At 73.6% G+C, this 55,676-nt stretch carries 54 protein-coding genes and 1 tRNA gene (2 of these 55 cut by a window edge); 35 read left to right on the plus strand and 20 right to left on the minus strand.

Going from position 1 to position 55,676, the window contains the following annotated elements; all coding sequences use genetic code 11:
- The 3 genes from AUV08_RS09935 to AUV08_RS09945 form a co-directional block, all read left to right on the plus strand.
- Positions 1-54, plus strand: partial view of a hypothetical protein gene (locus tag AUV08_RS09935; RefSeq protein WP_061866933.1) — the 3' portion only. It extends 549 nt beyond the left edge of the window; the window shows 54 of its 603 coding nt (coding positions 550-603); its start codon lies beyond the left edge, outside the window; its stop codon occupies positions 52-54.
- Between the two features lie 78 nt (positions 55-132).
- Positions 133-747 (plus strand): hypothetical protein, encoded by a 615-nt coding sequence (locus AUV08_RS09940; RefSeq protein ID WP_061866932.1) that lies wholly within the window; start codon positions 133-135, stop codon positions 745-747.
- A gap of 7 nt (positions 748-754) precedes the next feature.
- A complete protein-coding gene (locus AUV08_RS09945) occupies positions 755-1,276 on the plus strand; it encodes a hypothetical protein (protein ID WP_061866931.1) in 522 nt (173 codons plus the stop codon).
- Positions 1,277-1,454: 178 nt separating this feature from the next.
- On the opposite strand, the gene AUV08_RS09950 is transcribed toward AUV08_RS09945, so the two are convergent.
- From AUV08_RS09950 to sdhC, 4 genes are all read right to left on the minus strand, one after another.
- The gene (locus AUV08_RS09950; protein ID WP_002856582.1) at positions 1,455-2,246 is read right to left on the minus strand and encodes a succinate dehydrogenase iron-sulfur subunit; all 792 of its coding nucleotides are present in this window, start codon (positions 2,244-2,246) and stop codon (positions 1,455-1,457) included.
- Positions 2,246-4,033, minus strand: a complete 1,788-nt coding sequence (sdhA, locus tag AUV08_RS09955; protein WP_061866930.1) for a succinate dehydrogenase flavoprotein subunit — start codon at positions 4,031-4,033, stop codon at positions 2,246-2,248. Before sdhA ends, AUV08_RS09950 begins: the two co-directional genes overlap by 1 nt.
- Before the next feature lie 77 nt (positions 4,034-4,110).
- Complete coding sequence (locus tag AUV08_RS09960) at positions 4,111-4,590, minus strand: succinate dehydrogenase hydrophobic membrane anchor subunit (RefSeq protein ID WP_036314556.1); 480 nt, start codon at positions 4,588-4,590, stop codon at positions 4,111-4,113.
- Positions 4,591-4,593: 3 nt separating this feature from the next.
- On the minus strand, positions 4,594-4,998 hold the full coding sequence (gene sdhC, locus AUV08_RS09965; RefSeq protein ID WP_078025777.1) for a succinate dehydrogenase, cytochrome b556 subunit: 405 nt from the start codon (positions 4,996-4,998) through the stop codon (positions 4,594-4,596).
- Between the two features lie 247 nt (positions 4,999-5,245).
- Here sdhC and AUV08_RS09970 point away from each other — a divergent pair, with 247 nt between their 5' ends.
- The 20 genes from AUV08_RS09970 to ilvA all read left to right on the plus strand — a co-directional run bounded on the left by AUV08_RS09970 (position 5,246) and on the right by ilvA (position 28,397).
- Positions 5,246-6,397: a mannose-1-phosphate guanylyltransferase gene (locus tag AUV08_RS09970; RefSeq protein WP_052520022.1), complete on the plus strand. Its 1,152-nt coding sequence runs from the start codon at positions 5,246-5,248 to the stop codon at positions 6,395-6,397.
- A 61-nt stretch (positions 6,398-6,458) separates the two neighbouring features.
- Positions 6,459-7,715, plus strand: coding sequence for an amidohydrolase (locus AUV08_RS09975; RefSeq protein WP_061866929.1), 1,257 nt, complete (start codon positions 6,459-6,461; stop codon positions 7,713-7,715).
- Between the two features lie 144 nt (positions 7,716-7,859).
- On the plus strand, positions 7,860-9,017 hold the full coding sequence (locus tag AUV08_RS09980) for a BMP family protein (RefSeq protein WP_061866928.1): 1,158 nt from the start codon (positions 7,860-7,862) through the stop codon (positions 9,015-9,017).
- Between the two features lie 126 nt (positions 9,018-9,143).
- A complete protein-coding gene (locus AUV08_RS09985) occupies positions 9,144-10,742 on the plus strand; it encodes an ABC transporter ATP-binding protein (protein WP_061873230.1) in 1,599 nt (532 codons plus the stop codon).
- Positions 10,739-12,154 (plus strand): ABC transporter permease, encoded by a 1,416-nt coding sequence (locus AUV08_RS09990; RefSeq protein WP_061866927.1) that lies wholly within the window; start codon positions 10,739-10,741, stop codon positions 12,152-12,154. Before AUV08_RS09985 ends, AUV08_RS09990 begins: the two co-directional genes overlap by 4 nt.
- Complete coding sequence (locus tag AUV08_RS09995) at positions 12,151-13,458, plus strand: ABC transporter permease (protein ID WP_061866926.1); 1,308 nt, start codon at positions 12,151-12,153, stop codon at positions 13,456-13,458. Before AUV08_RS09990 ends, AUV08_RS09995 begins: the two co-directional genes overlap by 4 nt.
- A 2-nt stretch (positions 13,459-13,460) precedes the next feature.
- Positions 13,461-13,892 carry a cytidine deaminase gene (locus AUV08_RS10000; protein ID WP_010079337.1) on the plus strand — a complete coding sequence of 144 codons (432 nt, stop codon included), beginning with the start codon at positions 13,461-13,463 and terminating at the stop codon, positions 13,890-13,892.
- Between the two features lie 74 nt (positions 13,893-13,966).
- A complete protein-coding gene (locus tag AUV08_RS10005; RefSeq protein WP_061866925.1) occupies positions 13,967-15,301 on the plus strand; it encodes a thymidine phosphorylase in 1,335 nt (444 codons plus the stop codon).
- Positions 15,302-15,305: 4 nt separating this feature from the next.
- Positions 15,306-15,953, plus strand: coding sequence for a DedA family protein (locus AUV08_RS10010; RefSeq protein ID WP_061866924.1), 648 nt, complete (start codon positions 15,306-15,308; stop codon positions 15,951-15,953).
- Positions 15,954-15,977: 24 nt separating this feature from the next.
- The gene (locus AUV08_RS10015; RefSeq protein WP_036384864.1) at positions 15,978-17,189 is read left to right on the plus strand and encodes an adenosine deaminase; all 1,212 of its coding nucleotides are present in this window, start codon (positions 15,978-15,980) and stop codon (positions 17,187-17,189) included.
- A gap of 7 nt (positions 17,190-17,196) precedes the next feature.
- On the plus strand, positions 17,197-18,003 hold the full coding sequence (locus AUV08_RS10020) for a MazG nucleotide pyrophosphohydrolase domain-containing protein (protein WP_061866923.1): 807 nt from the start codon (positions 17,197-17,199) through the stop codon (positions 18,001-18,003).
- A 177-nt stretch (positions 18,004-18,180) separates the two neighbouring features.
- Positions 18,181-19,458 carry a phosphopyruvate hydratase gene (gene eno, locus AUV08_RS10025; protein ID WP_002856553.1) on the plus strand — a complete coding sequence of 426 codons (1,278 nt, stop codon included), beginning with the start codon at positions 18,181-18,183 and terminating at the stop codon, positions 19,456-19,458.
- Between the two features lie 136 nt (positions 19,459-19,594).
- A complete protein-coding gene (locus AUV08_RS10030) occupies positions 19,595-20,413 on the plus strand; it encodes a septum formation initiator family protein (protein ID WP_002856544.1) in 819 nt (272 codons plus the stop codon).
- A gap of 50 nt (positions 20,414-20,463) precedes the next feature.
- Positions 20,464-22,062 (plus strand): DUF501 domain-containing protein, encoded by a 1,599-nt coding sequence (locus AUV08_RS12410; RefSeq protein ID WP_061866921.1) that lies wholly within the window; start codon positions 20,464-20,466, stop codon positions 22,060-22,062.
- A 53-nt stretch (positions 22,063-22,115) separates the two neighbouring features.
- Positions 22,116-23,531: an NAD(P)/FAD-dependent oxidoreductase gene (locus AUV08_RS10040; protein WP_036316342.1), complete on the plus strand. Its 1,416-nt coding sequence runs from the start codon at positions 22,116-22,118 to the stop codon at positions 23,529-23,531.
- A 91-nt stretch (positions 23,532-23,622) separates the two neighbouring features.
- Positions 23,623-23,699, plus strand: a tRNA-Leu gene (locus tag AUV08_RS10045).
- 184 nt (positions 23,700-23,883) lie between these two features.
- Positions 23,884-24,759, plus strand: coding sequence for a Bax inhibitor-1/YccA family protein (locus tag AUV08_RS10050; protein ID WP_036384970.1), 876 nt, complete (start codon positions 23,884-23,886; stop codon positions 24,757-24,759).
- A 121-nt stretch (positions 24,760-24,880) separates the two neighbouring features.
- On the plus strand, positions 24,881-25,852 hold the full coding sequence (locus AUV08_RS10055; RefSeq protein ID WP_061866920.1) for an aldose 1-epimerase family protein: 972 nt from the start codon (positions 24,881-24,883) through the stop codon (positions 25,850-25,852).
- Entirely contained in the window at positions 25,849-27,066 is a 1,218-nt protein-coding gene (locus AUV08_RS10060; protein WP_061866919.1) for an AI-2E family transporter, read from the plus strand. The genes AUV08_RS10055 and AUV08_RS10060 overlap by 4 nt, the downstream gene beginning before the upstream one ends.
- Positions 27,066-28,397 (plus strand): threonine ammonia-lyase, encoded by a 1,332-nt coding sequence (gene ilvA, locus AUV08_RS10065; protein WP_061866918.1) that lies wholly within the window; start codon positions 27,066-27,068, stop codon positions 28,395-28,397. Before AUV08_RS10060 ends, ilvA begins: the two co-directional genes overlap by 1 nt.
- Before the next feature lie 10 nt (positions 28,398-28,407).
- On the opposite strand, the gene AUV08_RS10070 is transcribed toward ilvA, so the two are convergent.
- From AUV08_RS10070 to AUV08_RS10080, 3 genes are all read right to left on the minus strand, one after another.
- Positions 28,408-29,046: a GPP34 family phosphoprotein gene (locus AUV08_RS10070; RefSeq protein WP_061866917.1), complete on the minus strand. Its 639-nt coding sequence runs from the start codon at positions 29,044-29,046 to the stop codon at positions 28,408-28,410.
- A gap of 96 nt (positions 29,047-29,142) precedes the next feature.
- Positions 29,143-29,637 carry a transcription elongation factor GreA gene (gene greA / locus AUV08_RS10075; RefSeq protein ID WP_060973861.1) on the minus strand — a complete coding sequence of 165 codons (495 nt, stop codon included), beginning with the start codon at positions 29,635-29,637 and terminating at the stop codon, positions 29,143-29,145.
- 258 nt (positions 29,638-29,895) lie between these two features.
- Complete coding sequence (locus tag AUV08_RS10080; RefSeq protein WP_036316331.1) at positions 29,896-30,342, minus strand: DUF4307 domain-containing protein; 447 nt, start codon at positions 30,340-30,342, stop codon at positions 29,896-29,898.
- A gap of 115 nt (positions 30,343-30,457) precedes the next feature.
- Here AUV08_RS10080 and mca point away from each other — a divergent pair, with 115 nt between their 5' ends.
- On the plus strand, positions 30,458-31,450 hold the full coding sequence (gene mca / locus AUV08_RS10085; RefSeq protein ID WP_081097734.1) for a mycothiol conjugate amidase Mca: 993 nt from the start codon (positions 30,458-30,460) through the stop codon (positions 31,448-31,450).
- 48 nt (positions 31,451-31,498) lie between these two features.
- The gene (locus AUV08_RS10090) at positions 31,499-31,903 is read left to right on the plus strand and encodes a hypothetical protein (protein ID WP_036384966.1); all 405 of its coding nucleotides are present in this window, start codon (positions 31,499-31,501) and stop codon (positions 31,901-31,903) included.
- A gap of 156 nt (positions 31,904-32,059) precedes the next feature.
- On the opposite strand, the gene AUV08_RS10095 is transcribed toward AUV08_RS10090, so the two are convergent.
- A complete protein-coding gene (locus AUV08_RS10095; RefSeq protein ID WP_036334246.1) occupies positions 32,060-32,779 on the minus strand; it encodes a hemolysin III family protein in 720 nt (239 codons plus the stop codon).
- 105 nt (positions 32,780-32,884) lie between these two features.
- Between AUV08_RS10095 and AUV08_RS10100 the strand changes: the two genes are divergently transcribed.
- Entirely contained in the window at positions 32,885-33,658 is a 774-nt protein-coding gene (locus tag AUV08_RS10100; protein ID WP_041105013.1) for an isoprenyl transferase, read from the plus strand.
- Here AUV08_RS10100 and AUV08_RS10105 read toward each other — a convergent pair.
- Complete coding sequence (locus AUV08_RS10105) at positions 33,637-34,278, minus strand: rhomboid family intramembrane serine protease (protein ID WP_225348937.1); 642 nt, start codon at positions 34,276-34,278, stop codon at positions 33,637-33,639. The two genes, AUV08_RS10100 and AUV08_RS10105, sit on opposite strands and share 22 nt — an antisense overlap.
- Positions 34,279-34,505: 227 nt before the next feature.
- Between AUV08_RS10105 and AUV08_RS10110 the strand changes: the two genes are divergently transcribed.
- Complete coding sequence (locus tag AUV08_RS10110) at positions 34,506-35,954, plus strand: PhoH family protein (protein WP_061866915.1); 1,449 nt, start codon at positions 34,506-34,508, stop codon at positions 35,952-35,954.
- A 343-nt stretch (positions 35,955-36,297) separates the two neighbouring features.
- A complete protein-coding gene (locus AUV08_RS10115) occupies positions 36,298-36,801 on the plus strand; it encodes an A24 family peptidase (protein ID WP_061866914.1) in 504 nt (167 codons plus the stop codon).
- 90 nt (positions 36,802-36,891) lie between these two features.
- Here AUV08_RS10115 and AUV08_RS10120 read toward each other — a convergent pair whose 3' ends face one another.
- From AUV08_RS10120 to AUV08_RS10130, 3 genes are read right to left on the minus strand one after another with little or no spacing between them, the layout of a single operon-like run.
- Complete coding sequence (locus AUV08_RS10120) at positions 36,892-38,313, minus strand: class II fumarate hydratase (RefSeq protein ID WP_061866913.1); 1,422 nt, start codon at positions 38,311-38,313, stop codon at positions 36,892-36,894.
- Positions 38,314-38,368: 55 nt separating this feature from the next.
- The gene (locus tag AUV08_RS10125; RefSeq protein WP_002854504.1) at positions 38,369-39,040 is read right to left on the minus strand and encodes a carbonic anhydrase; all 672 of its coding nucleotides are present in this window, start codon (positions 39,038-39,040) and stop codon (positions 38,369-38,371) included.
- On the minus strand, positions 39,037-39,627 hold the full coding sequence (locus AUV08_RS10130) for a DUF4245 domain-containing protein (RefSeq protein WP_061866912.1): 591 nt from the start codon (positions 39,625-39,627) through the stop codon (positions 39,037-39,039). Before AUV08_RS10130 ends, AUV08_RS10125 begins: the two co-directional genes overlap by 4 nt.
- A 107-nt stretch (positions 39,628-39,734) precedes the next feature.
- Here AUV08_RS10130 and glpX point away from each other — a divergent pair, with 107 nt between their 5' ends.
- Positions 39,735-40,757, plus strand: a complete 1,023-nt coding sequence (glpX, locus tag AUV08_RS10135) for a class II fructose-bisphosphatase (protein WP_010079310.1) — start codon at positions 39,735-39,737, stop codon at positions 40,755-40,757.
- 23 nt (positions 40,758-40,780) lie between these two features.
- On the opposite strand, the gene manA is transcribed toward glpX, so the two are convergent.
- Genes manA through AUV08_RS10155 form a run of 4 tightly spaced genes read right to left on the minus strand, consistent with a single transcriptional unit; the run spans position 40,781 to position 45,439 of the window.
- Positions 40,781-42,025: a mannose-6-phosphate isomerase, class I gene (manA, locus tag AUV08_RS10140; protein ID WP_061866911.1), complete on the minus strand. Its 1,245-nt coding sequence runs from the start codon at positions 42,023-42,025 to the stop codon at positions 40,781-40,783.
- Between the two features lie 41 nt (positions 42,026-42,066).
- The gene (locus AUV08_RS10145) at positions 42,067-43,680 is read right to left on the minus strand and encodes an LCP family protein (protein WP_061866910.1); all 1,614 of its coding nucleotides are present in this window, start codon (positions 43,678-43,680) and stop codon (positions 42,067-42,069) included.
- A complete protein-coding gene (purE, locus tag AUV08_RS10150; RefSeq protein ID WP_061866909.1) occupies positions 43,680-44,237 on the minus strand; it encodes a 5-(carboxyamino)imidazole ribonucleotide mutase in 558 nt (185 codons plus the stop codon). Before purE ends, AUV08_RS10145 begins: the two co-directional genes overlap by 1 nt.
- Positions 44,234-45,439, minus strand: coding sequence for a 5-(carboxyamino)imidazole ribonucleotide synthase (locus tag AUV08_RS10155; RefSeq protein WP_084776537.1), 1,206 nt, complete (start codon positions 45,437-45,439; stop codon positions 44,234-44,236). The genes purE and AUV08_RS10155 overlap by 4 nt, the downstream gene beginning before the upstream one ends.
- 162 nt (positions 45,440-45,601) lie before the next feature.
- Here AUV08_RS10155 and AUV08_RS10160 point away from each other — a divergent pair, with 162 nt between their 5' ends.
- Positions 45,602-46,162: a GtrA family protein gene (locus AUV08_RS10160; RefSeq protein WP_020628243.1), complete on the plus strand. Its 561-nt coding sequence runs from the start codon at positions 45,602-45,604 to the stop codon at positions 46,160-46,162.
- A 27-nt stretch (positions 46,163-46,189) separates the two neighbouring features.
- Here AUV08_RS10160 and AUV08_RS10165 read toward each other — a convergent pair whose 3' ends face one another.
- Positions 46,190-46,813, minus strand: a complete 624-nt coding sequence (locus AUV08_RS10165) for a hypothetical protein (RefSeq protein WP_061866908.1) — start codon at positions 46,811-46,813, stop codon at positions 46,190-46,192.
- A gap of 171 nt (positions 46,814-46,984) precedes the next feature.
- On the opposite strand from AUV08_RS10165, the gene AUV08_RS10170 reads away from it, so the two are divergent.
- Positions 46,985-47,506 carry a WhiB family transcriptional regulator gene (locus AUV08_RS10170; RefSeq protein WP_061866907.1) on the plus strand — a complete coding sequence of 174 codons (522 nt, stop codon included), beginning with the start codon at positions 46,985-46,987 and terminating at the stop codon, positions 47,504-47,506.
- A gap of 55 nt (positions 47,507-47,561) precedes the next feature.
- Here AUV08_RS10170 and AUV08_RS10175 read toward each other — a convergent pair whose 3' ends face one another.
- Positions 47,562-48,107 carry a hypothetical protein gene (locus AUV08_RS10175; RefSeq protein WP_231862052.1) on the minus strand — a complete coding sequence of 182 codons (546 nt, stop codon included), beginning with the start codon at positions 48,105-48,107 and terminating at the stop codon, positions 47,562-47,564.
- 62 nt (positions 48,108-48,169) lie between these two features.
- Here AUV08_RS10175 and AUV08_RS10180 point away from each other — a divergent pair, with 62 nt between their 5' ends.
- From AUV08_RS10180 to AUV08_RS10190, 3 genes are read left to right on the plus strand one after another with little or no spacing between them, the layout of a single operon-like run.
- Positions 48,170-48,472: a DUF3499 family protein gene (locus tag AUV08_RS10180; RefSeq protein WP_020628239.1), complete on the plus strand. Its 303-nt coding sequence runs from the start codon at positions 48,170-48,172 to the stop codon at positions 48,470-48,472.
- A gap of 45 nt (positions 48,473-48,517) precedes the next feature.
- Positions 48,518-50,077 (plus strand): adenosylhomocysteinase, encoded by a 1,560-nt coding sequence (gene ahcY, locus AUV08_RS10185; protein WP_231862051.1) that lies wholly within the window; start codon positions 48,518-48,520, stop codon positions 50,075-50,077.
- 47 nt (positions 50,078-50,124) lie between these two features.
- Positions 50,125-51,345 (plus strand): TIGR01906 family membrane protein, encoded by a 1,221-nt coding sequence (locus AUV08_RS10190; RefSeq protein WP_061873231.1) that lies wholly within the window; start codon positions 50,125-50,127, stop codon positions 51,343-51,345.
- Positions 51,346-51,420: 75 nt separating this feature from the next.
- Here AUV08_RS10190 and AUV08_RS10195 read toward each other — a convergent pair whose 3' ends face one another.
- Positions 51,421-53,256, minus strand: coding sequence for a long-chain fatty acid--CoA ligase (locus tag AUV08_RS10195; protein WP_061873232.1), 1,836 nt, complete (start codon positions 53,254-53,256; stop codon positions 51,421-51,423).
- Between the two features lie 68 nt (positions 53,257-53,324).
- Positions 53,325-54,938: a dolichyl-phosphate-mannose--protein mannosyltransferase gene (locus AUV08_RS10200; RefSeq protein ID WP_061873233.1), complete on the minus strand. Its 1,614-nt coding sequence runs from the start codon at positions 54,936-54,938 to the stop codon at positions 53,325-53,327.
- A 96-nt stretch (positions 54,939-55,034) separates the two neighbouring features.
- Here AUV08_RS10200 and rsmI point away from each other — a divergent pair, with 96 nt between their 5' ends.
- Positions 55,035-55,676: the 5' portion of a 16S rRNA (cytidine(1402)-2'-O)-methyltransferase gene (rsmI, locus tag AUV08_RS10205; protein ID WP_061866902.1), read on the plus strand. It continues 216 nt past the right edge of the window; only the first 642 of its 858 coding nucleotides appear in the window; it begins with the start codon at positions 55,035-55,037; the stop codon falls past the right edge of the window.

The raw sequence follows: 55,676 nt of genomic DNA on the forward strand, positions 1-55,676 counted from the left end.
AAGGCCTTCAACCCGCAGGTCGCGGCCTACACCCGTCAGGGCCGCCGCGCCTGACCCCGACGCCGTTCGCCGGCGGCGAGTCCTGGGTCGCCAGCCCTCGCCCCGGCGTCGGCCAGCGGAGACCATGGCGACATGGCCTCCGATCATCGACCCCCGCATCCCGCGTCCCCCCACCCCGACGACCTGGACGGCGGCGGGCGGCCCGTGGTGGGCCCGGATGAGGCGCGGCGGCGCATCGCCGGGCACTCCGGCCCGGACGCCCGCCCGCTGATCCGCCCCGACGCCCGCACCCCCGGCGTGTTCCGGGCGCTGCTCGGACTGACGGTCGCGTCCGCAGTCCTCTATGCCGCGTCGATCCTGCGCAACCTCCTCCCGGGCGCGGCCCAGGACATCGCGGACTCGCTGCCCGAGGGCGGCGCGCAGTCGCCCGCGATGACCGCCGAGGCCATCGAGGGCGCCCTCACCGGCAGTGCCTGGTTCGCGACCCTGCTGGGTCTGGCGGTCTACGCGATCGTCCTCGTCGGGCTGACCCGGCACAGCAACACGGCGCGCATCATGGGTGCCCTGTTCGCCTCGATCGCCATCTTCGTGACGCTGCTGGGGGCCATCCGCCTGTTCGTCTTCCCCGCCGGGGACGTGGTGCTGCCCCTGGTCCTGGGCGGGCTGTTCGCGCTCGTGAACGCGGCCTGGCTCGTGTGCGCCTTCAACCCGGGCCTCGCAACGACCTTCCTGCGCCGCCGGGCATGATGGGGGCATGCACCCCCTCGACGACGATCCCCACGAGACCACGGACCCCGCCCCCGATCCCGCGTCACTGCGTCCCCTGCGCCTGTTCCAGACCGTCACGGCCGTCACGGGCGCACTGAGCGCGGCCGGCGTGGGGGGCGTGCTCGCGCTGCAGTCGACGCCCGGCTACGCCCGCGCCGTGCTGGAGGCGCGCTCCTGGGGCGCGAGCGAGGTCACCGACGCCGACGTCGCCGCGTTCCTCACCCCGGCGGGGGCGTGGCCGGTGGCCGCCGCGGCGGTGGTCGTCCTGACCCTGGTGCTCCTGGCCGGCATCACCCGCCGGATCCGGGCCGTGCGCCCCGTGGGGAGCGTGCTCGTGGTGCTGGGGATGCTCACGGCGGCCTTCTGGATGGTCGACGGCGGGCGGATGGTGCAGGCCGGGGGAGGGGGTCCGGTCGTGCTGGGCGCTGTCGTCGGGATGCTCGTGTCCAGCGCCGTGTGGCTGCGTGTGGCGCACCGGCGGGAGACGCGCGACGCCTTCGACGTCTGAGCTCGGACCGCCCCCGCCTCCGTCCCCACCCCGCCCCCACGCTGAGGCCCGCAGACACGCCGCTACGCCGGGCCGGTGACGGCGCGTCTGCGGGCCTCGGCGGGAGGGGGCTCCGCCCACGACGACGGCGGCCCGCCTCCTCGTGCGAGGAGACGGGCCGCCGTCGTGGTGCGGGGGATCAGAACTGGCGGGCCAGGATGGCCTGCTTCACCTCGGAGATCGCCTTGGTCACCTGGATGCCGCGGGGGCACGCGTCGGTGCAGTTGAAGGTCGTGCGGCAGCGCCACACGCCCTCCTTGTCGTTCAGGATCTCCAGGCGCATGTCGCCGGCCTCGTCACGCGAGTCGAAGATGAACCGGTGCGCGTTGACGATGGCGGCCGGGCCGAAGTACTGGCCGTCCGTCCAGAACACCGGGCAGGACGAGGTGCACGCGGCGCACAGGATGCACTTCGTGGTGTCGTCGTAGATCGCCCGGTCGGCCTGGGACTGGTAGCGCTCCTTGGTGGGCGCGTGGCCCTCGGCGACCAGGAACGGCATGATCTCGCGGTAGGACTGGAAGAACGGGTCCATGTCCACGATCAGGTCCTTCTCCACCGGAAGGCCCTTGATGGGCTCCACCAGGATGGGCTTGGACAGGTCGAGGTCCTTCAGGAGCGTCTTGCAGGCCAGGCGGTTGCGGCCGTTGATGCGCATGGCGTCGGAGCCGCACACGCCGTGGGCGCAGGAGCGGCGGAACGACAGGGTGCCGTCGTGGTCCCACTTGACCTTGTGCAGGGCGTCCAGCACGCGGTCGGTGCCGTACATGGTCAGGCGCCACTCGTCCCAGTAGGACTCCTCGGAGGACTCCGGGAGGTAGCGGCGGACCTTGAGCACGATGTCGAAGCTCTCGACCTCGCCTGCGCCGCCGCCGGCGGACTGGGTCTGCGCCTGGGCCACGGGGGCCTCGGTCTCGGTTGCTGAGTGGCTCATCAGTACTTACGCTCCATCGGCTGGTAACGGGTCACGACGACGGGCTTGGTCTCGAAGCGGATGCCCTTGACGCCCTCCATCTCCGCGGTCTCGTCACGGTAGATCATGGTGTGCGCCATGAAGTTCTCGTCGTCGCGATCGGGGTAGTCCTCGCGGTAGTGCCCGCCGCGGGACTCCTTGCGGCCCAGGGCCGCGAGGGTCATCGCCTCGGCGATGTCCAGGAGGTAGCCCAGCTCCATACCCTCGAGCAGGTCGAGGTTGAAGCGGTGGCCCTTGTCCTGGACGGACACGTTCTCGTAGCGGCCGCGCAGCTCCTCGATCTTGGCCAGTGCGCGGCGGATCGAGTCCTCGTCGCGGAAGACCTGCATGTCCGCGTCCATCGACTCCTGGAGCTCGGCGCGGATGTCCGCGACGCGCTCGGAGCCGGTGGCGGAGCGCAGGTTCTCGATGTGCTCCACGGTCGGCAGCTCGCCGCCCTCGGGCAGCTCCACCCAGTCCGCCTGGGCGGCGTACTCGGCGGCGTAGATGCCGGCGCGGCGGCCGAACACGTTGATGTCCAGCAGCGAGTTGGTGCCCAGGCGGTTGGACCCGTGCACGGACACGCAGGCCACCTCACCGGCGGCGTACAGGCCCGGCACGACGGTGTCGTTGTCCTGGAGGACCTCGGCCTTGATGTTCGTGGGGATGCCGCCCATGAAGTAGTGGCAGGTGGGGAACACCGGCACCGGATCCGTGTAGGGCTCGACGCCCAGGTACGTGCGGGCGAACTCGGTGATGTCCGGGAGCTTCTCGTCGATGTGCGAGGGCTCCAGGTGCGTCAGGTCGAGCAGCACGTAGTCCTTGTTGGGGCCGGCGCCGCGGCCCTGACGGACCTCCTCGGCCATGGACCGGGCCACGATGTCGCGCGGGGCGAGGTCCTTGATGGTGGGGGCGTAGCGCTCCATGAAGCGCTCGCCGTCCGCGTTGCGGAGGATGCCGCCCTCGCCGCGTGCGGCCTCGGAGAGCAGGATGCCCAGGCCGGCCAGGCCGGTCGGGTGGAACTGCACGAACTCCATGTCCTCGAGCGGCAGGCCCGCGCGGTAGGCGATGGCCATGCCGTCGCCGGTGAGGGTGTGGGCGTTCGAGGTGGTCTTGTACACCTTGCCGGCGCCGCCGGTGGCGAAGATGACCGACTTGGCCTGGAAGACGTGGATCTCGCCGGTGGCCAGCTCGTAGGAGACGACGCCGGCGGTGCGCTTCTGCTTGTAGGCGGTGCCGTCCTCGCGCACGGCGTCCTCCTCCACCAGCAGCAGGTCGAGCACGTAGAACTCGTTGAAGAACTCCACGTTGTGCTTGACGCAGTTCTGGTACAGCGTCTGGAGGATCATGTGGCCGGTGCGGTCCGCGGCGTAGCAGGCGCGGCGCACGGGCGCCTTGCCGTGGTCACGGGTGTGGCCGCCGAAGCGGCGCTGGTCGATCTTGCCCTCGGGGGTGCGGTTGAAGGGCAGGCCCATCTTCTCGAGGTCCAGCACCGCGTCGATGGCCTCCTTGGCCATGACCTCCGCGGCGTCCTGGTCCACCAGGTAGTCGCCGCCCTTGACGGTGTCGAACGTGTGCCACTCCCAGTTGTCCTCCTCGACGTTGGCGAGGGCCGCGCACATGCCGCCCTGGGCCGCGCCGGTGTGGGAACGCGTGGGGTAGATCTTGGTGAGGACGGCGGTGTGCGCGCGCTGACCGGCCTCGATGGCCGCGCGCATGCCCGCGCCGCCGGCGCCGACGATCACCACGTCGTACTTGTGCACCTGCATTCAGGTCTCTCTTTCTGGGTGTCTGTGACGCGGCGGCCGCTCGGGCCGGCCGCACCGCAGGGTGAGCGTTTCCGAGGTCAGCCGCAGAAGGCCGGGGAGCCCTCGAGCAGGGCGCCGGAGGCGTCCACCATGCAGGGATCGAAGGTGAAGATCACCAGGGTGCCGAGGATGATGATCACGGCTGTGGCGATGTACAGGATCATCGTCAGCCAGAAGCGGGCGCTGCCGCGACGGGTGTAGTCGTTGATGATCGTGCGCACGCCGTTGGCGCCGTGCAGCATGGCCAGCCACAGGAGGGCCAGGTCCCAGAACTGCCACAGCGGGTGCGCCCACTTGCCGGCCACGAAGCCGAAGTCGATGGCGTGGATGCCGTCGCCCACCAGCAGGTTGGTGGTCAGGTGCACGGCGATCAGCACGACGAGGAAGACGCCCGAGATGCGCATGAACAGCCAGGCGAGCATCTCGAAGTTGCCGCGGCCGCCGCCGTCGCGCGTGTACTTGGGGTCCAGACGGCGGCTGCGGGGCGCCGCGATGGTGGTCTCAGCGGTGGTGCTCATGGCTCAGTGACCTCCGAGTGCGAGGCTGAAGTGACGGATGGCGAAGCCCAGGGTCAGGACGACCCACAGCCCCAGCACGATCCACAGCAGGGTCTTGTGGTGCTGGGTGCCGCCCTTCCAGAAGTCGACCAGGATGATGCGCAGGCCGTTCAGGGCGTGGAAGATGATCGCCGCGACGAGGCCGGCCTCGCCGAGCGCGAAGTACCACGTCTTGTACGAGCCGATCACGGCGTTGTAGGCCTCGGGGGAGACCCGGACCAGGGCCGTGTCCAGCACGTGGACGAGCAGGTAGAAGAAGATGACGACGCCGGTGACGCGGTGGCCCACCCAGGACCACATGCCGCCGTGGCCCCGGTACAGGGTTCCGCGGCCGTTCTTGGCCGGGGCCTGCGCAGTGGCGCTAGACACGGTTGATACCTCCAGGGGGAATGCACGATCCCGGTCCTCCGCCGTGGGACGACGACGGGCAGGGGCGTGTGCGAGTGGATTCCTCCGCCTAGGGTAGACCCTTCCCGCGCCTCCGTGCCCGATCGGGGACCCGGGCGACCACTGTGACGCGTGCGGCGCCCCGCCGCCGTCCTGTTCGGTCTGGGCTGTGCCCCGCCTGGGACGCGGCGAGTGGTCCCCCGTCCGGACGGTTCCGTAGTCTGGCCCGGTGAGCACCGATCCGAACCTGACCGATGCCCCGCGCGAGGCCGCGCCGGGCACGGCCCTGTCCCGCTTCCACGCCGTGATCCCCGCCGGGGGCGTGGGCACCCGCCTGTGGCCCCTCTCGCGGGCCGCCGCGCCGAAGTTCCTCCACGACCTCACCGGCTCGGGCCAGACCCTGATCCGTGCCACGTGGGACCGTCTGGCGCCCCTGGCCGCGGGCATGCTCGTGGTGACCGGGGAGGCCCACCGGGAGGCGGTGTGCACGCAGCTGCCGGCCCTGGCGGAGACGGATCTGGTGCTCGAGCCCTCGCCCAAGGACTCCGCGGCCGCCATCGGCCTGGCCGCGGCGATCCTCTCCCTGCGCGACCCGGACACGATCATGGGCTCGTTCGCGGCGGATCAGGTGATCTCCCCGGTGGAGGTCTTCCAGGACGCGGTGCGGCAGGCCGTCGAGACGGCGGCCACCGGCCGGATCGTGACCATCGGCATTGAGCCCACGCACGCGGCCACGGGCTTCGGCTACATCCGCCGGGGCCGCCGCCTCCGCGTGGCCGGCGCCCCGGACGCGTACGACGTCGCCGCGTTCGTGGAGAAGCCGGACCTGAAGGTCGCCCAGCAGTACGTGAAGTCCGGCCGCTACCTCTGGAACGCGGGCATGTTCGTGGCGCCCGTGGGCCTCATGCTGGCCCACCTCGAGGAGAACGAGCCCGCGCTGCACGCCGGCCTGATGGAGATCGCCCGCGCGTGGGAGACGCCGGAGCGGGACGAGGTCATGGCCCGGGTGTGGCCCGAGCTGACGAAGACCGCCATCGACTACGCCGTCGCCGAGCCCGCCGCCGCCGTCGGCGACGTGGCCGTGATCCCCGGCTCCTTCACGTGGGACGACGTGGGGGACTTCGCGGCGATCGCCCGCCTGAACCCGGTCAAGGACGCCTCCGGCATCACGGTGATCGGCGACACCCCGCGGGTGTACTCGGACGACGCGTCCGGCGTCGTGGTGACGGACACGAAGCGCGTCATCGCGCTGATCGGCATCGAGGACGTCGTCGTGGTGGACACCGAGGACGCGCTGCTGGTCACCACCACGGAGCACGCCCAGGAGGTCAAGAAGGCCGTCGAGGCGCTCAAGGCGGAGGGCGTGGACGAGGTCCTCTGACCGCGCCCTGGGCCGGGTCCGGCCCGCACCGACCGGCACCCCCGGAGTAGGGTGCTGGGCCATGACCACCTCCGACTCCGTGCTGACCGGGCCCCGTCCGACCTCCGTCCCCTCGGTGGGCCCCGTGGTGGCCGAGCTCGAGGACGAGATCGTGTCCTTCCGCCGGGACCTGCACCGGCATCCCGAGCTCTCCTATGAGGAGTACCGCACCACCGACCGCATCGTGGAGCTGCTCTCCGGCTACGGGCTCTCGCCCGTGCGGATGGAGTCCACGGGCGCCTACGTGGACGTCGGGGAGGGGCCGGTGGTGCTGGCCCTGCGCGCGGACATCGACGCGCTGCCGGTCGAGGAGGAGACCGGCCTGCCCTACGTGTCCGTCAATGACGGCGTCGCGCACGCGTGCGGCCACGACATGCACACCGCCGTCATGGCGGGTGTGGCCGTCGCCCTCGGCCGCATCCTCCGCGGGGCCACCGCCGACGCCGACCTGCGCGCGGCCGGCGAGCGGGTCCACGGCACGGTCCGCGTCATCTTCCAGCCCGCGGAGGAGCGGCTGCCCGGCGGCTCCCTGGCCGTGCTGCGCCAGGGGATCCTCGACGACGTGCCCCGCATCCTGGCGGCGCACTGCGACCCCCAGGTCGACGTCGGCTCGATCGGCACCCGCATCGGCGCCATCACCTCGGCGGCGGACACGATCCGGATCACCCTCACCGGACGCGGTGGGCACACCTCGCGGCCCCACCTCACCGAGGACATGGTCTTCGCCCTGTCCCAGATCGCCGTGAACGTGCCCGCCGTGCTCTCCCGGCGGATCGACGTGCGCTCGGCCGTCTCGGTGGTGTGGGGGCAGATCGCCGCCGGCAGCGCGCCCAACGCGATCGACAACACCGGCTACCTGGCCGGGACCATGCGCTGCCTCGACGCGGACGTGTGGGAGGAGGCCGGTGCGCTGCTCGACGAGGTGGTCCGGCAGGTGGCCGCGCCGTACGGCGTGCACGTGCAGCTCGAGCACGTGCGCGGCGTCCCGCCGGTGCACAACACCGAGGGCGAGACGGCGCTGATCGAGACCGCGGCGCGGCGGGAGCTCGGCTCGCGGGCGATCGTCCTGACCCCGCAGTCGATGGGCGGCGAGGACTTCGCCTGGATGACCCAGAAGGTGCCCGGCTCCATGCTGCGCCTCGGCACCCGGTCCCCGGGTGGCCCCATCTACGATCTGCACCGCGGGGACTACGCGCCGGACGAGCGGGCCATCGGCGTGGGCATGCGGGTCTTCACCGCCGCCGCGCTGCAGGTGCTCACGGGCGAGGACCACCACTGACCCCGCCGCCCGCACCCGCCGGAGGGGACGGGCCCACCGTTCGGTAGACTCGCGCTCATCCGGACGGGGCCGCCCGCACGGGCCCCGTCTTTCCGCGGCCACCGGCCGCGGGCCTCGCACCGTGCCTTCCGAAATGAGGACCCCATGGGCATCGCCACCCCGTCGGCCGCGCGCCGTCGTCGTCTCCTGCTCCCCGTCGCCGCGCTCGGCGTCTCCGGCCTGCTGCTGACCGCGTGCGGCGCCCCGCCGGAGCAGTCCGAGGCCTCGGGCTCCGGCGCCGCCGAGAGCGAGGCCATCGCCACCGTGGACGGCGTCGGCTCGGACAACAAGGACTACAAGGCCTGCATCGTCTCGGACGAGGGCGGCTTCGACGACCGCTCCTTCAACCAGTCCTCCTACGAGGGCCTCAAGGCCGCCGAGAAGGCCTACGGCATCACCACCAGCGAGGCCGAGTCGAACGAGCCCAGCGAGTTCACCCCGAACGTGACCGCCATGGTCAACGCCGACTGCGACGCCGTCATCGGCGTGGGCTTCCTCCTCGGCGACGCCATGAAGCCGATCGCCGCGCAGCACTCGGACACCCACTTCTTCGGCGTGGACGTCACCGCGGAGGGCTTCTCCGACAACTTCCAGAAGCTCACCTACGACACGGCGCAGGCGGCGTTCCTGGCCGGCTACCTGGCGGCGGGCACCACCGAGACCGGCACCGTGGCCACCTATGGCGGCATGGAGATCCCCACCGTCACCATCTTCATGGACGGCTTCGCCCGCGGCGTGGAGCACTACAACGAGGTCAAGGACAAGGACGTCAAGGTCCTGGGCTGGGACAAGGACGCGAAGACCGGCTCCTTCACGGGCGACTTCAAGAACGTGGCCAACGGCAAGACGAACACCGCCAACTTCATCAACGAGGGCGCCGACATCGTGATGCCGGTGGCCGGCCCCGTGGGCCTGGGCACCCTGGACGCCGTCCGCGAGGCGAACCAGGGCGGCAAGGACGTCAAGGTCATCTGGCCGGACTCGGACGGCTACGAGTCCACCAAGGACGGCAACCTGATCCTCACCTCGGTGAAGAAGAACATGGGCCAGTCCGTCGCCGACGTGATCGCCGCGGACCTGAAGGACGAGTTCTCGGCCGAGCCCTACGTGGGCACGTTGGAGAACAAGGGCGTCGAGCTGGCCCCGTTCCACGACTTCGAGGACACGGTGCCGCAGGAGCTCAAGGACGAGCTCAAGGATCTCGAGGCCAAGATCGTCTCGGGCGAGCTGAAGGTCGGCTCGGAGTACTCCCCGGAGGCCTGACCCGCCTCGCCACCGCCGCAGGGCCGGCCCGGACCCCTCCGGACCGGCCCCGCGGCGCGCGGGCGCCCGGCCCGCCCCCGCCGCCGAGCGCGGCACCACGAGCATCGACCAGACGGAAGGCCCTCGATGAGGCTCGAACTGCGCGGGATCACCAAGCGCTTCGGCTCGTTCGCCGCGAACGAGGACGTGAACCTGACCGTGGAGTCGGGGCGGGTGCACACCCTCCTCGGCGAGAAAGGCGCCGGCAAGTCCACCCTGATGAACGTCCTCTTCGGGCTCTACGAGCCCACCGAGGGGGAGATCCTGCTCGACGGCGAGCCCGTCCGGTTCTCCGGCCCCGGCGAGGCCATGCGCGCGGGCATCGGCATGGTGCACCAGCACTTCATGCTCGTGCCCGTCTTCACGGTGGCCGAGAACGTGGCCCTCGGCGACGAGCACACCCGCGCCCTGGGCGTGCTCGACCTCGAGGCCACCCGCCGGCGGATCCGGGAGATCTCCGCGCAGTACGGCTTCGACGTGGACCCGGACGCCGTCGTCGAGGACCTGCCCGTGGGCGTGCAGCAGCGCGTCGAGATCATCAAGGCCCTCGTCCGCGACGCGCGCATCCTCATCCTGGACGAGCCGACCGCCGTGCTCACCCCCCAGGAGACCGACGAGCTGCTCGGCATCATCCGGCAGCTGCGGGCGGACGGCACGGCGATCGTGTTCATCTCCCACAAGCTGCGCGAGGTCAAGGCCGTCTCGGACGACATCACCGTGCTGCGCCGCGGCCGCGTGGTCGGCACGGCGGAGCCCTCCGCCGAGGCCGCCGAGCTGGCCGCCCTCATGGTGGGCCGGAACGTCGTCCTCGAGCGGCGCAAGACGGCCCCGACCCTGGGGGAGGAGACGTTCCGCGTCGAGGACCTCTCCGTCGTCTCGCCCACGGGCCAGGTGCTGCTGGACGCCGTGTCCTTCGCCGTCCGCCAGGGCGAGGTCCTCGCCGTGGCCGGTGTGCAGGGCAACGGGCAGACCGAGCTGACCGAGGCGATCATGGGCCTGGTCAAGGCCACCGGCTCCGTCACCCTGGACGGCCGGGAGCTGATCGGCCGGTCCACCCGCCAGATCATCCGCGCCGGCGTCGGCTTCGTGCCCGAGGACCGCTCCACGGACGGGCTCGTCGGCCCGTTCTCCGTGGCGGAGAACATGGTGCTCAACCGGTACGACGTCGCCCCGGCCGGCAACGCCGTGCAGATGCGCCCCGCCGCGGTGCGGGCGCTCGCCGAGCGCCGCGTGGCCGAGTTCGACGTCCGCACCCAGGGCGTGGACCTGCCGGTCTCCTCCCTCTCGGGAGGCAACCAGCAGAAGGTCGTCATGGCCCGCGAACTCGTGGACGGGCTGCGCCTGTTCATCGCCTCGCAGCCCACGCGCGGCGTGGACGTCGGCTCGATCGAGTTCCTGCACGACCGGATCATCGCCGAGCGCGACGCCGGCACCCCCGTGCTGATCGTCTCCACCGAGCTGGACGAGGTCCTCGAGCTGGCGGACCGGATCGCCGTGATGTACCACGGGCGGATCGTCGGCATCGTGCCGGGGGACACCTCGCGCGAGACGCTCGGCCTCATGATGGCCGGCCAGACCCCCGACGACGCGGCCCTCGCCTCCGGCGCAGACGTCGCCGCGGGCACGCCCGGCACCGCCGGTGAGGCGCCCGCCGCCCACCCCACCACGGAAGGAGAGCGCCCGTGAGCACCGCCGCCCCGCAGCGCCCGGCCCCCGCGTCCGACGCGGCCGCCCGGCCCGCCCCCGCCGACTCCGCCCTGCGCCGGATCCTCTCGGGCAACGGCACGGTCACCGCCCTGGCGATCCTGCTGTCCCTGCTGATCTCCGGCCTGCTGATCATCGCCGTGGACGAGGACGTCCGCGACGCCGCCGGCTACTTCTTCGCCCGCCCGGGCGACCTGCTCTCCGCCGCCTGGGCCGCGTTCGCCGGAGCCTTCGCGGCCCTGTTCCGCGGCGCCGTCTTCAACTACCGGGCCTCGGACGCGACGGGCATGCTCTACCCGCTCACCGAGACCCTCACCGTGGCGACCCCGCTGATCATCATCTCGCTGGGCATCGCCATCGCCTTCCGGGCGGGCCTGTTCAACATCGGCGGCCAGGGTCAGTTCATCTTCGGCGCCATGTTCGCCGCGTGGTTCGGCGTGCACCTGCACCTGCCGGCCGGCGTGCACCTGCTGCTCGTCGTCGTGATGGGCGTGCTCGGCGGCGTGCTGTGGGGCTCCGTCGTCGGCGTGCTCAAGGCCTGGACGGGCGCGCACGAGGTGATCCTCACGATCATGCTCAACTACGTGGCGGTGAACCTGCTCGCCTACCTGTTGAACACCCCCGTCCTGCGGGCGCCCGGCACCACGAACCCGGTGTCCGCGCCGCTGGACCGCTCCGCCATGTTCCCGCGGCTGCTGGGGACCGACTTCCGGCTGCACTGGGGCTTCTTCGTCGCGCTGCTGGCCGTGCTCTTCACGTGGTGGCTGATGCAGCGCTCCACCCTCGGCTTCCGCCTGCGGGCCGTGGGCGCCAACCCGGACGCCGCCCGCACGGCCGGCATCTCCGTCAAGGGCTCCTACCTGGCCGCCATGGCGATCTCCGGCGGCCTCGCCGGCCTGGCCGGCGCCACCCACGTGGCCGGCACGGAGAGCACGCTGAACACCTCCGTGGCCGGGTCCTTCGGCTTCGACGCGATCACGGTGGCGCTGCTCGGCCGGTCCCACCCGGTGGGCGTGCTGTTCGCGGGCCTGCTCTTCGGCGCCCTGCGCGCCGGCGGCGTGACCATGCAGACCGAGACCGGGGTGCCGGTCGACATCGTCCTCGTGGTGCAGTCCGTGATCGTGCTGCTCATCGCGGCCCCGCCGCTGGTGCGCGCCATCTTCCGGCTGCCCGCCCCGGGCGCCGCGCGCGCCCGCCGCGCGGCCGACTCCGTGACCCAGCCCGCCGTGGCCGGCGCCGCGCTGACCGGCGCCGGCGGCCACGCCGCCGCCCCGTCCACGGGCGTCCAGGAGGCCGCGACCGCCGCCGTCGCGGACCCGCAGGCTCCGACCACTGCACCCACGGACACGGCCCCGACCCACCGCCCGCACGAGCAGAAGGGGGACGCCCGATGAGCGCGACCGCCGCCCGGCCCCACGCCGACGTCGTCCGCCCCGAGGCCGCCGAGCCCGCCCGGGTCGTGGTCCGGCACTGGACCACCCCGATCGCCCTGACGATCCTGACCCTGCTGGCCCTGGCCGTCTTCGCCCTCGGCGCCCCCGAGGCGGCGGCGACCTTCCGACTCTCGAACGCGTCCGACGCCGTCGTGCTCCCGGACCTGACCGCCGACCCCGTGCTGGGGGGCTGGCTGCTCGTCGGGCTCATGGCGCTGCTGACCGCGGTGGCCTGGCTGGCGACCCTGCGCTCGGGGCGCACCCCCGGCTGGGCCGCGGCCCTGTTCGCCGTCGCCTTCGTGGCCGCGTTCCTCATCTGGGTGATCGGCTCGGCGGACAACACCACCGTGTTCCTCACCGGCCTGATCGCCGGCTCGTTCGCGCTGGCCGTCCCGCTGATCTTCGGCTCGATGGCCGGCATCCTGGCCGAGCGCTCGGGCGTGGTGAACATCGCGATCGAGGGTCAGCTGCTGGCGGGCGCGTTCACGGCCGCCGTCGTCGGCACCGCCACCGGCTCGCCCTGGGCGGGCCTGGCCGCCGCGATCGTGGCCGGCGTCCTCGTGTCCTGGCTGCTCGCCGTGTTCTCGATCAAGTACCTGGTCAACCAGGTGATCGTCGGCGTCGTGCTCAACGTGCTCGTGGCCGGCCTGACGAGCTTCCTGTACTCCACCGTCCTCACGGGCGGGGACACCGAGCTCAACGCGCCGCCGCACTTCCCGAACCTGCGGATCCCGGGCCTGGCGGACATCCCCGTGCTCGGGCCCATCCTGTTCAACCAGACGATCCTGGGCTACGCGATGTACCTGCTCGTCATCGCGCTGTGGTTCGCCCTGTTCCGCACCCGCTGGGGCCTGCGCGTGCGCGCCGTGGGCGAGCACCCCAAGGCCGCGGACACCGTGGGCATCGACGTGAACCGCACGCGGTACGCCGCCGTCCTGCTGGGCGGCGCGGTGGCCGGCATGGGCGGGGCGTTCTTCACGCTCGTCTCCGCGTCGTCCTTCACCAAGGAGATGACGGCGGGCCAGGGCTTCATCGCGCTCGCGGCCGTGATCTTCGGCCGCTGGAACCCGATCGGCGCGTTCTTCGCGGCGCTGCTGTTCGGCTTCGCCACCAACATGCAGTACGTCCTGGCGATCCTCGGCACCCCGGTGCCGAGCCAGTTCATGGCGATGCTCCCGTACCTCGTCACGGTGTTCGCCGTGGCCGGCCTCGTGGGCCGCTCGCGCGGCCCGGCCGCCTCGGGCGTGCCGTACGTGAAGGAGTAGCCGTGGCGGACGGGCAGCACACGACGACGGCGCCGCGCGTGGACTGGGACCGGCTGCGGGCCGCGGCCCTGGCCGCCACGGAGCACGCCTACGTGCCCTACTCGGGGTTCCGGGTGGGCGCCGCCGCGCTCACCGACGACGGCCGCCTCGTCTCGGGCTGCAACATCGAGAACGCGTCCTACGGGCTGACCCTGTGCGCCGAGTGCGCGCTGCTGGCCGACCTGCGCATGGGCGGGGGCGGCCGACTGGCCGCGTTCGTGTGCGTGGACGGCGAGGGCGTGCTCACCATGCCCTGCGGGCGGTGCCGCCAGCTGCTGTACGAGTTCCGCGCCCCCGGGCTCGTGCTGCTCACCCCGGCGGGGGAGCGGGGGATCGACGCGGTGCTGCCGGACGCCTTCGGCCCGGCCGACCTGGAGCGGGCGGACCGTCCCTGACCTGCGGCGCGCTCCCGGGCCCGCTCGCTAGAGTCGGAGGCTGACCGTCGCAGCCGTCCTCCGAGGAGAACCCCATGACCGCGCAGCCGCAGGCCGAGCCCTTCGACGCCGTCGAGGTGATCCGCACCAAGCGGGACCGGGGGACGCTGTCCCCCGAGCAGATCGACTGGGTGGTGGACGCGTACACCCGCGGCGTGGTGGCGGACGAGCAGATGTCCGCCCTGGCCATGGCGATCCTGCTCAACGGCATGGACCGCGCCGAGATCGCCCGCTGGACGGACGCGATGATCGCCTCGGGTGAGCGCATGGACTTCGGCGGGCTCACCACCCCGGACGGCCGCCCCCTGGCCACCGCGGACAAGCACTCCACCGGCGGCGTGGGGGACAAGATCACCCTGCCGCTGGCCCCGCTCGTGGCCTCCTTCGGGGTGGCGGTGCCGCAGCTGTCCGGCCGCGGCCTCGGGCACACCGGCGGCACCCTGGACAAGCTCGAGGCGATCCCCGGGTGGCGGGCCGACCTCAGCAACGAGGCGATGCTGCGCCAGCTCTCCGAGGTGGGCGCCGTGATCTGCGCGGCCGGCTCGGGCCTGGCCCCGGCGGACAAGCGCCTGTACGCCCTGCGTGACGTCACCGGCACGGTGGAGGCCATCCCGCTGATCGCCTCCTCGATCATGTCCAAGAAGATCGCCGAGGGCACCGGCGCCCTGGTGCTGGACGTCAAGTGCGGCTCGGGCGCGTTCATGAAGGACGAGGCGTCCGCCCGCGAGCTGGCCCGGACCATGGTGGATCTCGGCCGGGACGCCGGGGTGGACACCTCGGCGCTGCTCACGGACATGTCCGTGCCCCTGGGCCGGACGGCCGGCAACGCCCTCGAGGTCCGCGAGTCGGTGGAGGTGCTCGCCGGCGGCGGCCCGGCCGACGTCGTGGAGCTCACCGTGGCGCTCGCCGCCGCGATGCTCGCCGGCGCCGGGGTCACGGACGTGGACCCGGCCGAGCACCTGGCCAACGGCCGGGCGATGGACGTGTGGAACCGGATGATCGAGGCCCAGGGCGGCGACCCGCGCGCGGCCCTCCCGACGGCGGCCCACAGCGAGGACGTCGTCGCGGAGACGGACGGCGTCCTCACCGAGCTGGACGCGATGGCCGTGGGCCTGGCCGCGTGGCGCCTCGGCGCCGGGCGGGAGCGGCAGGGCCAGGCCGTCCAGGCCGCGGCCGGCGTCGAGGTGCACGTGCGCCCCGGCGAGCGCGTGGCCCGGGGTCAGAAGGTGCTGACCCTCCACACGGACACGCCGGAGCGCTTCGAGCGGGCGAAGGCCGCGCTCGCCGGCGGCTGGGCCGTCGGCGAGCTCGACGACGCCGCCGCCCGGACCCTGCGCGAGCGCTCCGTGATCCTGGACCGGATCGGCTGACCGGATGCTCGCGTGGCTCGAGGAGGCGATCCTCCACGCCTCCGCGCAGTGGTGGGTCCTGCCACTGACGCTGCTGCTGTGCCTGCTCGACGGCATCGTGCCGATCTTCCCGTCGGAGTCGGTGCTGGTGGCCCTCGGCGCGATCGTCCGCGACGGGCACCCGTTCTCCCTGTGGGCGCTGTGGGGGGTCGGCTTCGCGGGCGCGTTCCTGGGGGACGTGGCCGCGTACGGGATCGGCCGTGCCGTGGGTGTGGAGCGGTTCCGGTGGATGCGGCTGCGGCGGGTGCGGGCCACGGTCGAGGTCGCCCGGCACCACCTGCACAGTCACGGCGCGCTGCTGCTGTTCACCGCCCGGTTCATCCCCGGCGGCCGCGTGGCCCTCAACTTCACCGCCGGCGCCACCCGCTATCCGCCGGTGCGGTTCGTGGCGCTGGACCTGCTCTCCACGGCCAGCTGGGCCGCGTATTCGATCATGATCGCGCGCCTGACCGCGGGGTGGCTGGAGAACCCGGTGCTGCAGATCGCGGTCTCCGTGACGGGTGCCGCGCTCGTGGGCCTGTTGCTGGACCGTCTGCTCAAGGCCCTGCTGCGCCGCCGGCTGGGCGCCGGGGTGAAGGGCCTCACCCTGGCCGAGCAGGAGGCCCTGCGCTGAGCGCCCTGCCGTAGAGTGACGCCCGTGACGACGACGCAGCTTCCGGACACCGCATCCCCCTCCCCGCTCGAGGTCGACCTGGCCGTCCTGCCCAAGGTCTCCCTCCACGACCACCTCGACGGCGGCCTGCGCGTGGGCACCGTCCTCGACCTGGCCCGCGAGGCCGGCGTCGAGGTCCCCGCGGACACCGTCGAGGGCCTGGCCGAGTGGATCGCCGAGCACGCCAACGGCGAGTCCCTCGAGAAGTACCTGCAGGTCTTCGCCCTGACCACCGCCGTGATGCAGACCCGCGAGCAGCTGCGCCGCGTGGCCCGCGAGTTCGTCGAGGACCTGGTCGCCGACGGCGTCGTCTACGGCGAGATCCGCTGGGCCCCCGAGCAGCACCTGGCCGGCGGGCTGAGCCTGGACGAGGCCGTCGAGGCCGTGCAGGCCGGCCTGGACGAGGCGGTCGAGGCCGCCGACGCCGCGGGCCACGTGATCCGCGTGGGCCAGCTGGTCACCGCGATGCGGCACGCCGACCGGGCCCAGGAGATCGCCGAGCTGGCCGTGCGCCACCGCGAGGCCGGCGTCGTGGGCTTCGACATCGCGGGCGCCGAGGCCGGGTTCCCGCCCTCCCGCTTCGCCGACACCTTCACGTGGCTGGCCGCCCACCACCTGCCCGTCACCGTGCACGCGGGCGAGGGCGACGGCCTGGACTCCGTCCGCTCGGCCCTCGTGGACGGCCGCGCCCTGCGCCTGGGCCACGGCGTGCGCCTGGCCGAGGACATCTCGGTGGAGTACGGCGGCGTGGACGAGGACGGCGAGCAGCTGGACGAGCTGACCGGCATCGTGGACCTGGGCGAGACCGCCGCGTGGGTGCGGGACCGGCAGATCGCCTTGGAGGTCTGCCCGTCCTCGAACCTGCAGACCGGCGCGGTGGACGCCGCGGCGGGCATCGCGGGCCATCCCATCGACCTGCTCGTGCAGCTCGGCTTCCGCGTCACCGTGAACACGGACAACCGGCTCGTCTCGGACGTGTCCCTGACCGACGAGCTCTACCTGCTCGCCGAGACCTTCGGCTACTCGCTCTCCGAGCTGCTGGACCTGCAGCTCAACGCTGCCGAGGCCGCCTTCCTGTCCGTGGACGAGCGCGAGGACCTCGCCGAGATCCTCGTGGCCGGCTGGGGCGAGGTCATCTCCGGCGACGCCGTCGGCCCGGTCCTCGAAGAGCTGGACGACGAGGACGAGGACGACTGATCCGCCCGTGAGCGCGAGTGTGGACCGTCTGGTGGCGGTGGTCGAGGCCCTGCGCGACCACTGCCCGTGGACGGCCGCGCTCACGCACGCCGACCTCGCCGAGTACCTCGTGGAGGAGGCGTACGAGGCGGTGGCGGAGATCGAGTCCCGCGACGCCGCCGCGTGGGCCGACGTGCCCGCGCGTCGGGCCGACGGCGCGTACCCCGCCCTGGCCGCCGAGCTCGGGGACGTCCTGTTCCAGGTGGTCCTGCACGCCGCCGTCTCCCGGGCGCCGGGCGCCCCGGCGGAGACGGCCGGGTTCCGCCTGGACGACGCGGCCGACGCCCTCACCGCCAAGATGATCCGGCGCAACCCGCTCGTGCTCACTCCCGAGGGCGGCCTGCGCCCGGCCGAGGAGCTCGCCGCCGTCACGCCCGAGGCCGTCGAGCTGGCCTGGGAGCGGGTCAAGGCGCAGGAGCGGGCCGCCGCGGGGCTCTCGTCCGCCGCCCCGGCCCACGGCGACGGCGGCACCGGCCCGGGCCTCGACGTCGGCGGCATCCCGGCCCGGCTGCCGGCGCTGGCCGCCGCCGCGAAGGTGGTCGACCGCGCGGCCCGGCAGGAGCCGGACCCGCTCGCCGCGCACGTCCCGGCGCCGGCCGCCGAGGCGGGAGAGCGCCCGGCGGCGGTGTGGCCGGGCGAGGCCGCGCTCGGGGCGGAGCTGTTCGCGCTGGTGCGTCGGGCCCGGGCGGCGGGGCTGGACCCCGAACGGGCCCTGCGCACCACGGTGGCCCGGGTGCGTGCGGGGGACTGGTCGGCGCTGCGTCCGTCCGGCTGACGCGACGCCGCTCCGGCCCGGCCGCAGTCCCGACCGCGCCCCAGCGACATCGCAGCAGGGGGGAACGGCGGTCTTGTCGCCGGCGCGCGGCCGACCGGAACCTGAGGTCCCCGCTAGGCTGAGGCCGTGTCCACGCCGCGGGCACGACTTCCGACTTCGATTGAAGGAGACCCGTCCATGGCCCTGATCGACGCCATCCACGCTCGCGAGATCCTCGACTCGCGCGGCAACCCCACCGTCGAGGTGGAGGTCCTGCTGACCGACGGCTCCCTGGGCCGCGCGGCCGTGCCCTCGGGCGCGTCCACCGGCGAGTTCGAGGCGGTCGAGCGCCGTGACGGGGACAAGAAGCGCTACGGCGGCAAGGGTGTGCTGGACGCCGTCGCCGCCGTCGAGGGCATCGCGGAGGAGCTCGAGGGCGAGTTCGCCGCGGACCAGCGCGCCGTGGACCGTGCGATGCGGGACCTGGACGGCACCCCCAACAAGGGCAAGCTGGGCGCGAACGCGATCCTGGGCGTGTCCATGGCCGTCGCCGCGGCCGCCGCGCAGGCCTCCGACCTCATGCTCTACAAGTACCTGGGCGGCCCGAACGCCCACGTGCTGCCCGTGCCGATGATGAACATCCTCAACGGCGGCGCCCACGCGGACTCCAACGTGGACATCCAGGAGTTCATGATCGCCCCGATCGGCGCCCCGTCCTTCCGTGAGGCCCTGCGCTGGGGCACCGAGGTCTACCACGCCCTGAAGTCCGTGCTGCAGGAGAAGGGCCTGTCCACCGGCCTGGGCGACGAGGGCGGGTTCGCCCCGTCCCTGGAGTCCAACCGCGCCGCCCTGGACCTCATCGCCGAGGCCGTGACGAAGGCCGGCTACCGCCTGGGCGAGGACATCGCGCTGGCGCTGGACGTCGCCTCCTCCGAGTTCTTCGACAAGGGCTCCTACACCTTCGAGGGCCAGCAGCGCTCCGCCGAGGAGATGGCCGCCTACTACACCGAGCTGGTGGACAACTACCCGATCGTCTCCATCGAGGACCCGCTCGACGAGGACGACTGGGACGGCTGGCAGCACCTGACGGCGCAGCTGGGCGATCGCGTCCAGCTGGTGGGCGACGACCTGTTCGTCACCAACGTGGAGCGGCTGCAGCGCGGCATCGACGAGAAGGCCGGCAACGCCCTGCTCGTGAAGGTCAACCAGATCGGCTCCCTGACCGAGACCTTCGACGCGATCTCCCTGGCCCAGCGCCACATGTTCCACTGCATGATCTCGCACCGCTCGGGCGAGACCGAGGACACGTTCATCGCGGACCTCGCGGTGGCCACCAACGCCGGCCAGATCAAGACCGGCGCCCCGGCCCGCTCGGACCGCGTGGCCAAGTACAACCAGCTGCTGCGCATCGAGGAGGACCTGGCCGACGCCGCCGTCTACGCGGGCCGCTCCGCCTTCCCGCGCTTCCGCGGCTGACCGTCCCGACGACGACGCGCGGGCCCGCTCGGATCCTTCCGGGCGGGCCCGCGCCCGTCCCGGGGGCGGCCAGGAGCCTGCCAGGGGCGGGCAGTAGGCTGTGAGGGTCCCCGCCACGCGTCCGAAGGAGTCCGCGATGAGTCCGCGCCGCCCCCGCGTGCCCCGTGTCGACCCGACGACGGGCGCCCCGCGCCGGCCCGCCGTCGCGGCCCCGGCGGCCCCGACGACGGCCTCCCCGCAGGCGGACGCGCCCACGCCGACCCCTGAGGCCACCACGCCGACGCCCGCGGCGACGGACGCCGAGGTCATCGACCTGCACAGCGTCCAGGAGCGCCGCCAGGCCGGTCACCACGGACACCTGGACGGGCACCCGGACGCGGACCGGGCCGACACGGCCCCCGCCGAGGACACCGCCGCCCCCGCGTCCCCGTCGGCACCCCCGCGCCGGACGGCGCCGGCCCGCCCGGCCGGGCGTCGGCCCCGGCCCGCCCCCCGCCGCGCCGCATCGGCCGCCGCCACGGCCGCCCGCCGTCGGGCCCCGCTGCCGGAGCCGGTGCCGGCCCGGCAGATCACGGGCCGCGCGCTCATCGTCGTCGCCGTGCTGCTGGTGGCCGCCGTCCTGGTGGCGCCCACTCTGCGCGCGTTCCTGAACCAGCAGCTGGAGATCTCGGCCGCGCGCGAGGAGATCGCCGCCATGCAGGCTCAGCGCGAGGACTACGAGCGGCGGATCCAGCTGTGGGACGATCCCTCCTACGTGACCCAGCAGGCGCGTGAGCGTCTCGAGCTGGTCATGCCGGGGGAGACCCTGTACTCCGTGACGGGGCGGCCCTCCGAGACCGAGACCGACACCGAGGCCGAGGACACGCCCGCCGCCGGCGCGGACGAGACCGTCAACACCCGCCTGCCGTGGGCCGAGGGCCTGTGGGACTCGGCCGTCCGCGCCGGGCTCGAGTGAGTCCCGCGTCCCGCCCCCGCCCGCACCACCCCCGCACCCCCGAGGACACCATGACCGTCAGCCCCCGCCCCGCCCAGGACCGCACCGTCACCGAGAAGGACCTGGACACCCTGTCCCGCCAGCTCGGCCGCCCGGTCCGGGACGTCGTGGAGATCGGCGCCCGCTGCGTGTGCGGCAACCCCCTCGTGGCGACCACCGCGCCGCGCCTCTCCAACGGCATCCCGTTCCCCACGACCTTCTACCTGACGCACCCCGTGCTGACGGCGGCGGTCTCGCGCGTGGAGGCGGACGGGGAGATGGCGCGCATGAACGACCGCCTCGCCCAGGACCCCGTGCTCGCCGCCGCGCACCGCGCCGCGCACGAGGCCTACATCGCCGAGCGGGACCGGGTCGGGGCCGAGGCCGGCACGGGGCCCGTCCCGGAGATCGCCGGGGTCTCGGCCGGCGGCATGCCCGAGCGCGTGAAGTGCCTGCACGCCCTCGTGGGCCACGCGCTCGCGGCCGGGCCGGGGGTGAACCCGCTCGGGGACGAGGCGATCGCCCTGGTGGCCCCGTGGTGGACGCCCGAGGTCTGCGCGTGCGAGGGCGCGTGGGACGAGGCCGCGGCGGTGCCCACGAAGGACCTGTCCCGGCACGTGAGGCACCTCGAACGCGTCGCCGCGCTCAAGGAGGTCACGGTGGCCGGCGTGGACTGCGGCACGAACTCCATCCGCCTGCTGATCTCCCGGCCGGCCGGGACGGACGAGACCACCGGCGCCGGGGCCGACCCGGCGGCGCCGCTGGCCGACGTCGTGCGCGAGATGCGCGTGGTGCGCCTGGGCGAGGGCGTGGACGCCACCGGCGCGTTCTCCGACGCCGCGCTGGAGCGCACCTTCGCGGCGGTCGACGAGTACGCCCGCCTGGTCCAGCGCCACCACGCCGGCCGGGTCCGGTTCGTGGCCACCTCCGCCAGCCGGGACGTCTCCAACCGGGCCGCGTTCGTCGACGGCGTCCGGGAGCGGCTCGGCGTCGAGCCGGAGGTCGTCTCGGGCGCCGAGGAGGCCGGCCTGTCCTTCCCGGGCGCCGTCTCCGCCGTCGAGACCGCGGACCTGGGCCCGGAGGACCTCGTGCTCGTCGTGGACCTCGGCGGCGGCTCCACCGAGCTGGTCGTCGGCACGCCCGCGGGCGAGGTCGTGGGCGCGGTCAGCCTGGACATGGGCTGCGTGCGGTTCACCGAGCGTCATCTGCGCTCCGACCCCCCGACGTCGGATGAGGTCACCGCGGCCCGCGCAGACGCGCTCCGTCTCCTCGACGACGCCGCCGCCCGCCTGCCGCTGGAACGCGTGGCGCGCGTGGTCGGCGTGGCCGGCTCGGTGACCACCGTGACCGCCGAGGCCCTCGGGCTCAGCACGTACGAGCCCGAGGCCATCCACGGTGCGCGCCTGCCGATCGCCGAGTCCCGCGCGGCGGCGGAGGGCCTCGTGGCGGCGACCCGGGCCGAACGCGCCGAGCGGGGGTTCATGCACCCGGGACGGGTGGACGTGATCGGCGCGGGCGCGCTGCTGTGGAGCACCGTCCTGGAGCGGGTGGCCGAGGTCGCGGGCGTCACCGAGGCCTGGGCGAGCGAGCACGACATCCTGGACGGGATCGTGCTCTCGCTGCGGTCCTGACCACGACGGCGGAGAGTGGAGGGGCCGGGCCCGTGCGTGCGTAGACTGGCGGTATGTCTCTCACCCCTGAACTGTCTCCCAAGCCGCGCCTGCTGATCGTCGGCGGCGGCTACGCCGGGTTCCATGTCGCCCGCGAGCTGCAGAAGAAGGTCGCCGAGCGCGGCGGCGTCGTGACCGTCGTCGACCCCCGACCGTACATGACGTACTACCCGTTCCTGCCCGAGGTCGTGGGCGGCCACATCGAGGGCCGCCACGTGAACGTGGACCTGCAGACGCACCTCAAGGACGCCGAGGTCGTCCGCGGCGCCGTCGTGTCCGTGGACCACGCCGGCCGCACCGCCGTGGTGCGCGGCGAGGGCGGCGACGAGTTCGAGATCCCGTACCAGGACATCGTGATGACCGCGGGCGCCGTGACCCGCGTGTTCCCGATCCCGGGTCTGGGCGAGCAGGGCATCGGTCTGCGCTCGGTCGAGGAGGCCGTCCAGCTGCGCAACCAGATCCTGGAGCGCCTGGACGCCGGTTCCCTGATGACGGACGCCGAGGAGCGCAAGCGTGCCCTGACCTTCGTGGTGGTGGGCGGCGGCTTCGCCGGGATCGAGGCCATCGCGGAGATGGAGAACCTCATCCGCAACGCCGTGGAGCGCAACGAGCGCCTCTCCCAGTCGGAGATCCGGATCGTCCTCGTCGAGGCCATGGGCCGCATCATGCCCGAGGTCTCCGAGGAGCAGGCCCAGGGCGTGGTGGAGCACCTGAAGGACCGCGGCATCGAGGTCCTGCTCAACACCTCGCTGGGCGACGCCACGGACGGCGTCATGAAGCTCGTGGCCATGCCCTCCAAGGAGGAGGCGGAGACCTTCGCGGCGGACACCCTCGTGTGGTGCGCCGGCGTGGTGGCCAACTCCGTGGTCAAGAGCACCGACTTTCCGGTGGACGACCGCGGCCGCGTGGAGGCCACCCCCACCCTGCAGATCAAGGACGGCGAGGCCGGCGCGCTCGAGGGTGCGTGGGCCTGCGGCGACGTCTCCGCCGTGCCGGACCTGACCGGGGCCGGCCCGGGCGGCTTCTGCGTCCCGAACGCCCAGCACGCCATCCGTCAGGCCAAGCGTCTGGCCGCCAACTACATGGCCGTGCGCCACGGCGAGGGCGAGGTGCAGGAGTACGTGCACAAGTCCCTGGGCACCGTGGCGGGGCTGGGCTTCGGCCGCGGCGTGGGCAACCCGCTGGGCACCAAGATCGCCGGCATCCCGGCGTTCCTGGCCCACCGCGGCTACCACGGCTACGCGATGCCCACCCTGGAGCGGAAGTTCCGCATCCTGTCCGGCTGGGTCGCCGAGACCCTGTTCGGCCGTGACTCCACCTCGGTGGCGGGCCTGGACACCCCGTTCAACCCGTTCCGCCGCGCCGCGGGCGTCGAGCTCGAGCCCGGCCGCTTCGAGCGGCAGCGGGCCCTCGAGTCCTCGAAGGGCTGATCCCGCAGCCAGCGGGCCGCCGGCCCCGTCCGAGCGCATCGGGCGGGGCCGGCGTCGTCCGCACCCGGGCCCGCGTCCACGGGCCCGCCACGCCCCCGTGGCCCAACTGGCAGAGGCGGCCGACTTAAAATCGGCGTGTTGCGGGTTCGAGTCCCGCCGGGGGCACCACGCGTCTCCCCGCGCGCCTCGCTTCTGCGCCCACCGTGAACAGCCGGTGAACCGGCGCGGATCCACGCTCCGACCCCGCGCGCGGACACAGACCTCCCGATAGGATCGTGCTGAACCCCGGGGCACGAACGCGGCTCACTGCGGCGGCGTGCGACCGGGCCGACTCGACCCGAAGGAGTGAGCCGTGGCGAATCCGGTCATGAACTCTCAGAACTTCCAGCAGCAGATGCAGGGCGGCGGACAGGCGCAGCCCGGTTGGTACCAGGGCGGGCAGCAGTCCGCGCAGTCCCCGTACGGCCAGCAGCAGAGCCCGTACGGCCAGGCCCAGGCGTTCGGCGCCGGCCAGGCGGCCCAGCAGTACGCGCACCAGCAGTCCATGGAGGACGCCTTCCGCGCGCCCTCCGCCGGCCCGGAGCAGACCGGCCGGATGACCTTCAACGACGTCGTCGGCAAGACCGGCCTGATGCTCGTGCTCGTCGTGGTGGCGGGCGCCGTGGGCTGGTTCTCGCCGGGCCTGATGATCATCGGCGCGATCGCCGGCCTCGTGCTGGGCCTGGTCAACGCGTTCAAGCGCGAGCCCTCGCCCGTGCTGATCATGGCCTACGCCGTGGCGCAGGGCCTGTTCCTGGGCGGCATCTCGGCGTTCTTCGAGGGCGCCTACCCGGGCATCGTGGTGCAGGCCGTGCTCGGCACCTTCTCCGTGTTCGCGGTGATGCTGGCGCTCTACACCTCGGGCAAGTTCCGCCCGACCCCGCGCATGACGAAGATCGTCATGGGCGCCATGATCGGCTACCTCGTCTTCATGCTCGTCAACCTGGTCCTCACCTGGACCGGCATCGGCAACATGCGTGAGGGCGGCCTGGGCCTGATCATCGGCGCGATCGCCGTGCTGCTCGCCGCGTACTCGCTGACGATGGACTTCGAGATGGCCGCCGTGGGCGTGAAGAACGGCGCCCCGCAGAAGTACTCCTGGTCCGTGGCCTTCGGCCTGACCGTGACCCTGATCTGGCTGTACATCGAGATCCTGCGCATCGTCGCCATCCTGCGCGGCAACGACTGACCGGCGCCCCGTCCCCGCACGGAGACCCGCACCGCCGCCCCGGTCCTGCACAGGGCCGGGGCGGTCTGCGTCCGCGAGGGCGTAGATTGAGGGGGTCCCTCGCCGCCACTCAGGAGGTTTCGTGACCGAGACCAGCGACCTGCCCGCCTTCGGGGCTCCGGACGCCACCGGCACCCAGCACCGCCTGCACCGCGGGTCCGCGGAGGCCGTCGTCGTCGGCCTGGCCGGTGCCCTGCGCAGGTACCGCGTGGGCGGCGTGGACCTGACCGAGCCGTACGGCCAGGACGTGGTCCCGCCCGCCGCCAACGGCATCCAGATGAGCCCGTGGCCGAACCGCGTCGCCGGCGCCCGCTGGATCCTGGACGGCGTCGAGCAGCGCCTGGACGTCACCGAACCCGCGCGCGGCCACGCCAGCCACGGCCTGCTGCGCAACACCCACTTCGTCACCGAGACGTTCTCCGCCCACGCGGTGACCCTGCGCGGTGAGATCCACCCCCAGCACGGCTGGCCGTTCCGGCTCACCCACCGCGTCACGTACGAGCTCGAGGCGGACGGCGGCCTCACCGTCACCGCCGAGGTGCAGAACCACACGGACGCCACCGTGCCCGTGGCGGTCGGCTCCCACCCGTTCCTGCGGATCGGGGACGTCCCGACGGCGGAGCTGAGCCTGCGCGTGCCCGCGGACGCCTGGATCCGCACGGGGGAGGACCTCATCCCCGTGGAGACCCTGCCGGTGGACGGCACCGACCTGGACTTCCGCCGCGGCCGGGCCGTGGGCGAGGCCGCCCTGGACGTGTGCCTCACCGGCCTGACCCCGGACGCCGACGGCCGGCACCGCCAGACCCTGCTCGCCGCGGACGGCCGCGCCGTGACCCTGTGGACCGACCACGCGTTCGCCTACACCCACGTCTTCGTCACGGACCGGCTGCCCGGCCGTGACACGGCACTAGCGGTGGAGCCGCTCACCGCTCCCGCGGACGCCCTGAACTCGGGGGAGGGCCTGCACCGGCTCGCCCCGCACGCCCGCTGGAGCGTCCAGTGGGGTCTGACCCCCCATGTCCCCGACCACCCACACGAGGAGGATCGCGCGTGAGCTCGACCCTGGCGGCCCAGACCAAGATCGACAAGGACGTGCCCTACGGGCTGACGGTGGCCGCGGCCTGGTCCTGGCGGCTGGTGGCCGTCGTCATCGGCATCGGCGTCGTGGTGTACCTGCTGGGCTTCGTGAGCCTCGTGGTGATCCCGATCCTCGTGGCCGCGCTGCTGGCCACCCTGCTGGCCCCGGTGTTCCAGGCGATGCGGCGCATCAAGGTGCCGGGCGTCGCGGCCGCCCTGCTGTGCGTGCTGCTGCTGGTCGTCGTCGTGGTGGGCCTCATGGGGCTCGCCGGTCAGCAGATCGTCCAGGGCTTCGCCCAACTGGGCGGCCAACTGGGCCAGGCCGTCGACGACGCGATCGCCTGGCTGGCCGGCGTGGGCGTGGAGATCCCCCGTTCCGGTGCCGGGCTGGAGGGCCTGTGGCAGACGCTGCGGGACAACTCCGCCACGGTCATGAACAGCGCCGTCTCGTTCGGCTCCACGGCCGTCAACATCGGTGCGGGCCTGTTCATCGCCCTGTTCTCCCTGATCTTCTTCCTCTACGACGGCGACCGCATCTGGCGCTTCCTGCTGATCTTCGTGCCGAAGGCGCACCGGGCCACCGTGGGCCGCGCGGGCCGCTCCGGCTGGCAGTCCCTCGGCTCCTACGTGCGGGTCCAGATCTTCGTGGCGTTCATCGACGCCGTCGGCATCGGCATCGGCGCCCTGATCCTCGGGGTGCCGCTGGCCATCCCGCTGGCCGTGCTCGTGTTCCTGGCCTCGTTCATCCCGATGATCGGCGCCACCCTGACCGGCGCGATGGCGGTGCTCCTGGCCTTGATGTCCAACGGCCTGGTCAACGCGCTGCTCATGCTGGGCGTGGTGCTGCTCGTGCAGCAGATCGAGTCGAACGTCCTGCAGCCGCTCGTGATGGGCAAGGCCGTCGCGCTGCACCCGCTGGCCGTGTTCCTGGCCGTCGCCGCCGGCTCCACCGTCCTCGGCCTGGCGGGCGCCGTGTTCGCCGTGCCGGTGCTGGCCTTCGTGAACAGCTTCGTCCGCGCCCTCACCGCCGACACCCCCGAGGAGCTCACGGAGCGGACGGACCACGCCCTCGAACCGGGCGGCGCGGAGGACGAGGCGGCCGGCTCCCACCGGTACCGCCCCTCGACGCACGAGGACGCCGCCCTCGCCTCCGAGGCCGACGCGGGCACCCGGCACGGGGACGGCGCCTGATGGGCGCGGCGCAGGCCACGGACACCCCGGACCGGACCGTCCCGACGCCGTCGCCCCGGTGGGTGCGGCCCGCCGGCGGCCCGCCGGCCCCGACGGCGCTGCCCGTCACCCTCGAGGAGATCGAGCGGGCGCGCGAGACGCTGCGCGGGATCGCCGAGCTCTCCCCGCTGCAGCACTCCCGGGCGCTCTCCCGGGCCGTGGGCACGGACGTGCACCTGAAGTGCGAGAATTTGCAGCGGGCCGGCTCGTTCAAGGTCCGCGGCGCCTACGTGCGGATGGCGCAGCTGAGCGAGGAGGAGCGCGGCCGCGGCGTCGTGGCCGCCTCGGCCGGCAACCACGCCCAGGGCGTCGCCCTCGCGGCCGCCAAGCTCGGCATCCGCGCCCGCATCTTCATGCCGCACGGCGTCGCCCTGCCCAAGCTGCAGGCCACCCGGGACCACGGCGCCGAGGTCGTCCTGCACGGCTCCACCGTGGACGAGTCCCTCGCCGAGGCGCAGCGGTGGGCCACGGAGACCGGTGCCGTGTTCATCCCGCCGTTCGACGACCCGGCCGTGATCGCGGGCCAGGGCACCGTCGGCCTCGAGATCCTCGACGTGCTGCCGGACGTGGACACCGTGATCATGGGCATCGGCGGCGGGGGGCTCATCGCCGGCACGGCCGTGGCCCTCAAGGAGGCCGCCCGGCGTCGTGGGCGCACGGTGCGCGTCATCGGCGTGCAGGCGGCCACCGCCGCCGCGTTCCCCGGCTCCCTCGAGGAGGGCCGCGTCCAGGTGCTGGAGAGCGTGTCCACCATCGCGGACGGCATCGCCGTCGGCAGGCCCGGGGCCCTGCCGCTGCGGATCGCCGCCGAGCTGGTGGACGCCGTCGTGACCGTCACGGACGACGAGATCGCCGCGGCCCTCGTCCACCTCCTCGAGCGCTCCAAGCTCGTCGTGGAGCCGGCGGGCGCCGTCGGGGTGGCCGCCCTGCTGGCGGGCCGCACGGCGGACCTGGGCTTCGAGCTCGGCACCACCGCCGTGATCCTCTCCGGCGGGAACATCGATCCGATGCTCATGCTGAAGTCCATCCAGGCCGGACTGTCGGCCGCGGGGCGCTATATGACCGTGCGCATCCCGCTGCGGGACCGCCCGGGCGAGCTGGCCACGATCTCACGGATCATCGCGGACACGGACGCCAACGTGGTGCGCGTGGACCACACCCGCGTCGGCCCGGAGCTGTCCATGGGCGGCGCGCACATCACGATCGACATGGAGACCCGCGGCGCCGAGCACTCCGCCCAGGTCCTGGAGGCGTTGCGCGCGGCCGGTTACAGCCCGGCCCCGCTGCCCTGACCGGGCCGGCTCAGGCCGCGGAGCCGGCGGCGGCCGCGGTGACGGTGCCGGAGGTCCCGCCCACCGCGCGGCGCACGGCCTGGACCAGGAGGTCCTCGCGCGTCAGTGTCTCGATGCGGCGGACCATCTCGCGGCGGTCGTAGCGCTCGTGGGAGCCCGGCAGCAGGCGTCGGGCGAGGTTGAGGTGCTGCAGCACGCCGAGCAGGAGCACGTCCTCGTCGGCGGGCTCGGCCTCGTCGAGGACCACGGCGGTCAGGTGCGCCAGCAGCTCGGTGCGCTCGGTGCCCCGGGGGACGTGCCGGGTGGCCAGGAAGGCCTTGCGCTCGGTGAGGCGGCCGGTCTCGGTCAGATGGGCGACGACGGCCTTGCGCAGGTCCGGCTTGCCGGCCGCCACAGTGGACACGAGCGGTCGGCCGGCCAGGGCGTCGACCTGTCCGAGGGAGGAGTCCAGGACGGGGTCGCCGGTGGTGCCGGCCGCGGTCACGAGCACGCGGGCCCGGTCCACGGGGACGTCCTCGAGGGTCACGATCCCGGCGGAGCGGTGGTCGGCCAGCGCGGCGGCCGCGAGGGCCACGCGGTGGTGGGAGGGGCTCTCGGAGAGCCCGTCCTCGCGGGTGAGCAGCAGGTGTGCCTTCTCGACGGTCAGCATGGGGCCAGAGTAGCAACGGGGGCGCGGTGGGACCCGGGACGGACGACGGCCGCGGCCCCTGGAGGGGACCGCGGCCGCCGTCGGAGCCGGGCAGGGTCAGCCGGAGTAGGGCTGGACGTCCTTGACCTCGACCTTGATGTCCTTGCCGTTCGGGGCGGTGTAGGAGACCTTGTCGCCCTTCTTGGCGCCGTTGATGGCCTCGCCGAGCGGGGAGCGCTCGGAGTAGACCTCGAGCGACTCGTCGTCCGCGGCGATCTCGCGGTTGCCGAAGAGGAAGGTCATCTCGTCGCCTGCGACGACGGCGGTCACCACGGTGCCCGGGTGCACGGCGCCGTCGTTCTCGGCGGCCTCGCCCACGCGGGCGGTCTCGAGCAGGTGCTTCAGCTCGGCGATGCGGCCCTCGTTCTTCGACTGCTCCTCGCGGGCGGCGTGGTAGCCGCCGTTCTCCTTGAGGTCGCCCTCATCGCGGGCGGCCTCGATGCGCTCGATGATCTCCTGACGGCCGGGACCGGAGATGTACTCGAGCTCCTTGGAGAGGCGATCGTACGCCTCCTGGGTCAGCCACGGGGCGTCGGACTGGCTGGTGGTCATGCTCTGTTCCGCCTTTCTGTCTCGGGTGATGCGGAGTCCGGGGCGCGGCGCACCGTATCCGGTGCGCGATCCGCGTCCGGCGGACGCGCCCGCATGCGAAAGACCCCGCCGACCAGGAGGACGCGCGTGACCCGAGGGCTCCGTGCGACGCCTGCCTGACTCACCGGCGGGGCGGGAATGCTCCGACGAGTCTATCCGGGCGGCGTGCGTCACACCAACGGCGGCCGCTACGCCGAGGGCGGAGCACTCCGGGAGGGCTCAGACCTTGCGGCAGGTCTCGACGATGCCGGAGTCGCCCCGCACCACGGTGCGCACGTCCACGGTGTAGCGCTGCTGCGCGTCCGAGGGGGAGTCCCGCCGGTCGGCCGGCAGGGTCTCCAGGCGGACGGTGCGGAAGCCGACGGGGGCGGCGTGGGAGTCGGTGACGAGCACATCGCACTCGGCCTGCACGCCCTCCGGGACGGAGGCCTGGAAGGTGACGGTCGCGTGGCCGTCGTCCTCGATGGTGAAGCCGACGTCCTTGTACTCGATGGCGCCCACGGACATGTTCAGGCCGATCCACACGGACAGCAGCACGGCCACGACCAGCCCGAGCCCGCCGAGGCCCGCCCACAGCCGACGACGGCCCGGACGCGTGTGGTTCGTGCCGTACCGGTTGGCTAATGTGGGGTCCTGCGCGCGGACCGCGGGGGCGTGGTGAGACATCCCCTCCACCCTAGCCGCTGCCCGCCGCCGGAGGCCGATGACGACGTCGGCCTGGACCCCTCACGCCGCCGCCCCCGCGGCGGCCCCGCCATCCGGACAGGAGTGTGCGATCCCCGTGACCGATCAGACCCCCCAGGCCCAGCCGGCCGCAGGCACCGCCCTGCCGCCCTCCACCGGGCTGCGTCTCATGGCGGTGCACGCCCACCCGGACGACGAGTCCTCGAAGGGGGCCGGCACCATGGCCGCCTACGCGGCGGCCGGGGCCGAGGTCATGGTCGTCACGTGCACCGGCGGCGAGGCCGGCACCCTGCTCAACCCGTCGTTCGGGGACACCACCCGGGCGGACCGGGACATCGCGGCCGTGCGCCGCGAGGAGATGGCGGAGGCCGCGCGCATCCTCGGCATCCGGCACGCCTGGCTCGGCTTCCTCGACTCGGGCCTGCCCGAGGGGGATCCGCTGCCGGCCCTCCCGGCGAACTGCTTCGCCGAGGTCCCGCTCCGGGATGCGGCGGCCCCGCTGATCTCGCTCGTGCGCCGGTTCCGCCCGCACGTGCTCATCTCCTACGACGAGGTCGGCGGCTACCCCCACCCGGACCACCTGCAGGCCCACGCCGTGACGATGGAGGCGTACCGGGCCGCGGGCCTCGCCGACGAGTACCCCGAGGCCGGGCCCGCCTGGGAGGTCTCGAAGGTCTACTACGACTGCGGCTTCAACCCGCGGAAGTTCCGCACGATGGCCGCGGTGGCCGAGGCCGACGGCGAGGACGTGCCGTTCGCCCGACGCCTGATGATGTTCGACGCGATGGACGCGATGCGCGAGGTGCTGCGCCGCCGCGAAGCCGGGGAGGACGTGCCCGACCCGGAGGTCATCCCGCCGTGGGTCACCGCGGACCACGACGTCACCACGCAGGTGGACGTCACCGGCTTCCTCGACGAGCGCGACGCCGCCCTGCGGGCGCATCGCACCCAGATCGACCCCGACGGCATGTTCTTCGACGCGCCCCACGACCTGCAGCGGCGCGCCTGGCCGTGGGAGGACTTCGCGCTGATCGACTCGCGCGTGCCCTCCGAGCTGCCGGAGCACGACCTCTTCGCCGGCCTGCGCTGAGCCGCCCCGGCTCGGGCCGTGCGGCCGGGGCCGGTAGAGTGGGGCGGCGTGACACCCCTGTCTGGCCTTCCCCTCGTCCTCACCGCGCTCGCGGCCGCGAGCCCCGCGCCGGTGCCCGCCGTCCCGGAGCCGACGCTGCGCCCCGGGCTCGAGGAGGCGGAGGTCACCCCCGGCATCGAGGGGTTCCTGTTCACCGCGCTCATGGTGGTCATGGCGATCATCGTCCTCCGCGTCATGGTCCGCTCGGTGCGCCGCGTCCAGCAGCGTTCCCCGGAGGCCGAGGCCATGCTCGTGGAGCGCCATCAGCAGCACCTGCCGGACGAGGTCCGCGCGGGCGGCGAGCACCTGGACGCGGACTCCGAGGACCGGCTGCGCCGCCTGCAGGAGAAGTACCCCGGGTACCTCCAGGAGCCGGCCCCGGAGCCCCAGGCCCCGGACACCGGACGCGACTGACCGTCGTCGGGCCCGTGCACGCCCGAGACTCGACGCCGGAGACTCCACGCCCGAACCCTTGAGGCCCGCAGACGCGCCGCTACGGCATGACCGTAGCGGCGCGTCTGCGGGCCTCGGCGCTGCCCGGCGGGGCGCAGACCCCCTTCCTCGACACGCTCAGGCGACGACGAGCACCGCCCGGTAGATGGCGACGGCGTGGCACACGAAGCCGGCCACCGTGAAGGCGTGGAACAGCTCGTGGAAGCCGAACCACTCGCGGTGGATCGTGGGGGCCTGCAGCGCGTAGAAGACCGCGCCCGTGATGTACGCGACGCCGCCGGCCACGATCAGCCACCCCGCCGCCGCATCCGCGGCGAAGAAGTCGCCCAGGTACAGCAGCGCCGCCAGCCCCAGCACCACGTACACCGGCGTGTAGAGCCAGCGCGGGGCGTCCGTCCACAGCACCCGGAACCCGACGCCGGCCACGGCCCCCACCCATACCAGGGTGAGCAGCACACGCGCCCGGTCCGGAGGCAGCAGGGCCAGGGAGAGCGGCGTGTAGGTGCCGGCGATGACCAGCATGATGTTCGTGTGGTCCAGCCGCTTGAGGACACGGGAGACCACCTCGTTCCACTGCACCAGGTGGTACGTCGCCGAGACCGCGAACAGCAGCAGGCCCGTCACGGCGTAGACCGCGCTGGCCCACCGCAGCGTCGCGGTCGGCGCGAGCACGATGAGCACGATGCCGGCCGCGAGCGTCAGCGGCGCCATGACCGCGTGGGTCCAGCCCCGCAGTCGGGGCTTGTACAGCGGATGCTCGGGGTCGCGGATGCGCTCGATGCGCCAGCGCAGGCGGCGGGCGGCGTCGGCGTCGGGGAGGGGTGTCACGGGGTCCATGCCTCCATTGTCGTCGGTCGGCCCGGGGCCGGGGCACGGGATGGTCGCTGTGTGTCGCGCGCGTATCCTGGAGGCTCGCAGGACCGTCCGAGAGGGGAGCGCGCCGTGGGTCGACCCGAGGCCTTCTACCGCCTGTACGAGCGGCGGCTGACGCGTGGCCTGGACCCGGAGCGGCTGCCCCGGCACATCGGTGTGCTGGTGGACGGCAACCGTCGCTGGGCCCGCGCGTTCGGGGCGTCCACGCAGCAGGGCCACCAGGCCGGCGCCGAGCGCATCCTGGACTTCATCGGCTGGTGCGACGAGGCCGGCATCCCCGTGGTCACGCTCTACATGCTCTCCACCGAGAACCTGCGGCGCCCGGCGGAGGAGCTCGCCCCGCTCCTGGAGATCATCCAGACGACGGCGGAGCGCCTCGCCCAGCCGGCCGAGGGCCGCGCCCCCGTGTGCGTACAGCCGGTCGGCGCGGTGGACCTGCTCCCCGAGCCCATGGCGCGACGGCTCGCCGAGGTGGCCGAGCAGACCAAGGGCCACGACGGCGTGCACGTGAACGTGGCCGTGGGCTACGGGGGCCGCCAGGAGATCCTCGACGCCGTGCGCGAGCTGCTGCGGGACGAGCACGCCCTGGGCCACAGCGCGGCGGAGGTGGCCGAGTCCGTCACCGTCGAGCAGATCGCGGACCGGCTCTACACGCGCGGCCAGCCGGACCCGGACCTGGTCATCCGCACGTCCGGGGAGCAGCGGCTCTCCGGGTTCCTGCTCTGGCAGTCCGCGTACTCGGAGTTCTACTTCTGCGAGGCCATGTGGCCCGCGTTCCGCAAGGTCGACTTCCTGCGTGCCCTGCGCGACTACGGCAGTCGTCAGCGCCGGTTCGGCACCTGACGGTCGGCGCGGCCCCACCACAGGCCCAGCAGCACCCCGACGACGGCCCCGGCCAGGTGGCCGGTCCACGAGATGCCGGGGGCCGGCAGCAGGCCGATCAGGCTCGAGCCCAGGTGCGTGAGCGCGACGAGGACGGAGACGACGACCGCCCCGAACCGCCGCACCGCGATCCCGTAGACGATCAGGAACGCGATCAGCACGTACACGATCCCGGAGGCGCCGATGTGCACGCCCGGGGTGCCGATCACCCAGGTCAGCAGGCCCGAGCCCAGCCAGGCGCAGACGAGCAGGGCCACCGGCCGGCGTGAGACCAGGGCGGCCAGCGGGCCGAGGACGAGCAGCGCCGTCGTGTTGCCGATCAGGTGGGCCCAGCCGGCGTGCAGCACAGGGGAGAACAGGACCCCGTCGAGGCCGGCGAGGCGCCGCGGGATCAGGCCCACGCCGGGGATGATCACCCGGCCGAGGAAGATCAGCACGAACTGCGCGACCCACATGGCCGCGATCAGCATGGCGGTGGGCGCGACGGCGCCCAGCAGGCGGCCGCCGGCGCGCTCGGCCAGGGTCGGGGCGGGGGCCGGGCTGCCCGGCAGATCGGGCAGGCCGGGGGACGGGCGGTGCATGCTCAAGGGCCCTCCTGGGGACGGGGAGCGGGCGGCCGCCGGGACGTCGGCGGCGCGTCTCCAGTGTAGGGAGCGCGGGACGTCGGGGCCGTGGCGGGGCCCGGACGGACCGTCACCGCGACTTCATCCCGGGTTCACCGTGCCGGGCCCCGGTGGACGACGCCGCTTCCTAGCGTGGCCCGTGGGCGGACCCCCGTCCGCACGGTTCACCGGCACAGGAGGCAGACATGGTGGCAGAGCTCGTGGAGCACGCGCAGACCCGGCAGGAGCCGTCGAGCCGGCCGGGCCAGGCGCGTGCCGAGGCGGGGCCGGCGGAGGCGGCCGGCCTGCGGACCTACGTGGTGGACACGTCCGTGCTGCTCTCGGACCCGCGCGCCCTGCTGCACTTCGCCGAGCACGAGGTGGTCCTGCCGCTCGTGGTGGTCTCGGAGCTCGAGGCCAAGCGCGCCGACCCCGACCTCGGCTACTACGCGCGCACGGCGCTGCGCCTGCTCGACGACCTGCGCGGTCGCCACGGCGCGCTGGACCAGCCCGTGCCGATCACCCCCGAGGGCGGCACGCTGCGGATCGAACTGAACCACGTGTCCGTGGACGTGCTGCCCCTGGGCATCCGCGGCACGGACAACGACTCCCGCATCCTCGCCGTCGCGAAGGCGCTCGCGGACGAGGGCGCCACGGTGACGGTCGTGTCCAAGGACCTGCCGATGCGCGTGAAGGCGGCGGCCATGGGCCTCGCCGCGGACGAGTACCGTCACGAGCTCGTGCGTGACTCGGGCTGGCGCGGCACCGTCTCCCTCAGTGTGGCGCAGGAGCGGCTGGACGCGCTCTACGACGACGGCGAGGTCGACCTGGCCGGCATCCCGCTGGGGTCCCTGGCCGGCACGGGCGTCGAGACCGGGCCGGGGGAGGCCCCGGCCGAGGCGGACCGCCTGCCGGTCAACACGGGGCTGGTGCTCACCGCGCCCCGGGGCTCCGGCCTGGCGCGGGTCGGCGAGGGCGGCCGGGCCCGCCTGGTGCGCGGGGACCGCGACGTGTTCGGCCTGCACGGCCGCTCCGCCGAGCAGCGGTTGGCGATCGAGCTGCTGACGGATCCGGGCGTGGGCATCGTCTCCCTCGGCGGCCGCGCGGGCACCGGCAAGTCCGCGCTGGCGCTGTGCGCGGGCCTCGACGCCGTGATGGAGCGCCGCGAGCACCGCAGGGTGGTCGTGTTCCGTCCGCTGTACGCCGTCGGCGGCCAGGACCTGGGCTACCTGCCCGGCTCGGAGGGCGACAAGATGGGCCCGTGGGCGCAGGCCGTGTTCGACACCCTGGGCGCCCTGGTCTCCCCGTCCGTGGTGGACGAGGTGGTGGACCGCGGGATGCTGGAGATCCTGCCGCTGACGCACATCCGCGGCCGTTCGCTGCACGATGCGTGGGTGATCGTGGACGAGGCGCAGTCGCTCGAGCGGAACGTGCTGCTCACGGTGCTGAGCCGGATGGGCCGCAACTCGAAGGTGGTGCTGACCCACGACGTCGCCCAGCGGGACAACCTGCGCGTGGGCCGGCACGACGGCATCGCGGCCGTGGTGGAGCGCCTCAAGGGCCACCCGCTGTTCGGGCATGTGACGCTGACCCGTTCCGAGCGCTCCCCGATCGCCGCACTGGTCACGGACCTGCTGGAGGAGGGCCGGGCCTGAGCCGGGCGGCGGGGTCGGGCATGAAAAAGGGGCCGCTGCCGAAGCAGCGGCCCCCGGCGGGGGTGCTCGGCCCCGCGGAGGGGGGATGGGGGACCGAGGAAGCCCGCCACCATGGCCCCTTGAAACGGGATTGAGGCCATGGGGTCTGTGTGAGCCCCGCACATCCATGAGACGGCCGGAAGCTCGTGACTTCAGAGTAGACCCGCGCGAGGGGTCGTCGCAATGGGCGGATCCGGTTGCGCTGTCGGCAGAACACCGCGTGGCCGGACCGTGAACGCGAGGTGGCCGGATCGCCCTGTGGACGGCGGCCCGGCGGGCGCGCCGCCCGGCCTAGGCTGGGCGCATGAGCGGGGTGGGGTGGGCGTGGACGCACGGCGCGCCGGCGACGGCGGTGCTGTGGTCCCTGGGGCTGGTGTGGTTCGCGGTGTGCGCGGGCGTGCTCGTGCGCACGGACCTGCGCGAGCATCGGCTGCCGAACCGGTGGACGCTGCGGCTGGCGCTGGGCGGGCTGGCGGCGATGACCGGGGGAGCGCTGCTGGCGGGCCGGGGTGACCTGGCGCTCTGCAGCCTGCTGGGCGGTCTCGGCTACACCGTGGCGATGCTCGCGCTGCACGTGCTCAGCCGCGGTGGCCTCGGGATGGGGGACGTGAAGCTCGCCGGCGGCCTGGGCGTGTACACGGGGGTGCTCGGTCCGACGGCGGTGCTCGCCGCGGGGGTGGGCGCGATCCTGCTCGGCGGAGTGGTGGCCGGGGTGCTGGTGCTCGCGGGCCGGGCGACGGGGCGGACGGCGCTGCCGTTCGGGCCGGCGATGGTGGCGGCGGCCGCCGGAGTGCTGGTGCTGGCGTGAACGACGAGCGGCCGCCCTCCGCACGGGAGGACGGCCGCTCGTCGTCGTGGCCCGGGAGGCGGCGTCGCGCCGCTCACCGGATCCGCCGGATCACTCCGGGTGGGTCATGGACATGGTGTCCAGGGCCTTGTCCAGCTGCTCCTCGGTGACCTCGCCGCGCTCGACGTAGCCGAGGTCCACGACGGCCTCGCGCACGGTCATCTTGTTCGCGACGGAGTGCTTGGCGATCTTGGCGGCGGCCTCGTAGCCGATCACCTTGTTCAGCGGGGTCACGATGGACGGCGAGGCGCCGGCGAGGAAGGCGCAGCGCTCCTCGTTGGCCTCGATGCCGTCGATCATCTTGTCCGCCATGACGCGCGTCGTGTTGGCCAGCAGGCGGATGGACTCGAGCAGGTTGGCGGCCATCACGGGGATGCCCACGTTGAGCTCGAACGCGCCGTTGGTGGAGGACAGGGCGACGGTGGTGTCGTTGCCGATCACCTGGGCGCACACCATGATCGCGGCCTCGCAGATCACGGGGTTGACCTTGCCCGGCATGATCGAGGAGCCCGGCTGCAGGTCCGGGAGGGCGATCTCGCCGAGGCCGGTGTTCGGGCCGGAGCCCATCCAGCGCAGGTCGTTGTTGATCTTCATGATCGAGAACGCGATGTTCCGCAGCTGGCCGGAGGCCTCCACGAGGCCGTCACGGTTGGCCTGGGCCTCGAAGTGGTTGCGGGCCTCGGTCAGCGGCAGACCGGTCTCCTCGGCGAGCAGCTCGATCACGCGGGCGGAGAAGCCCTTCGGGGTGTTGATGCCGGTGCCCACGGCGGTGCCGCCGAGCGGGACCTCGGCCACGCGGGGCAGCGCGGACTGGATGCGCTCGATGCCGTAGCGGACCTGCGCGGCGTAGCCGCCGAACTCCTGGCCCAGGGTCACCGGGGTGGCGTCCATGAGGTGGGTGCGGCCGGACTTCACGATGCCGGCGAAGTCCTCCGCCTTCTTCTCGAGGGAGGCGGCCAGGTGGTCCAGCGCCGGGACGAGGTCGTTCACGAGGGCGGCGGTGACGGCCACGTGCACGGAGGTCGGGAACACGTCGTTCGAGGACTGGGAGGCGTTGACGTGGTCGTTGGGGTGCACCTCGTCCTCGGAGCCGGCCTCCTTCAGGGCGCGGGTGGCGAGGGTGGCGAGCACCTCGTTGGTGTTCATGTTCGAGGAGGTGCCGGAGCCGGTCTGGAACACGTCGATCGGGTACTGGTCGTCGTGGTCGCCGGCGATGACCTGGTCCGCGGCGGCCACGATGGCGTCCGCGCGCTCCTGCGAGATGATGCCCAGCTCGGCGTTCGCCTTGGCCGCGGCCTTCTTGACCTGCGCGAGGGCGTGGATGTGGGCGGGCTCGAGGCCCTTGCCGGAGATCGGGAAGTTCTCCACGGCGCGCTGGGTCTGTGCACGGTAGAGCGCGTTCACCGGCACCTTCACCTCGCCCATGGTGTCGTGCTCGATGCGGAACTGCTGATCGGTGTTCTCTGCGGTCATGGTCACATCCTAGGACGGCGCGGGCGCCCGGTGCCGCACCGGACGCCCGGCGTCGTCAGACCGCCAGGTCGCCGTGCACGCGGCCCGGTCGCGCGGTGCCCTCGGACAGCGAGTAGGTGAGCCCGACGACGGCGGTGCGCCCCGACTCGACGGCCGCGCGGACGGACTGCGAGGTCTCCAGGAGGTGGTCGCAGGTCTGGTCCACGTGCTCGGCCACGAACTCGTCGACCTCCTCCAGCCCGCGGCGACGCCCGGCCAGCACGGACGGGATGATGCGCTCCACGAGGGGGCGCACGAAGCCGCGCGGCATGGTGCCGGAGATGTAGGACTCGACCGTCGCCGTGACGGCGCCGCACGAGTTGTGGCCCAGGACGATGACGAGCGGGATCTCCAGCACGTCCACGCCGTACTCGATGGAGCCCAGCACGGCGTCGTCGATCACGTGGCCGGCCGTGCGCACCACGAACACGTCGCCGAGGCCCAGGTCGAAGATGATCTCGGCCGCCAGGCGCGAGTCGGCGCAGCCGAAGATCACGGCGACCGGGGCCTGACCGGCGGTCAGGTCGCTGCGCCGCTCGGCGTTCTGGTTCGGGTGGCTCGGCTCGCCCGCCACGAAGCGGCGGTTGCCCTCGGCGAGGACCTCCCACGCCTCAGCGGGCGTGAGGTCGGAGGTGGGGACGACGACGTCCGGGGCCGGCGTCGTCTCGGGGCGGGTGTGGGGGGTCATCGGGTCTCCTTCGCGACGCCGTGCGCCAGGTCTTCGAGGACGGCGCGGTCGCCGGTGGTGGTCAGCACCACGGTGCTGCCGTCCACCTCCGCCACGAGCCGTCGCTCCGGCTTCTTCGGATCGGCGTGGAGGTCCCACGCGATCCCGTCGATCTCGATCGTCTCCGACGTCGGGACCTGGTCCACCCGCAGGCTCACCCAGGTGGGGTCGACGTCCTCGGCCTGCTGCAGGCCCGCGAACACCGTGTCCGTGACCACCCAGCCGACGTCCCACGTGGAGACGCCGTCCAGCTTCTGCAGGCGGGCGTAGTTGGCGTACCAGGACTCCGGCACCTCGGGCGCCAGGGCCGGCAGGTCGCCGTCGTCGTGGGGGATCGTGGCGGCCTCGGCGGCGACGTCGACGCGGTCCTCACGGGGCCGCTGCGGCGGCTCCGGGTTGAGCAGGAGGACCACGGCCACGATCGCCAGCAGAGCCGCCAGGGAGAGCACCATGGCCATCCACGGCTGCCGGGCCCGCTGCGCCTGCGTGGCGGTCAGGACGGGACGGGGGGCGGGGGCGTGGGGGTCGGCGGAGCTCACGGTCAGCATTGTGCCACCCGTGGGAGGCCACCCCCGTAGGATGAGGACCGGGGCAGAGCCGCCCTCACGCCCCGTCCCGTGCGGACGGAGCGCCGCGAGCAAGGATCGGAGCAGCGATGACCAGCGCGTCCTCGGAGAAGACCGGCTACGAGAATCACGTCCCGGACCGCAACCTGGCCATGGAGTTGGTGCGGGTGACCGAGGCGGCGGCCATCGCCGCGAGCCCCTGGGTGGGCTACGGGGACAAGAACAAGGCGGACGGCGCCGCGGTGGACGCGATGCGCGCGTTCATGGACACCGTGGCCATGGACGGCACCGTGGTGATCGGCGAGGGCGAGAAGGACGAGGCCCCCATGCTGTTCAACGGCGAGCAGGTCGGCGACGGCTCCGGCGCCGCCGTGGACGTTGCCGTGGACCCGATCGACGGCACCCGCCTGACCGCCATGGGCTACAACAACGCGCTCTCCGTCTTCGCGGTGGCCGAGCGCGGCACCATGTTCGACCCGTCGGCCGTGTTCTACATGGACAAGCTCGTGGTGGGCCCCGAGGCCGCCGACTTCGTGGACATGCGCCTGCCGGTGAAGCAGAACGTGAACCTCGTGGCCAAGGCCCTGGACAAGCCCGTCTCCCAGGTGACCGTGTGCGTGCTGGACCGTCCCCGCCACGAGGGCCTGGTCAAGGAGATCCGCCAGGCCGGCGCCCGCGTGAAGTTCATCCTGGACGGCGACGTCGCCGGCGCCATCGCCGCCGCCCGCCCGGGCACCGGCGTGGACATGATGATGGGCATCGGCGGCACCCCCGAGGGCATCGTCACCGCGTGCGCGATCAAGGCCACCGGCGGCATCATCCAGGGTCGCCTGGCCCCCACCGACGACGCCGAGAAGCAGAAGGCCCTCGACGCCGGCCTCGACCTCGACGCGGTGCTGACCACGAACGAGCTGGTCACCTCCGACCACTGCTACTTCGCGGCCACCGGCATCACCGACGGCGACCTGCTGCGTGGTGTGCGCTTCGCCGACGGCCGCGTGCACACGCAGTCCATCGTGATGCGCTCGTCGTCCGGCACGGTCCGCACCGTGGACGCCGAGCACGACGTGAAGAAGTGGTCCAAGTGGCTGGGGGACCGCGACGCCCGCTGAGCCCGCGGGCCGGTCTGCCGGGCTCAGCCCCGCGGCAGGCCGGCCACGTGCACCGTCGCCGGGGCGCCGGCCGCGGCGCGGACGGCCAGCGGGCCGGACGCCGTCTCCGCGGCGGGCAGGAACACGGCCTCGCCCGGGCCCAGCTCGATCTCCTGGCCTGCCAGGGCCAGGCTCGCCGTGCCGCGGGTGACCACCGCGATCCCGGGCCCGTGCACGTCGAGCCCGTGGACGGCGTCGTCCTCGAGGGTGGCCTGGAGCAGCTCGAACTCCTCGAACGGCGGGCGGAAGACCACCACGGAGTCGGCCACGCGCTCGGGCTCCGTGGAGGGCACCGGCAGCGCCTCGAAGGTGACCACGCGGCGCAGCTCGGGCACGTCCACGTGCTTCGGGGTGAGCCCGCCGCGCAGCACGTTGTCCGAGGCCGCCATGACCTCCACGCCCAGCCCGTGCAGGTACGCATGCACGTTGCCGGCGGGCAGATGGATGGCCTGACCCGGGGCCAGGTCCACGCGGTTGAGCAGGATGGCCACCACCACGCCGGGGTCGTCCGGGTGGTGCTGGGCGACCTCGAGGGCCGTGGCCAGCGAGGGGTCGCGCTCGGCCAGGTCCGGCGCGGCCCGCAGCACGTCCACGACCTGCGCCACGGCGCCGGGGGAGCCCCACACGGAGTCCGGGTCGAGGATCGAGGTGAACGCGTCCTCGAGGTCCCCGGCGGCGAGGGCCTGGCTGATCCGGGCGGCGGCGACGGCGACGGCGGACGTGTCCCCGTCCGCCCGCTCCGTGAGGGCGCGGGCCAGGGCCTCGAAGCTGTCCGAGGAGACCGCGGGGGAGCGGAAGCCGCACATCGCCGAGAAGGGGGTCAGCGCGAGCAGCATCTCCGGCTTGTGGTTCGCGTCCTTGTAGTTGCGCTCCGGGGCGTCGACCGGCACGCCGGCGGCCTCCTCCGCGGCGTAGCCCGCGCGGGCCTGCTCCAGGGTGGGGTGCGCCTGGATGGACAGCGGGGCGCCCGCGGCGAGCAGCTTCATGAGGAAGGGCAGACGGCCCTCCGGCGCGACGGGCCCGAGGCAGCGCTCCGGGTCCGCGGCCACCACCTCGTCCAGGCCGACGTGGGCGCCGTCCGCCACGACGGCGACGCACGGGGCGCCCGGATGGTCGCCCAGCCACAGCTCGGCCTCGGGGCGGCCGGTGGGCTCGCGTCCCTGCAGGTCGGCGAGGAGCGTGGGGGAGCCCCAGGCGTAGTCACGGATCACGGGCTTCAGGACGTGCATGCGCCCAGCCTAGGTCAGCCCGTCGGCCCGCGCGTCGCGCCTCACGGGGCGGGGACGCACAGCCCGTTCGTCGAGGACGCGTGGTTCAGCACGTCCTCCTGGCCCAGGTCCTCGGCCGTCATCAGGTCCTCGGCGGTGAAGGGCTCGCCGTCGGAGCGGGTCGGCGGGGCCGGCCACGTGGCCGGGTCGTCCTCGTCGACGTCGGGGGTCTGCGTCTCCTGCGCGACGACGGCCAGCACGGTGAGCAGCGGCGTCGCCGAGACCCCGGCCGGCTCCGATCCGGCGGTCACGGACTCGTCGGCCAGCATCTCGTCCACGCGGCGGTGGACGAGGTCGTAGTCGGGGTAGGTGGTGAAGTGGGTGCCCGTGTCGCCGAAGTCGGGCGGGCCGATGGTCAGCCGCCGCATCTTCAGGCCGCGCGAGCGCTCGGCGAGGTCCACGAACGTGCCGAGCTGGGACTGCGGCAGATCGGTGGTCACGATCTGCTGGCCCGCCGCGAGGATCCCCTCGAAGCGGGTGAGCACGGTGGCGGGGCTGAACTGCTCCAGCATCGCCGCCTGCAGGCACTGCTGCCGGCGGATGCGGGCGTAGTCGGTGGACCAATGCCGGGAGCGGGCGAAGGCGAGCGCGTCGTCGCCGTTGAAGTGGTGGGTGCCCGGCTCCCACCAGATGTTGCCCCAGGCGCCGTCGGGCCGGACGCCGCGGTGCACCACGTAGCCGCCGCTGACGACGTCCACCCCGCCCATGGCGTCGATCAGCTGGGCGAAGCCGCCCATGTCCATGAGGGCGTAGCCGGAGACGTCCAGGCCGAGGATGCCGCCGGCGGCGTCCTTCATGGCCTCGGCGCCGGGGTGTTCGGCGTCCGGGTAGAGGTCTGCGTGATGCTCCTCCACGTCCGTGTAGAGGGCGTTGAGGATGCACTCGTCGCCGCAGTCGAAGCCGTTGGGGTACACGTCCCACAGCGGGGAGCCCTCGACGAACGGCGCGTTCTGCAGGTTGCGGGGCAGGGAGAACATCACGATGGCGCCGGTGCGGGCGTCCACGGAGACCACGTGCATGGAGTCCGGGCGCAGCCCCTGGCGGCCCTCGCCGGCGTCCGCGCCCAGGACCAGGATGTTGTAGCGGCCCTCGGCCTCCGGGACGGCCGGCCCCTCCCGGAAGACCTCGCCGAGCGCGCCGCGGCTCGTGTTCGCGGCCCAGCCGCCGTAGAGCAGGGCGCCGCTGGTGAGCACGAGCGCGAGTGCGGTGACCGCCGCCGTGATCTTCCGCGCGCCGGGGGCGAGCAGGTGCGGCCGGATCAGCCGGAACGTGTCCGCCCACAGCACCGCCCAGCCCACCGCCAACGCCGCCAGGACCACCGCCAGCCCGAGCAGCACGCCGTCCCGGGCCATGAGCGAGATCAGGCTCGCGCGGGAGACCAGCCACCACAGCAGCCCGAGGATCAGCACGGCCCACACGGTGACGGTGACCCGCAGCGCCACGCGGCCGAGCCGGCGGCTGCCGGCGACGAGCTGGGCGCCGCCGGGGACCAGCAGGGTCAGGGCGGTGAGGATCAGCGCCCGGCGGGTGCGCTCGGTGGGGGAGGCGACGCGCGGATCCCGGAGCGGGTCGGGCTGCGCGTGACCGGCGGGCACGGATCCGGTGGCGGTCGACATCAGCGGTCGGCGGCCATCCGCTCGCGCAGGCGGGCTCCCTTGGCCCGGGCCTGGGCGTTGAGCTCGTCGGCGTGCTCGGCGAGGGCGGCGCGCAGGCGGTCGCCCTCCGCGGTGTCGGCCGAGGCGAGGATGCGGGCGGCCAGCAGGCCGGCGTTGCGGGCGCCGTCGATGGAGACGGTGGCCACCGGTACCCCGGCGGGCATCTGGACGATCGAGAGCAGGGAGTCCATCCCGTCCAGGCTCTTGAGCTTCACGGGCACGCCGATCACGGGCAGGGGGGTGACGGCGGCGAGCATCCCGGGCAGGTGGGCCGCGCCGCCCGCTCCGGCCACGATCACGCGGATCCCGCGCTCGTGCGCGCGGGCGCCGAACTCCACCATCTCGTGGGGCATGCGGTGCGCGGAGACCACGCCGACCTCGACGGGCACGTCGAGCTCGCGCAGGGCCTCGGCGGCCGCGCTCATCACGGGCCAGTCGGAGTCCGAGCCCATCACGACGGAGACGACCGGGGCGTCGTCCTGCAGGGGCTGGGCGGGGGTCTGGGGCATGGCGGTCATGGGCGGGCCTCCGTCTCGGTGCCGGTGGTGGGGGCGTCGTCGCACAGGAGTGCGGCGGCGGACTCGGCGGTCCGCACGGCCTCCTCGAGGCTGAGGCCGTGGTCCGCGACGACGTTGACGTGACCGACCTTGCGGCCCGGGCGCACGTCCTTGCCGTAGAGGTGGACCTTGGCCTGCGGGTGGGCGGCGAGGGCCGCGACGCTGCCGGCGTGCAGGTCCTCGCGGGCGCCGCCGAGGACGTTCTTCATCACGACGCCGGCCCCGCGGGGGGCCGTCTCGCCCAGCGGCAGGTCGAGCACGGCGCGGACGTGCTGCTCGAACTGGCCGGTGACGGCGCCGTCCATGGACCAGTGGCCGGAGTTGTGGGGGCGCATGGCCAGCTCGTTCACCTGGAAGCCCGGGCCGACCCCCGGCGTCTCGAACAGCTCGACCGCGAGCATGCCGGTGACGTCCAGCTCCTCGGCGAGGCGGACGGCCGCGGCGGTCGCGGCCGCGGCGACGGCCGGGTCGAGGTCCTGGGCCGGGGCGACCACGAGGTCGCACACGCCGGCCACCTGGACCGAGTCGACGACGGGGTAGACGGCCACCTCACCGGAGGGGGTGCGCGCCACCTGCGCGGAGAGCTCACGGGAGAAGGGGACGAGGGCCTCGGCCAGCAGCGGGGCGATGCCGGCGCCGAGCCACGCGGCCAGGGTGCAGTCCGCGGCGGAGGCGCGGGCGTCGTCGGCGTCGTCGAGCTTGAGCACGCCCTTGCCGTCGTAGCCGCCTCGGGCGGTCTTGAGGATCATGGGCCAGCCGTGCTCGTCGCCGAAGGCGAGGACGGCCTCGAGGTCGTCGACCGGCGCCCACGCCGGGTTCGGCAGGCCCAGCCGCTCGACGGCGGCGCGCATGACCAGCTTGTCCTGGGCGTGCTGCAGCGCCTCGGGGTCGGGGCGCACGACGACGCCGGCCTCCTGCAGGGCCCGCAGGTGCTCGGTGGGCACGTGCTCGTGGTCGAAGGTGACCACGTCCACCGTGGCCGCGAACGCGCGCAGGTCCGCCAGGTCCGCGTGGTCGCCGACCACGTGGGGGGCGACCTGGGCCGCTGACGCGTCCGGGGCCTCCGCGAGCACGCGGAAGGGCACGCCGAGCTCCGCGGCGGCGCCCGCCATCATGCGGGCCAGCTGCCCGCCACCGATCACACCGAGTCGAGGGGAAGTCACCCGGACAGGGTAGTCGGACCGGCTGAGAACTCCGTCACGGAGGGGTGGCCGATGCCGGATCCGAGGAGGGCGCGCGCCGGGGGCGCGGCTACAGTGTTCCCCAGCCCTGCGCGGGTCCGCCCCGCGTGCACACCCCCGTCCCGAACCGAGGAGTCCACGCCCATGCTGTCCGATCTCTGGGGCCGCCTGACCGGGATGGCCTCCCTGCTGTGGCGGGAGGTGGCCAAGTTCGGCACCGTCGGTGCGGCCGCGTTCGTGGTGGACTCGCTCGTCTTCTGGTGGATGATGACCGGCCCGCTCGAGGGGTCCAACGTCAAGGCCAAGATCGTGGGCGGCGTCGTCGCCACCCTGTTCAGCTGGGTCGCCAACCGCTACTGGACGTTCCGGGACAAGCGCTCCTCGAACAAGACGCGCGAGCTCGTGATGTTCCTGATCATGAACGCGATCGGGCTGGGGATCCAGGCCGGCTGCGTGGCGATCGCGCAGTACCTGCTGGGCGTGACCGACCCGACCGGCCTGTTCATCGCCGGCAACGTGATCGGCCTGTTCTTCGGCACCGTGTTCCGCTACTTCGCCTACCGGTTCTGGGTGTTCAAGGAGAAGCTGGACGTGGAGCCCGGCTTCGCCAACGACCTCGCGATCATCACCGGTCAGATGCCCGTGCTGCGCGAGGACCAGCTGCCTCCGCACGGCCGGCACCGCGCCCCCGACGCCGGGGTCTGAGCGCCCCCGCCTGACCCCGCCGCCCCGTCAGGGGCGCACGGTCACCGCCCGGCCCGCGTCCCACGCCTCCAGCGCGGCCCGCACTCCCGCCCACGTCAGGCGGGGGCGCGGGCCGTCGTCGTCCGGGGCGACGTCGGCCCCGGCCGGGATCGACGCGGGCCGCACGTGATCCACGAGGCCGGGCAGGGCATCCGGCTGGGCGCGGATCTCGGCGGCCACGTCCACGACGGCCGGATCGGCGGCCGGACCGTCGAGCTCGGGCTCGAGGCCGCGCGGCAGGGCCACGGCGAAGACGGTCACGGACGGGTCCGGCCACGCCTCGGGCCGGTCCGTGAGGACGGCGGCGGGGGAGTCGCCCTCGAGGGCGGGCTCGGCCTCGGCGCAGAGCACGCCGAGGGCGAGGGCGTGGGAGAGCCAGTGGACGGGCAGGTCCAGGGCGACGGCGTCGCCCGCGCCCACGCCCTCGTCGCGGAGCAGGCCCGCGAACTTGGCGGCCCAGTTCACGGTCACACGGCCCGAGAGCTCGATGCGCTGGTCCACCGCGCCGGGCTCGTCCGGGGCCCCCGGCTCCTGGACGAGCGCGGGCCGCGGGGAGGAGGCGAGGCGGAGCACGAGGGGGCCGGTGGACCGGGGTGCGGAGAGGGAGACCATGGGCCCAGTGTGGCACCCGTTCGGTTTGACTCGGCATGAATCACACCGATGTAATGAACCCGGGCCAACGGTCCCGCCAGGAAGGGCCCGCCGGCTTGCCCGGCACCCGCGCGGACCGCATGGTCACCCGGCCCACAGCCGCCACGTCGATCCCGGGAAGAGGCGTCACACATGGAGCAGACCCAGCGAGTCGAGGACGCGCACCACGCCGATCCCGCGCCGGCACCTCGTCCGCGGAGCGTCCCCAGCGACTGGTTCCTCGACCCCGCCGACCCGCAGGCCGGCGTCGCCGGCGCGAGCCTCGAGGACCAGGCGACCGCCTTCCTCACCGCCCACGACCTCGACGGCGAGACCGGCACCCCGGCCGCCACCGTCACCGCCCTCTTCCCCGGTGACGAGCGTCCGGTCGAGGCCGTGCCCGTCTCCGCCGACTGGGCCGCCATCCCGGGCGTGACCACCGAGCCCGTCGAGGGCGAGCTGGCCTGGCAGGCGGACGCCCTGTGCGCGCAGACGGACCCCGAGGCGTTCTTCCCGGAGAAGGGCGGCTCCACGCGGGACGCCAAGCGCGTGTGCGAGGCCTGCACCGTCAAGGACGCGTGCCTGGAGTACGCCATGGCGAACGACGAGCGCTTCGGCATCTGGGGCGGGCTCTCCGAGCGCGAGCGTCGCCGCCTGCGCCGCGCCCGCGCCTGACGCACGGCGCCCGTCCACCGGGCGCGGTGCCCGGCGCGGACCGCCCGGTCCGGGCTCAGCCGCGGCTCCAGCTGGGGTCGAGCACCTGCGGGTCCACGCCCAACGCGTCGGCGCAACGGCTCAGCGCCACCCCGTAGACGGCCCCCTCGAGGTCGGCCGGGTCGGCCGCGTCCCGCAGCGGCCGCTCGAACAGGGTGATCAGCACCCCGTCCCGGCCCTGCCGCTCGGCCCGCGCGAACAGCGCCTCCTCATCCCGTGCCCGGCCGGCATGCAGCTCGCGCAGCCGCTCGTCGAGCCGGTCCGGGATGCGCTCCACCCGCGCGGTCACGTGCCGCAGCCCGGGCGCGTCCAGGGAGCCCAGCCGGTCCACCGCCTTCTCGACGGCGGTCAGCAGCGCCTCGCCCCGGCCCCGCTCCGAGCGCGCACCGAACGGGCGCGGATGCCGCAGCCCTCGGCCACGGCGGTCCCGTCCGCCGCGCCCCGCGGGGGAGGAGACGCCGGCCTCGGCCGGGCCGCCCTCGACACCCGGCTCGGCCCCCGCGGCGTCGCCCGCCCGGAACGGCAGGGGGTCGAGGGGATCGGAGGAGGCGGACGCGGTCATGCGCGCCATGGTAGGCCACCGCCCCGGGCCGTCCGCCGAGTAGGGTGGCGGGCGTGGGACCCATGCGACGCTGCAGCAAGACCGGATGCCAGAGCCCTGCCCTGGCCACGCTGACGTACAACTACGCGGACTCGCAGGTGGTCATCGGGCCCCTGTCGCGCCGGGCGGAGCCGCACACGTACGACCTCTGCGGCGAGCACGCTCGGCGCACCACGGCCCCGCGCGGTTGGGAGGTGCTGCGGCTGGAGCTGCCCGAGCACTACGAGGCCGTCGACGCGGACGGCGGCGTGCGCACGGTCCCCACCCGGCCCATGGCCGTCCCGCCGGCCCGCCCCGGGCTGCGCGTGGTGCGTGACGGGGACTGACGCGGCGCGTCTCGTGCCGCCCGGGGCCTCGCTAGGCTGGAGGGCATGACTGAGACCTCCGCAGAGTTCCGCACCCCCGACGTCGACCCGGCCTTCGCCAACCGCACCACCGTGCCCGGCGCCTCGTTCGACTTCACGGTCCGGGACCTGTCCCTGGCCGAGGCGGGCCGCCACCAGATCCGCCTGGCCGAGCACGAGATGCCGGGGCTGATGTCCCTGCGCGAGGAGTACGGGGAGGCCCAGCCGCTGAAGGGCGCCCGCATCGCCGGCTCCCTGCACATGACCGTGCAGACCGCCGTGCTCATCGAGACCCTCATCGCCCTCGGCGCCGAGGTCCGGTGGGCCTCCTGCAACATCTTTTCCACGCAGGACGAGGCCGCCGCCGCCGTCGTCGTGGGCTCGGGCACCCCCGAGGACCCGCAGGGCGTGCCGGTGTTCGCCTGGAAGAACGAGTCCCTCGAGGACTACTGGTGGACCGCCTCGCAGATCCTCACCTGGCCGGGCGCGGACGAGGATCCGGAGCTCGGCCCCAACATGATCCTGGACGACGGCGGCGACGCCACCCTGCTGGTGCACAAGGGCGTCGAGTTCGAGGCCGCGGGCGCCGTGCCCAGCGCCACCGAGGACGATCCCGAGGAGTACCGGATCATCCTCGAGACGCTGCGCCGCTCGCTGGCCCGCGACCCGCAGCACTGGACCCGGACCGCCGGCACCCTGCGCGGCGTCTCCGAGGAGACCACCACGGGCGTGCTGCGCCTCTACCAGCTGGCGCAGGAGGGCCGCCTGCTCTTCCCGGCGATCAACGTGAACGACGCCGTGACCAAGTCCAAGTTCGACAACAAGTACGGCATCCGCCACTCCCTGCCGGACGGCATCATGCGCGCCACGGACGTGCTGATCGGCGGCAAGGTCGCCGTGGTCTGCGGCTACGGCGACGTCGGCAAGGGCGCCGCCGAGGCCCTGCGCGGCCAGGGCGCCCGCGTGATCGTCACGGAGATCGACCCGATCTGCGCGCTGCAGGCCGCGATGGACGGCTACCAGGTGGCCCGCCTCGAGGACGTGGTGGGCGAGGGCGACATCTTCGTCACCACCACCGGCGGCAAGGACATCATCATGGCCGAGCACATGGCGGCCATGAAGGACAAGGCCATCGTGGGCAACGTCGGCCACTTCGACAACGAGATCGACATGGCCGGCCTGGGCCGCATCCCCGGCGTCGTGAAGACGGAGATCAAGCCGCAGGTCCACGAGTGGACCCTGGACGGCGGCACGGAGGCCGAGCGCAGCATCATCGTGCTCTCCGAGGGCCGCCTGCTGAACCTCGGCAACGCCACCGGCCACCCCTCGTTCGTGATGAGCGCGTCCTTCACCAACCAGGTGATGGCCCAGATCGAGCTCTTCGGCGGCTCCACGGGCACCGGCGCCCTCACCGGCGAGCACTACGAGAAGCGCGTCTACACGCTGCCCAAGGTGCTGGACGAGAAGGTCGCCCGCCTGCACCTGGACGCCCTCGGCGTCGGGCTGACCGAGCTGACCAAGGCCCAGGCCGAGTACCTCGGCGTGGACGTGGCCGGCCCCTACAAGGCCGACCACTACCGCTACTGATCCCCGGCGCCCGCGGGCGGACGGACCCACTCGAGAGAGGCACGAGCATGGCTTCCCATCAGGCCGGCCGCGGGCGCGACGAGCGCGCCGGGGCGGAGGACTTCGATTCCGGGCTGGACTACGGCGCGTTCGTCGAGGACGACGCCGCAGACGACCCGAACCGCACCCAGGCGCTGCCCGCCATGGGCCGGGACGACGACGGCGGCGCCCAGCACACCTCGGCGCTCAGCCCCGAGGACCTCGCCGCGCTGCGCGGCGGGGACGCGGCGGCCGCGGACCGACGCGACGCCGGCCGCCCGGCCGCGGACGCCGACCGCGACATCGTCGCCTCCCGGGCCGTGCCCGAGGGCGGCCGGCGGCCGCTGCCCGGCGCCGACGAGCTCGGCCCGCTGAGCGCCGCCGTCGGGGCCCGCGCGGCGGGGTCGAGCGCCGCCGCCCCGGTCGACCGCTACCCCGAGGACGGCACCGCCGCCCCCGTGGCGCAGACGGCGGCCCTGCAGGGGCCCACGCCGGAGGAGCGCGCGCGCCTGCCCAAGGCGGGTCCGCGCCTGGCGCAGGTGCTGCTGGCGATCCTCGCCCCGCTCGCCCTGCTGCTGGCCGCCGTCCGCCTCGTGGCGAGCCCGGTGTTCCTGTGGCTGGAGTACCACCGGCCCGGGTTCCCCGCGGACCGGTTCGGCTTCACCCTCGCCGACCGCATGCACTACGGCTCCGCCGGGCTGGACTACGTGACCAACCTGGCCGGGCCGCGATACCTCAGCAGCCTCACGCACCAGGGAGCGCCCCTGTTCACCGAGGTCGAGGTCGACCACATGACGGACGTGAAGACCGTGCTGTGGATCGCCACCGCGGTGCTCGTGGCGCTCGTGGTGGTGTGCGCCCTGCTCATCGCGTCCCTGCTGCGCACCAGCCCCGGCGGGGTGCGCCGCGCCCTGTTCGCCGGTGCCGTGTGGCTGCCGCTCGCGGTGATCGCGCTCGCGGTCATGGCGGTGCTGGGCTGGGAGACGTTCTTCGCTGGCTTCCACTCGCTGTTCTTCGCGGACGGCACGTGGACGTTCTCCGTGCGGGACGCCCTCATCCGCCTCTACCCTCAGCAGTTCTGGGTGGACGCGGCCGTGGTGGTCGGGCTGGTGACCCTGCTGGCGTCCCTCGTGACGCTCGTGGTCACGTGGCCCACGCGCCGCCGTCGTGAGCTGAGCGCGGACCGCCGCGAGCAGCTGCTGCGCACCCGTCTGCGCTGGGCTCGGGAGGACGACGCCGTGGTGCGCTGACCGCCGCCGGACGACACCGGGAACGGGCCGGGAGGACGAGGCGTCCTCCCGGCCCGTCGTCGTCCGGGGGCGGGGTCAGCGGCGGTAGAGGGCCTCGACGTCCTCGGCGTGGTCCTCGATCACCTGGGCCCGCTTGAGCTTCTGGGACTGGGTGACGTGCCCGGAGTCCTCGGTGAACGGGTGGTCCAGGATGCGGAAGCGGCGGATGGACTCGGCACGGGAGACGCCCGCGTTGACCTGGTCCACCGCCTCCTGGATCGAGGCCAGCACGGTGGGGTCCGTCGCGGCCTCGGCCGGAGTGAGGCTGAGCTCGCGGTCCAGGGCCCACTGGGTGAAGGCATCGGTGTCCAGGGTGATGAGGGCGCCCACGAACGGGCGGTTCTCGCCGACCACCACGACGTGCTCGATGAGCCGGTGCTGGCGCAGCGCCTCCTCCATGGGCGTGGGGTACACGTTCTTGCCGCCGGCGGTGATGATCACGTCCTTCTTGCGGCCGGTGATCCGCAGGAAGCCGTGCTCGTCCAGCGCACCGATGTCCCCGGTGCGGAAGAAGTCGTCCTCCATCGCCTCCGCCGACGCCTTCGGCATGCCGTGGTAGCCGTCGAACACCACGGGGCCGCGGATGAGGATCTCGCCGTCCTCGGCGATCTTCACCGTCACCCCGGCCACGGGCAGGCCCACGGTGCCCACGCGGTGCGCGCCGGGGATGTTCACGGTGGCCGGCGCGGTGGTCTCCGTGAGGCCGTAGCCCTCCACGATCGGGATGCCGGCGCCGCGGAAGAAGTGCACCAGCTCCGGGGAGAGGGCGGACGCGCCGGACACGCACGAGATCACCTCGCCGCCGAGGGCCTCCCGGATCTTGCGGTAGACCAGCCGGTCGAACAGCGCGCGCCGGGCGCGCAGCAGGGCCGAAGGCCCGGGGCCGTCCCCGAACTCGGCCTCGTCCACGGCCGTGGACCACTCGATGGCGGTGCGCTTGGCGGCCGCGTAGATCGGCCCGGTGCCGCTCTTCTGGGCCTTGGCCTCGATGCCGGCCTCGACCTTCTCGAACACGCGCGGCACGGCCAGCAGCCACGTGGGGTGGAAGGAGGCGAGGTCGCCGAGCAGCGTGGCCGGGGAACCGGAGTGGGCCACCTGGATGCGGGCGTACAGGCAGATGACCTGGACGGCGTGGGCGAGCACGTGGGCCAGCGGGAGGAAGAGCAGGGTGCGCGACGTCGTCGTCGGGGACCACTGGACCACCTCGCGCGCGAAGTGCAGCACGTTGATGGCCGCGCCCACGAAGTTGCCGTGCGTGATCACGGCGCCCTTCGGCCGTCCGGTGGTGCCGGAGGTGTAGACGATCGAGGCGGGGCTGGCGAGGGTCGCCAGGGAGCGGGCGTGCTCGACCGCGTCGTCCGACACGAACGCGCCGGCCTCGGCCAGCTCCGCCAGCCCCGCGTCCGTCAGCAGGAACGTCGCCACGTCCACGCCCGCGTGCCCGGCGGCCTCGGCGACGCGCTCGCCGAGCTCCTCGCTGCCGACGGCGACCACCCGCAGCCCCGAGTCCGTGACGATGTGCTCCACCTGGTGGGCCGAGGAGGTCTCGTAGATCGGCACGGAGACGGCGCCGGCGAACCACACGGCCTGGTCGAGGACGGCCCACGCGTAGGAGGTGGGGGAGAACAGGCCCACCCGGTCCCCGGGCTGGACGCCGCGGGCGATGAGGCCGGCCGCCACGGCGCGCACCTGCGTCAGGAACGCCGTGAAGTGGACGTCCACCCAGCCGCCCGCGCCGTTGCGCACGGCGTACACGGGGGCGTCCGGCCGGTCGGCACAGGAGGCGACGATCAGGTCCGTGATGTTGGAGTCCGCCGGCGGCATGCCGACGAGCTCGGTGGCGGACTCATGGACGGGGCTCTGGTTCTGCACGGTCCGAGGGTATCCACTTCCGGGCGTGCGGCGCGCGGTCGGGCACGCCCGCGCCCGGGACGTGGCCGTCAGATCCAGCTGCTGAACCACATCCGCCAGCGCCACTGGTCGTACGGGATGACGTCGCCGATCCAGACGGGCAGGAAGAACAGGGACACGGCGACGGCGATCGTCACGTACGCCAGCACCAGGGCCGAGCCCCAGCGGGGCCCGGGCCGGCGGCCCGGCCGCAGCAGCAGCGAGAGCGCCAGGGCGATCATCATCACGAGGAAGGGCTCATAGGCGATCGTGTAGAAGAAGAACATGGTCCGCTCGGGCCACAGGAACCACACCAGCTGCCCGGCCGCGTAGGCGCCGAGCAGGGCGCCGGCCCGCCAGTCCCGGTGGCGCACCAGCAGCCACACGCACACGAGGACGGCGGCCAGGCCCGTCCACCACACGAACGGGTTGGCGATGTCCGTGATGGCCGCCGAGCACGCGCCCGCGGCGTCCGCCGGGCAGATCCCCTCGCCGGGCTCTGCACCCTCGTAGTAGTAGCTCACGGGCCGGCCCATGAACGGCCAGGTCCACGGGTTGGCGGCGTAGTCGTGGGGGCTGGTGAGGCCCTGGTGGAAGGTCGTGGACTCCACGTGGTAGTGCCACAGGGAGCGCAGCGGACCGGGGACCAGCCCGGCGAGCAGGCCCTCCGGCGGGTTGTCCCGGTGCCAGTCCCGGTAGTAGCCGCCCTCCGTGACGAACCAGCCGGTCCACGAGGCCAGGTAGGCGACCAGGCCGCCGCCCACCACGGCCACGAACGCGTACAGGCCGTCCTTCTCGACGCCGGCCCACGCCCAGTGCCGCACCCCGGCGGTCCGGCGCGCGGACATGTCCCACAGGACCGTGAGCAGGCCGAAGGCCGCCATGAACGCCAGCCCGGAGAGCTTCACGGCGCAGCCGGCGCCCAGCAGCACGCCCGCCAGCAGTCGCCACGGGCGCCAGCCGAGCCACGGCCCGCTGGCCAGGGCGTCGCGTCCTAACCGGGCGACGTCGTGGGCGAGCCGCTCCGCGAGCAGCCGCCGCCCGTGGACGCGGTCCGCCAGCAGGGCGGCGAAGGCCGCGAGCACGAAGAACGAGAGGAAGATGTCCAGCAGCCCGATGCGGGACATCACCAGGTGGTGGCCCTCCACGGCCAGCAGCAGCCCGGCGACCGCGCCCAGGGACACCGAGCGCAGCAGGTGCTGCGTGGCGAGGGCGACCAGCAGGACGGACAGCGTGCCGGCCACCGCGGCACTGAACCGCCAGCCCACCCCGTTGTCCGGGCCGAACGCGAGCATGCCCAGGCCGATCAGCCACTTGCCCAGCGGCGGGTGCACCACATAGGCGGCCCCCTCGAGCGGCTCCGCCTCGCCGCGCGCGAACGCGTCGTTGACGTCCTCGCCCCACCGCCGCTCGTAGCCGGACTCCAGGAGGGAGTAGGCGTCCTTGGGGTAGTAGGTCTCGTCGAAGATCAGCTGATCCGGGTGGGCCAGGTTCGTGAACCGCAGGACGCCGGCGATCACCGTGACCAGCAGTGGCAGGATCCAGTGCCACCGCGTCAGGGGTGCCGCGCTCACCCCGAGGCGGGCGCGCAGGGCGGCGACGCCGAAGGGGCCGTCGTCGACCGCGACGGCGGCGGGGCGGGGGGCGAGGGCGGTGGCGGGCACGGGCTCCATGCTAGGGGGACGGGTGGACGGCGAGACGTGCACGGTGACCGGGGCCGTAGGCTCGGGGCAGCCGTCCGTCCGTCGAAAGGTCGTCCCATGCCCGAGGGCCGCATCGTCCTGGCCGCCACCCCCATCGGCAACCTCGGGGACGCGTCCGCGCGCCTGCGTGAGCTGCTGGCGGAGGCGGACGTGATCGCCGCCGAGGACACCCGGACCGCGCGGCGCCTGTGCGCCGGACTGGGCGTCACCCCAGCGGGCAGGGTGGTGGCCCATCACGAGCACAATGAGGCGGCCTCCACCCAGGGGCTGCTGGACCAGGTGCGGGGCGGTGCCACGGTGGCGGTGGTCTCGGACGCGGGCATGCCCACGGTCTCGGACCCGGGGTACCGGCTCGTGGCAGCCGCGGTGTCCGCAGGGCTGCCCGTGACCTGCGCGCCCGGCCCCTCCGCCGTGACCACCGCGCTCGCCCTCTCCGGCCTGCCGACGGACCGGTTCGCCTTCGACGGCTTCGTCCCCCGCAAGGACGGGGAACGACGGCGATGGCTCACCTCCCTGCTGACCGAGGCCCGCACGGTGGTCGCCTTCGAGTCGCCGCAGCGTCTGGCGGACGCGCTGGCCGTCGTCGTGGAGGTCCTCGGTGCGGAGCGGCCGGTGTGCGTGGCGCGCGAGCTCACCAAGCTGCACGAGGAGGTGGTGCGCGGCACCGCGGCCGAGGTGCATGCCTGGGCTGCGGAGCGG

It is taken from the genome of Micrococcus sp. CH7, assembly GCF_001595485.1.
Classification (GTDB): domain Bacteria; phylum Actinomycetota; class Actinomycetes; order Actinomycetales; family Micrococcaceae; genus Micrococcus; species Micrococcus luteus.

Bases quoted from the DNA above. Each gene is read 5' to 3' on its own strand.
- AUV08_RS09940 (WP_061866932.1), top strand. From the start codon at position 133: ATGGCCTCCGATCATCGACCCCCGCATCCCGCGTCCCCCCACCCCGAC.
- AUV08_RS09945 (WP_061866931.1), top strand. From the start codon at position 755: ATGCACCCCCTCGACGACGATCCCCACGAGACCACGGACCCCGCCCCC.
- AUV08_RS09950 (WP_002856582.1), bottom strand. From the start codon at position 2,246: ATGAGCCACTCAGCAACCGAGACCGAGGCCCCCGTGGCCCAGGCGCAG.
- sdhA (WP_061866930.1), bottom strand. From the start codon at position 4,033: ATGCAGGTGCACAAGTACGACGTGGTGATCGTCGGCGCCGGCGGCGCG.
- AUV08_RS09960 (WP_036314556.1), bottom strand. From the start codon at position 4,590: ATGAGCACCACCGCTGAGACCACCATCGCGGCGCCCCGCAGCCGCCGT.
- AUV08_RS09975 (WP_061866929.1), top strand. From the start codon at position 6,459: ATGACCACCTCCGACTCCGTGCTGACCGGGCCCCGTCCGACCTCCGTC.
- AUV08_RS09980 (WP_061866928.1), top strand. From the start codon at position 7,860: ATGGGCATCGCCACCCCGTCGGCCGCGCGCCGTCGTCGTCTCCTGCTC.
- AUV08_RS09985 (WP_061873230.1), top strand. From the start codon at position 9,144: ATGAGGCTCGAACTGCGCGGGATCACCAAGCGCTTCGGCTCGTTCGCC.
- AUV08_RS09995 (WP_061866926.1), top strand. From the start codon at position 12,151: ATGAGCGCGACCGCCGCCCGGCCCCACGCCGACGTCGTCCGCCCCGAG.
- AUV08_RS10005 (WP_061866925.1), top strand. From the start codon at position 13,967: ATGACCGCGCAGCCGCAGGCCGAGCCCTTCGACGCCGTCGAGGTGATC.
- AUV08_RS10010 (WP_061866924.1), top strand. From the start codon at position 15,306: ATGCTCGCGTGGCTCGAGGAGGCGATCCTCCACGCCTCCGCGCAGTGG.
- eno (WP_002856553.1), top strand. From the start codon at position 18,181: ATGGCCCTGATCGACGCCATCCACGCTCGCGAGATCCTCGACTCGCGC.
- AUV08_RS10030 (WP_002856544.1), top strand. From the start codon at position 19,595: ATGAGTCCGCGCCGCCCCCGCGTGCCCCGTGTCGACCCGACGACGGGC.
- AUV08_RS12410 (WP_061866921.1), top strand. From the start codon at position 20,464: ATGACCGTCAGCCCCCGCCCCGCCCAGGACCGCACCGTCACCGAGAAG.
- AUV08_RS10040 (WP_036316342.1), top strand. From the start codon at position 22,116: ATGTCTCTCACCCCTGAACTGTCTCCCAAGCCGCGCCTGCTGATCGTC.
- ilvA (WP_061866918.1), top strand. From the start codon at position 27,066: ATGGGCGCGGCGCAGGCCACGGACACCCCGGACCGGACCGTCCCGACG.
- AUV08_RS10070 (WP_061866917.1), bottom strand. From the start codon at position 29,046: ATGCTGACCGTCGAGAAGGCACACCTGCTGCTCACCCGCGAGGACGGG.
- greA (WP_060973861.1), bottom strand. From the start codon at position 29,637: ATGACCACCAGCCAGTCCGACGCCCCGTGGCTGACCCAGGAGGCGTAC.
- AUV08_RS10080 (WP_036316331.1), bottom strand. From the start codon at position 30,342: ATGTCTCACCACGCCCCCGCGGTCCGCGCGCAGGACCCCACATTAGCC.
- AUV08_RS10095 (WP_036334246.1), bottom strand. From the start codon at position 32,779: ATGGACCCCGTGACACCCCTCCCCGACGCCGACGCCGCCCGCCGCCTG.
- AUV08_RS10105 (WP_225348937.1), bottom strand. From the start codon at position 34,278: ATGCACCGCCCGTCCCCCGGCCTGCCCGATCTGCCGGGCAGCCCGGCC.
- AUV08_RS10110 (WP_061866915.1), top strand. From the start codon at position 34,506: ATGGTGGCAGAGCTCGTGGAGCACGCGCAGACCCGGCAGGAGCCGTCG.
- AUV08_RS10115 (WP_061866914.1), top strand. From the start codon at position 36,298: ATGAGCGGGGTGGGGTGGGCGTGGACGCACGGCGCGCCGGCGACGGCG.
- AUV08_RS10120 (WP_061866913.1), bottom strand. From the start codon at position 38,313: ATGACCGCAGAGAACACCGATCAGCAGTTCCGCATCGAGCACGACACC.
- AUV08_RS10125 (WP_002854504.1), bottom strand. From the start codon at position 39,040: ATGACCCCCCACACCCGCCCCGAGACGACGCCGGCCCCGGACGTCGTC.
- AUV08_RS10130 (WP_061866912.1), bottom strand. From the start codon at position 39,627: ATGCTGACCGTGAGCTCCGCCGACCCCCACGCCCCCGCCCCCCGTCCC.
- glpX (WP_010079310.1), top strand. From the start codon at position 39,735: ATGACCAGCGCGTCCTCGGAGAAGACCGGCTACGAGAATCACGTCCCG.
- manA (WP_061866911.1), bottom strand. From the start codon at position 42,025: ATGCACGTCCTGAAGCCCGTGATCCGTGACTACGCCTGGGGCTCCCCC.
- AUV08_RS10145 (WP_061866910.1), bottom strand. From the start codon at position 43,680: ATGTCGACCGCCACCGGATCCGTGCCCGCCGGTCACGCGCAGCCCGAC.
- purE (WP_061866909.1), bottom strand. From the start codon at position 44,237: ATGACCGCCATGCCCCAGACCCCCGCCCAGCCCCTGCAGGACGACGCC.
- AUV08_RS10160 (WP_020628243.1), top strand. From the start codon at position 45,602: ATGCTGTCCGATCTCTGGGGCCGCCTGACCGGGATGGCCTCCCTGCTG.
- AUV08_RS10165 (WP_061866908.1), bottom strand. From the start codon at position 46,813: ATGGTCTCCCTCTCCGCACCCCGGTCCACCGGCCCCCTCGTGCTCCGC.
- AUV08_RS10170 (WP_061866907.1), top strand. From the start codon at position 46,985: ATGGAGCAGACCCAGCGAGTCGAGGACGCGCACCACGCCGATCCCGCG.
- AUV08_RS10175 (WP_231862052.1), bottom strand. From the start codon at position 48,107: ATGACCGCGTCCGCCTCCTCCGATCCCCTCGACCCCCTGCCGTTCCGG.
- AUV08_RS10180 (WP_020628239.1), top strand. From the start codon at position 48,170: ATGCGACGCTGCAGCAAGACCGGATGCCAGAGCCCTGCCCTGGCCACG.
- ahcY (WP_231862051.1), top strand. From the start codon at position 48,518: ATGACTGAGACCTCCGCAGAGTTCCGCACCCCCGACGTCGACCCGGCC.
- AUV08_RS10190 (WP_061873231.1), top strand. From the start codon at position 50,125: ATGGCTTCCCATCAGGCCGGCCGCGGGCGCGACGAGCGCGCCGGGGCG.